Annotated in this window: 53 protein-coding genes (2 of these 53 running past the window's edge); 27 read left to right on the forward strand and 26 right to left on the reverse strand. The window is 72.2% G+C overall.

Annotation, left to right across the window (positions count from 1 at the left end; all coding sequences use genetic code 11):
• The 4 genes in view from ASG23_RS08045 to narI are tightly spaced (each overlapping or abutting the next) and all read left to right on the forward strand, a layout consistent with a single transcriptional unit that may run on beyond the window.
• Window positions 1–55, forward strand: the final stretch of a protein-coding gene (locus ASG23_RS08045; protein WP_056022934.1) for a nitrate reductase subunit alpha. 3,638 nt of this gene lie to the left of the window's left edge; only the last 55 of its 3,693 coding nucleotides appear in the window; its start codon lies beyond the left edge, outside the window; its stop codon occupies window positions 53–55.
• Window positions 55–1,716 (forward strand): nitrate reductase subunit beta, encoded by a 1,662-nt coding sequence (gene narH, locus ASG23_RS08050; protein ID WP_056022937.1) that lies wholly within the window; start codon window positions 55–57, stop codon window positions 1,714–1,716. Before ASG23_RS08045 ends, narH begins: the two co-directional genes overlap by 1 nt.
• Window positions 1,713–2,330: a nitrate reductase molybdenum cofactor assembly chaperone gene (gene narJ / locus ASG23_RS08055; RefSeq protein ID WP_056022940.1), complete on the forward strand. Its 618-nt coding sequence runs from the start codon at window positions 1,713–1,715 to the stop codon at window positions 2,328–2,330. Before narH ends, narJ begins: the two co-directional genes overlap by 4 nt.
• Window positions 2,327–3,070, forward strand: coding sequence for a respiratory nitrate reductase subunit gamma (narI, locus tag ASG23_RS08060; protein WP_056022943.1), 744 nt, complete (start codon window positions 2,327–2,329; stop codon window positions 3,068–3,070). Before narJ ends, narI begins: the two co-directional genes overlap by 4 nt.
• A gap of 6 nt (window positions 3,071–3,076) precedes the next feature.
• Here the strand turns inward: narI and ASG23_RS19845 are convergent, their stop codons facing one another.
• Window positions 3,077–3,316, reverse strand: coding sequence for a hypothetical protein (locus ASG23_RS19845; RefSeq protein WP_157465589.1), 240 nt, complete (start codon window positions 3,314–3,316; stop codon window positions 3,077–3,079).
• Between the two features lie 235 nt (window positions 3,317–3,551).
• Here ASG23_RS19845 and ASG23_RS08070 point away from each other — a divergent pair, with 235 nt between their 5' ends.
• A complete protein-coding gene (locus ASG23_RS08070) occupies window positions 3,552–4,091 on the forward strand; it encodes an AMIN-like domain-containing (lipo)protein (protein WP_056022949.1) in 540 nt (179 codons plus the stop codon).
• On the opposite strand, the gene ASG23_RS08075 is transcribed toward ASG23_RS08070, so the two are convergent.
• On the reverse strand, window positions 4,092–4,868 hold the full coding sequence (locus ASG23_RS08075; RefSeq protein ID WP_056022952.1) for an alpha/beta fold hydrolase: 777 nt from the start codon (window positions 4,866–4,868) through the stop codon (window positions 4,092–4,094).
• Window positions 4,869–5,011: 143 nt separating this feature from the next.
• On the opposite strand from ASG23_RS08075, the gene ASG23_RS08080 reads away from it, so the two are divergent.
• From ASG23_RS08080 to ASG23_RS08105, 6 genes are read left to right on the forward strand one after another with little or no spacing between them, the layout of a single operon-like run.
• Entirely contained in the window at window positions 5,012–5,350 is a 339-nt protein-coding gene (locus tag ASG23_RS08080) for a YciI family protein (RefSeq protein ID WP_056022955.1), read from the forward strand.
• Entirely contained in the window at window positions 5,347–6,555 is a 1,209-nt protein-coding gene (locus tag ASG23_RS08085) for an RNA polymerase sigma factor (RefSeq protein ID WP_056022958.1), read from the forward strand. The genes ASG23_RS08080 and ASG23_RS08085 overlap by 4 nt, the downstream gene beginning before the upstream one ends.
• 34 nt (window positions 6,556–6,589) lie before the next feature.
• Window positions 6,590–8,035, forward strand: a complete 1,446-nt coding sequence (locus ASG23_RS08090) for an outer membrane protein assembly factor BamB family protein (protein ID WP_162242679.1) — start codon at window positions 6,590–6,592, stop codon at window positions 8,033–8,035.
• Window positions 8,036–8,088: 53 nt separating this feature from the next.
• Window positions 8,089–9,546, forward strand: a complete 1,458-nt coding sequence (locus ASG23_RS08095; RefSeq protein ID WP_056022962.1) for an outer membrane protein assembly factor BamB family protein — start codon at window positions 8,089–8,091, stop codon at window positions 9,544–9,546.
• Between the two features lie 9 nt (window positions 9,547–9,555).
• Complete coding sequence (locus tag ASG23_RS08100; RefSeq protein ID WP_056022965.1) at window positions 9,556–11,037, forward strand: outer membrane protein assembly factor BamB family protein; 1,482 nt, start codon at window positions 9,556–9,558, stop codon at window positions 11,035–11,037.
• A gap of 21 nt (window positions 11,038–11,058) precedes the next feature.
• Window positions 11,059–12,540 (forward strand): outer membrane protein assembly factor BamB family protein, encoded by a 1,482-nt coding sequence (locus ASG23_RS08105; protein WP_056022968.1) that lies wholly within the window; start codon window positions 11,059–11,061, stop codon window positions 12,538–12,540.
• Between the two features lie 9 nt (window positions 12,541–12,549).
• Here the strand turns inward: ASG23_RS08105 and ASG23_RS08110 are convergent, their stop codons facing one another.
• Complete coding sequence (locus ASG23_RS08110) at window positions 12,550–13,323, reverse strand: aldo/keto reductase (RefSeq protein ID WP_200941547.1); 774 nt, start codon at window positions 13,321–13,323, stop codon at window positions 12,550–12,552.
• 59 nt (window positions 13,324–13,382) lie between these two features.
• On the opposite strand from ASG23_RS08110, the gene ASG23_RS08115 reads away from it, so the two are divergent.
• Together ASG23_RS08115 and ASG23_RS08120 are read left to right on the forward strand one after the other, a co-directional pair.
• Window positions 13,383–14,864, forward strand: coding sequence for an ArnT family glycosyltransferase (locus tag ASG23_RS08115; protein ID WP_056022971.1), 1,482 nt, complete (start codon window positions 13,383–13,385; stop codon window positions 14,862–14,864).
• A 210-nt stretch (window positions 14,865–15,074) separates the two neighbouring features.
• Window positions 15,075–17,120 carry a glycosyl hydrolase family 28-related protein gene (locus tag ASG23_RS08120; protein WP_157465590.1) on the forward strand — a complete coding sequence of 682 codons (2,046 nt, stop codon included), beginning with the start codon at window positions 15,075–15,077 and terminating at the stop codon, window positions 17,118–17,120.
• Window positions 17,121–17,228: 108 nt separating this feature from the next.
• On the opposite strand, the gene ASG23_RS08125 is transcribed toward ASG23_RS08120, so the two are convergent.
• The 3 genes from ASG23_RS08125 to ASG23_RS19850 all read right to left on the reverse strand — a co-directional run bounded on the left by ASG23_RS08125 (window position 17,229) and on the right by ASG23_RS19850 (window position 19,429).
• Entirely contained in the window at window positions 17,229–18,512 is a 1,284-nt protein-coding gene (locus ASG23_RS08125; RefSeq protein WP_056022974.1) for an alpha-amylase family glycosyl hydrolase, read from the reverse strand.
• A 107-nt stretch (window positions 18,513–18,619) separates the two neighbouring features.
• Entirely contained in the window at window positions 18,620–18,973 is a 354-nt protein-coding gene (locus tag ASG23_RS08130; RefSeq protein WP_056022977.1) for an MmcQ/YjbR family DNA-binding protein, read from the reverse strand.
• A gap of 282 nt (window positions 18,974–19,255) precedes the next feature.
• Entirely contained in the window at window positions 19,256–19,429 is a 174-nt protein-coding gene (locus ASG23_RS19850; RefSeq protein WP_157465591.1) for a hypothetical protein, read from the reverse strand.
• A 131-nt stretch (window positions 19,430–19,560) separates the two neighbouring features.
• Between ASG23_RS19850 and ASG23_RS08135 the strand changes: the two genes are divergently transcribed.
• Window positions 19,561–20,313 carry a M15 family metallopeptidase gene (locus ASG23_RS08135; protein ID WP_235520965.1) on the forward strand — a complete coding sequence of 251 codons (753 nt, stop codon included), beginning with the start codon at window positions 19,561–19,563 and terminating at the stop codon, window positions 20,311–20,313.
• A gap of 20 nt (window positions 20,314–20,333) precedes the next feature.
• Here the strand turns inward: ASG23_RS08135 and ASG23_RS08140 are convergent, their stop codons facing one another.
• Together ASG23_RS08140 and ASG23_RS08145 are read right to left on the reverse strand one after the other, a co-directional pair.
• On the reverse strand, window positions 20,334–20,708 hold the full coding sequence (locus ASG23_RS08140; RefSeq protein WP_056022980.1) for an iron chaperone: 375 nt from the start codon (window positions 20,706–20,708) through the stop codon (window positions 20,334–20,336).
• Window positions 20,709–20,725: 17 nt separating this feature from the next.
• Window positions 20,726–21,118: a nitroreductase family deazaflavin-dependent oxidoreductase gene (locus ASG23_RS08145; protein ID WP_056022983.1), complete on the reverse strand. Its 393-nt coding sequence runs from the start codon at window positions 21,116–21,118 to the stop codon at window positions 20,726–20,728.
• Between the two features lie 115 nt (window positions 21,119–21,233).
• Here ASG23_RS08145 and ASG23_RS08150 point away from each other — a divergent pair, with 115 nt between their 5' ends.
• Window positions 21,234–21,581: an adhesin gene (locus ASG23_RS08150; protein WP_327019465.1), complete on the forward strand. Its 348-nt coding sequence runs from the start codon at window positions 21,234–21,236 to the stop codon at window positions 21,579–21,581.
• A 163-nt stretch (window positions 21,582–21,744) separates the two neighbouring features.
• On the opposite strand, the gene ASG23_RS08155 is transcribed toward ASG23_RS08150, so the two are convergent.
• Window positions 21,745–22,365 (reverse strand): CE1759 family FMN reductase, encoded by a 621-nt coding sequence (locus tag ASG23_RS08155; RefSeq protein WP_056022986.1) that lies wholly within the window; start codon window positions 22,363–22,365, stop codon window positions 21,745–21,747.
• Between the two features lie 35 nt (window positions 22,366–22,400).
• The gene (locus tag ASG23_RS08160; RefSeq protein ID WP_056022989.1) at window positions 22,401–23,552 is read right to left on the reverse strand and encodes an LLM class flavin-dependent oxidoreductase; all 1,152 of its coding nucleotides are present in this window, start codon (window positions 23,550–23,552) and stop codon (window positions 22,401–22,403) included.
• 237 nt (window positions 23,553–23,789) lie between these two features.
• Here ASG23_RS08160 and ASG23_RS08165 point away from each other — a divergent pair, with 237 nt between their 5' ends.
• Entirely contained in the window at window positions 23,790–25,193 is a 1,404-nt protein-coding gene (locus ASG23_RS08165) for an FAD-binding oxidoreductase (RefSeq protein WP_056024407.1), read from the forward strand.
• A 16-nt stretch (window positions 25,194–25,209) separates the two neighbouring features.
• Here ASG23_RS08165 and ASG23_RS08170 read toward each other — a convergent pair whose 3' ends face one another.
• The 4 genes from ASG23_RS08170 to ASG23_RS08185 all read right to left on the reverse strand — a co-directional run bounded on the left by ASG23_RS08170 (window position 25,210) and on the right by ASG23_RS08185 (window position 29,026).
• Window positions 25,210–25,416, reverse strand: coding sequence for a hypothetical protein (locus tag ASG23_RS08170; protein ID WP_056022992.1), 207 nt, complete (start codon window positions 25,414–25,416; stop codon window positions 25,210–25,212).
• A complete protein-coding gene (locus ASG23_RS08175; RefSeq protein ID WP_082515993.1) occupies window positions 25,397–26,137 on the reverse strand; it encodes a signal peptidase I in 741 nt (246 codons plus the stop codon). The genes ASG23_RS08170 and ASG23_RS08175 overlap by 20 nt, the downstream gene beginning before the upstream one ends.
• A 5-nt stretch (window positions 26,138–26,142) precedes the next feature.
• Entirely contained in the window at window positions 26,143–26,832 is a 690-nt protein-coding gene (locus ASG23_RS08180; protein ID WP_056022995.1) for a hypothetical protein, read from the reverse strand.
• A gap of 73 nt (window positions 26,833–26,905) precedes the next feature.
• A complete protein-coding gene (locus ASG23_RS08185) occupies window positions 26,906–29,026 on the reverse strand; it encodes a putative bifunctional diguanylate cyclase/phosphodiesterase (RefSeq protein ID WP_235520967.1) in 2,121 nt (706 codons plus the stop codon).
• Window positions 29,027–29,212: 186 nt separating this feature from the next.
• Between ASG23_RS08185 and msrB the strand changes: the two genes are divergently transcribed.
• The 3 genes from msrB (at window position 29,213) to ASG23_RS08200 (ending at window position 31,080) form a co-directional block, all read left to right on the forward strand.
• Window positions 29,213–29,623, forward strand: a complete 411-nt coding sequence (msrB, locus tag ASG23_RS08190) for a peptide-methionine (R)-S-oxide reductase MsrB (protein ID WP_056024414.1) — start codon at window positions 29,213–29,215, stop codon at window positions 29,621–29,623.
• Window positions 29,624–29,741: 118 nt separating this feature from the next.
• Window positions 29,742–30,524 (forward strand): nuclease-related domain-containing protein, encoded by a 783-nt coding sequence (locus ASG23_RS08195; protein ID WP_056022998.1) that lies wholly within the window; start codon window positions 29,742–29,744, stop codon window positions 30,522–30,524.
• A gap of 106 nt (window positions 30,525–30,630) precedes the next feature.
• A complete protein-coding gene (locus ASG23_RS08200; protein ID WP_056024417.1) occupies window positions 30,631–31,080 on the forward strand; it encodes a MarR family winged helix-turn-helix transcriptional regulator in 450 nt (149 codons plus the stop codon).
• Between the two features lie 71 nt (window positions 31,081–31,151).
• On the opposite strand, the gene ASG23_RS08205 is transcribed toward ASG23_RS08200, so the two are convergent.
• The 3 genes from ASG23_RS08205 to ASG23_RS08215 all read right to left on the reverse strand — a co-directional run bounded on the left by ASG23_RS08205 (window position 31,152) and on the right by ASG23_RS08215 (window position 34,985).
• Window positions 31,152–32,750 carry an MDR family MFS transporter gene (locus ASG23_RS08205; RefSeq protein ID WP_056024418.1) on the reverse strand — a complete coding sequence of 533 codons (1,599 nt, stop codon included), beginning with the start codon at window positions 32,748–32,750 and terminating at the stop codon, window positions 31,152–31,154.
• Window positions 32,751–32,881: 131 nt separating this feature from the next.
• Window positions 32,882–33,370: a MarR family winged helix-turn-helix transcriptional regulator gene (locus ASG23_RS08210; protein WP_056023001.1), complete on the reverse strand. Its 489-nt coding sequence runs from the start codon at window positions 33,368–33,370 to the stop codon at window positions 32,882–32,884.
• 130 nt (window positions 33,371–33,500) lie between these two features.
• Complete coding sequence (locus ASG23_RS08215) at window positions 33,501–34,985, reverse strand: sugar porter family MFS transporter (RefSeq protein WP_056024421.1); 1,485 nt, start codon at window positions 34,983–34,985, stop codon at window positions 33,501–33,503.
• Between the two features lie 171 nt (window positions 34,986–35,156).
• Between ASG23_RS08215 and ASG23_RS08220 the strand changes: the two genes are divergently transcribed.
• From ASG23_RS08220 to ASG23_RS08230, 3 genes are all read left to right on the forward strand, one after another.
• Window positions 35,157–35,756: a hypothetical protein gene (locus ASG23_RS08220; protein ID WP_056023004.1), complete on the forward strand. Its 600-nt coding sequence runs from the start codon at window positions 35,157–35,159 to the stop codon at window positions 35,754–35,756.
• A gap of 351 nt (window positions 35,757–36,107) precedes the next feature.
• On the forward strand, window positions 36,108–36,728 hold the full coding sequence (locus tag ASG23_RS08225; RefSeq protein ID WP_056023007.1) for a DUF47 domain-containing protein: 621 nt from the start codon (window positions 36,108–36,110) through the stop codon (window positions 36,726–36,728).
• 5 nt (window positions 36,729–36,733) lie between these two features.
• Entirely contained in the window at window positions 36,734–37,738 is a 1,005-nt protein-coding gene (locus tag ASG23_RS08230; RefSeq protein WP_056023010.1) for an inorganic phosphate transporter, read from the forward strand.
• A 10-nt stretch (window positions 37,739–37,748) separates the two neighbouring features.
• Here the strand turns inward: ASG23_RS08230 and ASG23_RS08235 are convergent, their stop codons facing one another.
• Genes ASG23_RS08235 through mshD form a run of 3 tightly spaced genes read right to left on the reverse strand, consistent with a single transcriptional unit; the run spans window position 37,749 to window position 41,925 of the window.
• Window positions 37,749–38,726: an NUDIX hydrolase gene (locus ASG23_RS08235; RefSeq protein ID WP_056023013.1), complete on the reverse strand. Its 978-nt coding sequence runs from the start codon at window positions 38,724–38,726 to the stop codon at window positions 37,749–37,751.
• Complete coding sequence (locus ASG23_RS08240) at window positions 38,723–40,957, reverse strand: RNA degradosome polyphosphate kinase (RefSeq protein WP_056023016.1); 2,235 nt, start codon at window positions 40,955–40,957, stop codon at window positions 38,723–38,725. Before ASG23_RS08240 ends, ASG23_RS08235 begins: the two co-directional genes overlap by 4 nt.
• Window positions 40,954–41,925, reverse strand: a complete 972-nt coding sequence (gene mshD, locus ASG23_RS08245; protein WP_056023019.1) for a mycothiol synthase — start codon at window positions 41,923–41,925, stop codon at window positions 40,954–40,956. The genes ASG23_RS08240 and mshD overlap by 4 nt, the downstream gene beginning before the upstream one ends.
• 80 nt (window positions 41,926–42,005) lie before the next feature.
• On the opposite strand from mshD, the gene ASG23_RS08250 reads away from it, so the two are divergent.
• Window positions 42,006–43,232 carry an FAD-dependent oxidoreductase gene (locus tag ASG23_RS08250; RefSeq protein ID WP_082515996.1) on the forward strand — a complete coding sequence of 409 codons (1,227 nt, stop codon included), beginning with the start codon at window positions 42,006–42,008 and terminating at the stop codon, window positions 43,230–43,232.
• A gap of 61 nt (window positions 43,233–43,293) precedes the next feature.
• Window positions 43,294–43,836: a maleylpyruvate isomerase N-terminal domain-containing protein gene (locus tag ASG23_RS08255; RefSeq protein WP_200941549.1), complete on the forward strand. Its 543-nt coding sequence runs from the start codon at window positions 43,294–43,296 to the stop codon at window positions 43,834–43,836.
• A gap of 125 nt (window positions 43,837–43,961) precedes the next feature.
• On the opposite strand, the gene ASG23_RS08260 is transcribed toward ASG23_RS08255, so the two are convergent.
• Entirely contained in the window at window positions 43,962–45,389 is a 1,428-nt protein-coding gene (locus tag ASG23_RS08260; protein WP_056023022.1) for a cellulase family glycosylhydrolase, read from the reverse strand.
• A 159-nt stretch (window positions 45,390–45,548) separates the two neighbouring features.
• Window positions 45,549–46,997 (reverse strand): cellulase family glycosylhydrolase, encoded by a 1,449-nt coding sequence (locus ASG23_RS08265; RefSeq protein ID WP_056023025.1) that lies wholly within the window; start codon window positions 46,995–46,997, stop codon window positions 45,549–45,551.
• Window positions 46,998–47,222: 225 nt separating this feature from the next.
• On the opposite strand from ASG23_RS08265, the gene ASG23_RS08270 reads away from it, so the two are divergent.
• Window positions 47,223–48,914, forward strand: a complete 1,692-nt coding sequence (locus tag ASG23_RS08270; RefSeq protein WP_056023028.1) for a bifunctional lysylphosphatidylglycerol flippase/synthetase MprF — start codon at window positions 47,223–47,225, stop codon at window positions 48,912–48,914.
• The gene (locus tag ASG23_RS08275; protein ID WP_056023031.1) at window positions 48,911–49,744 is read left to right on the forward strand and encodes a hypothetical protein; all 834 of its coding nucleotides are present in this window, start codon (window positions 48,911–48,913) and stop codon (window positions 49,742–49,744) included. Before ASG23_RS08270 ends, ASG23_RS08275 begins: the two co-directional genes overlap by 4 nt.
• Window positions 49,745–49,754: 10 nt before the next feature.
• On the opposite strand, the gene acs is transcribed toward ASG23_RS08275, so the two are convergent.
• The 3 genes from acs to ASG23_RS08290 all read right to left on the reverse strand — a co-directional run bounded on the left by acs (window position 49,755) and on the right by ASG23_RS08290 (window position 53,841).
• The gene (gene acs / locus ASG23_RS08280) at window positions 49,755–51,755 is read right to left on the reverse strand and encodes an acetate--CoA ligase (RefSeq protein WP_056024427.1); all 2,001 of its coding nucleotides are present in this window, start codon (window positions 51,753–51,755) and stop codon (window positions 49,755–49,757) included.
• A 100-nt stretch (window positions 51,756–51,855) separates the two neighbouring features.
• Window positions 51,856–52,938 carry a hypothetical protein gene (locus ASG23_RS08285; protein ID WP_056023034.1) on the reverse strand — a complete coding sequence of 361 codons (1,083 nt, stop codon included), beginning with the start codon at window positions 52,936–52,938 and terminating at the stop codon, window positions 51,856–51,858.
• Between the two features lie 57 nt (window positions 52,939–52,995).
• Window positions 52,996–53,841 (reverse strand): formate/nitrite transporter family protein, encoded by an 846-nt coding sequence (locus ASG23_RS08290; RefSeq protein WP_056023037.1) that lies wholly within the window; start codon window positions 53,839–53,841, stop codon window positions 52,996–52,998.
• 87 nt (window positions 53,842–53,928) lie between these two features.
• Here ASG23_RS08290 and ASG23_RS08295 point away from each other — a divergent pair, with 87 nt between their 5' ends.
• Entirely contained in the window at window positions 53,929–54,999 is a 1,071-nt protein-coding gene (locus ASG23_RS08295) for an NADH:flavin oxidoreductase/NADH oxidase (RefSeq protein ID WP_082516088.1), read from the forward strand.
• Here the strand turns inward: ASG23_RS08295 and hutI are convergent.
• Window positions 54,996–55,443, reverse strand: the 3' portion of a protein-coding gene (hutI, locus tag ASG23_RS08300) for an imidazolonepropionase (protein ID WP_056023040.1). The gene runs 695 nt beyond the window's last position; 448 of the gene's 1,143 nt are visible here — the last part of the coding sequence; its start codon lies off the right edge, out of view — the gene reads right to left on this strand; the stop codon is at window positions 54,996–54,998. The genes ASG23_RS08295 and hutI overlap by 4 nt on opposite strands.

A 55,443-nucleotide genomic window follows, 5' to 3' on the forward strand; every position in this document is an offset into this window, starting at 1 on the left:
CCAGCGTGACGAGGTCACCGTGATCCGCCGGCGCTCGCAGGAGGTGCAGTACTGATGCGGATCATGGCGCAGATGTCGATGGTCATGAACCTCGACAAGTGCATCGGCTGTCACACCTGCTCGGTCACGTGCAAGCAGGCGTGGACGAACCGCGCGGGCACCGAGTACGTCTGGTTCAACAACGTGGAGACCCGCCCCGGGCAGGGGTACCCGCGCACGTACCAGGACCAGGAGCGCTGGCAGGGCGGCTGGACGCTGAACAAGCGCGGCCGGCTCAAGCTCCGGGCAGGCGGTCGGCTGAAGAACCTGGCGACGATCTTCGTCAGCCCGAAGATGCCGTCGCTCGACGACTACTACGAGCCGTGGACGTACGACTACGAGACGCTGACCACCGCGCCGCTGCAGGAGCACACCCCGGTGGCCCGGCCGCGGTCGCTGATCAGCGGTGAGCCGATGCAGATCGGGTGGAGCGCCAACTGGGACGACGACCTCGGGGGCAGTGCGGCGACCCTCGTGGGCGACCCGATCCTGGCCAGGGTGTCCGAGAAGATCACGTTCGAGCTCGAGCAGACGTTCATGTTCTACCTGCCGCGCATCTGCGAGCACTGCCTCAACCCGTCGTGCGCCGCGTCGTGCCCGTCGGGGGCCATCTACAAGCGGGCCGAGGACGGGATCGTGCTGGTCGACCAGGACCAGTGCAAGGGCTGGCGCAAGTGCGTGACGGGGTGCCCGTACAAGAAGATCTACTTCAACCACCGCACGGGCAAGGCCGAGAAGTGCACGTTCTGCTTCCCGCGCATCGAGGTGGGCCTGCCGACGGTCTGCTCGGAGACGTGCGTCGGCCGCCTGCGGTACCTGGGCCTCGTGCTGTACGACGCCGACAAGGTGCTGGAGGCGGCGTCGGTGACCGACGAGCACGACCTCTTGGAGGCGCAGCGGGGAGTGTTCTGCGACCCGCACGACCCCGCGGTGGTCCGGGAGGCCGAGCGTGCGGGCATCCCTCGCGACTGGATCGAGGCCGCCCAGCGCTCCCCGATCTGGTCCCTGATCAGCACCTACAAGGTGGCGCTGCCCCTGCACCCGGAGTACCGGACCATGCCGATGGTCTGGTACATCCCGCCGCTGTCGCCCGTGGTGGACGCGGTCGCGGAGACGGGGGAGGACGCGGAGGCCAAGGGCAACCTGTTCGCGGCCATCGACCAGCTCCGCATCCCGGTCGAGTACCTCGCGGAGCTGTTCACGGCCGGCGACACCGCCCCGGTCACGGGCGTGCTCAAGAAGCTCGCCGCGATGCGCTCGTACATGCGGGACATCTCGATGGGCCGCGACGCCGACCCGACGATCCCCGCGGCGGTGGGCATGACCGAGCAGGACATGCTCGACATGTACCGGCTGCTGGCCATCGCCAAGTACGACGAGCGGTACGTGATCCCGTCCGCGCACGCCGAGGCCGCGCACGACCTGGAGGAGCTGGCCACCGAGTGCAGCCTCGACTACGAGGGCGGGCCGGGCATGGGCGGGTCCGGGCCGTTCGGCGAGGGGTCGGGGTCGAACACCCCGCTGGCGGTCGAGAACTTCCGGGCGCTCAAGGACCGTCAGACCGCCGACGAGGTGACCCCGACCGGCGGGCAGGGCGGACGCGTGAACCTGCTCAACTGGGACGGCAAGGGAGCACCCCCGCCAGGTCTGTTCCCCGAGCGGAAGGACCCGTCATGAAGCGCGACGACGCCCGCGCCACGGCCCTGACGCATCGGATCGCGGCGCTGCTCCTGGAGTACCCCACGGCGGAGCTCGTGGCCCAGGTGCCCGACCTGCGCGCCGTCGCACCGACCCGTGCGTTCGACGTGCTGCTCGACCATCTGGCGACCACACCCCTCGCTGGGCCCGGGGGCCTCACAGCCGAGTACGTCGACACCTTCGACCTGCGTCGCAAGATCTGCCTGCACCTGACGTACTACGCGTACGGCGACACCCGGGAGCGGGGGATGGCGCTGCTCGCGTTCAAGCGGGCGTACCGGGCGGCCGGCCTGGAGGTCAGTCCCGACGAGCTGCCCGACCACCTGTGCGTCGTGCTGGAGTTCAGCGCGACGGGTGACGTCGAGGCGGGCACCCGGCTGCTGCTCGAGCACCGGGCGGGTCTGGAGCTGCTGCGGCTCGCGCTGCTGGACCGTGGCTCGCCGTGGGCCGGCGCGCTCACCGCCGTCTGCTCGACGCTCCCTGCGCTGCGTGGCGACGAGCGGGAGGCCGTAGCCCGGCTGGCCGCGGAAGGCCCTCCCGGTGAGCAGGTGGGCCTGGAGCCGTACGGCGCGATGGCGGGGATGCCCCGATGAGCGGCGTCCTGCTGTGGGTCGTCATCCCGTACGTGTGCCTCGCGTTCTTCGTGTTCGGTCACGTCTGGCGGTACCGCTACGACAAGTTCGGCTGGACCACGCGCTCGTCGCAGCTGTACGAGAGCCGGCTGCTGCGCTGGGGCAGCCCGCTGTTCCACTTCGGGATCCTCGCCGTGTTCTTCGGGCACGTGATGGGCCTGGGCATCCCGGAGAGCTGGACGTCGGCGGTCGGGATCTCGGAGGAGCTCTATCACGTCATGGCGGTGAGCATCGGTGCCGTCGCGGGGTTCTGCACGCTGGTCGGACTCGCGCTGCTCATCTACCGGCGCCGCACGACCGGGCCCGTGTTCAGCGCGACCACGCAGATGGACAAGGTCATGTACCTGTTCCTCGCGCTGGTGATCGTGCTCGGCGTCTGGAACACGGTGGCCGGGTCGGTGCTCAACCTCAACGGCGACTACGACTACCGCACGGGGGTGTCCGAGTGGTTCCGCGGCATCTTCCTGTTCCAGCCGAGGCCGGAGCTGATGGTCGACGCGCCGTTCGGGTTCCAGGCGCACGCCATGGTGGCGATGCTCCTGTTCTCCCTGTGGCCGTTCACGCGGTTGGTGCACGTGCTGAGCGTGCCGATCTTCTACCTGTGGCGCCCGTACGTGGTCTACCGCAGCCGGTCCGACCGCACCGGGAGCCGGGCGACGCGGCCCGGCTGGAGCCCGTCGGACGACAAGGTGCGCCGGTAGCTCCCGCTAGCCGCGCGGGGGGTGCAGGCGGTCCGTCGCCTCGGCCAGGAGCCGCTCAAGTACCGCGTGCCGGTCCAGGGCACGGCACAGCGCGTCGTCGTCGTGCCCACGGCGGGCGTCGTCGACGTCGTGGTGTGCCTTGCTCGTGGCGGCCGCGAGCTTGAACCAGGAGGCGCCCGCCACCTCGCGACGGACCTGCGCCTCGGTCTCCGGCTCGATCCGGTGGTGCTGATCGACGACCGTCATGTCCTCGACCCCCTTCGTCCAGTTCTCCGTTCCCATGCTGCTCGCGACCACCCACATCGGGTCGGCAGACACGCGCGAGCGCCACCCATCAAGAGCAACCAGATGCCCGTCACGTACATTCGGCTCCGAGCCCGAGTGTCCCGTCTTCACCCGTTCTGTCCCGGTTTCGCGGGCGTAAACTGGACGATCGGGCATCCACCCGGGAGTGCCCCGTGCGACGCGAGGGAGTCGTGCGATGAGGCGAGCATTCCTGTCGGTCCTCCTGCTGGTGAGCGTGTTCCTGCTCGTCCCGGCGTCGCCTGCCACGGCGGCTCCGTACTGCGGCCTCGTGTGGGGCTCGCTGGAGAAGACGGCTCCGGGCCTGTCTGCGGCACCGGTGGTGAACGTCCGCACCGGACGGCACTCCTGCTACGACCGGCTCGTGATCGACGTGGCCGGTGACGTCGGCGGGTACACGGTGGCCTACGTGCCCGTCGTGGTCCAGGACGGCTCCGGCCTCCCGATCCCGACCCGCGGAGGCGCGGCCCTGCAGATCACCGTGAACGACCCGTCCTACGACGCGAGCTACCAGGCGACGTACAGCCCCGCCAACCCGCTCGAGCTGCGCAACGTGACGGGCTACCGCACGTTCCGGCAGGTCGTGTACGCGGGGTCCTTCGAGGGCTACACGAGCCTCGGGCTCGGCGTCCGGGCGCGACTGCCGTTCCGGGTGTTCACGCTCGACGGCCCGGGCACGTCATCCCGCCTGGTGGTGGACGTCGCGCACCGCTGGTGATCAGGCCAGCAGCTCGCGCACGACCGCTGCGGTGGCCTCCGCGGGGATGCCGTGGTCGGCGCCCCCGGGGACCACGACGTGGCGGGCGTGCGGCAGCAGCGCGGCCAGCGCGGCGGCGGACTCCGGCAGGCCGGGCCACGTCTGCGCGCCGGTGATGACGACCGTCGGGACGTCGACCGCGCGCATCGCGGGCGTCGGCACGCCGAGCACCGAGGTGACGGTCGCGTCGTAGACGGTGCTCTGCGCGATCGCGACCAGCGACGCCCAGGCGGGCGAGCTGCGGAACTGCTCGACCACGCCCGGGGGGATGCCGACACCCTCGGTCTGGAACAGCGCGACGGCGTCGCCCGGCCGCCCGTCGGCGATCAGCGCCGTCAGCCGCGCCGGCAGGTCGGCCGGTCGCGCGGGCAGGGTGCCCAGCGCGAACGGCGCCTCGTAGAGCGCGAGGTGCGTGACAGGGACGCCGGCCGCGGCCGCCGCGAGCGCCAGGTTGCCGCCGGAGGAGAACCCGAACACCGCCGCGCTGCCGCCCGCGACGTCGATGACCGCGGCGAGGTCCTCGATCTCCCGCTCGATCGCGTACGGCGCGGTGTCGCCGCTGCGCCCGCGTGCGCGGCGGTCGTAGGTGACCACCGTGCGGTCGGGCTCCAGCAGCGCCGCGAGGTCGGCGCACGTGGTGTGGTCGTTGAACGCGCCCGTCGCGAACACGACGGCCGGGCCGGTCCCGGCGCGCACGTAGGCGATCGTGGTGCCGTCGGCGGAGGTGAGGGTCTGCATGGGGACTCCTGGGTGTGGTCGGGCTGCTCTCACCAAGGGGACGAAGAGTGCTGCCGCCGATGGACACGTCGCGCGATGCTGTCCATCGTGGCGCTCGCTGCTCGTCCAGGGGGAGGACCACCCGTCGACAGTCAGGAGCCGTCATGCAGTACCTGTTGCTCATCAGTGCCGACGAGGACCTCGCGGTGACCCGGATGCGCGACGGGGCGTTCGCCTCGTTCGACACCTGGATCGCCGACCTCGAGCAGCGCGGGGTGCTGCGCGCCCACGTCGGGCTGCACGAGAGCGCGACCGCGACGACCGTGCGGCTGCGCGACGGCGAGGTCCTGCTGACCGACGGCCCGTTCGCCGAGGGGCGCGAGCAGGTGGGCGGGCTCGCGGTCGTGGACTGCACCGACCTGGACGAGGCGGTGGCGATCGCGGCGGCGCACCCCGCGGCGGCGTTCGGGCAGGTGGAGGTCAGGCCGGTGCGGGTCTCGTGACCGATGACGTCGAGAGGGCGCTGGCGGACACGTTCGCGCAAGACTGGGGGCGCCTCGTCGCCACCCTGATCCGGCTCACGGGCGACTGGGACCTCGCCGAGGAGTGCACCCAGGACGCGTTCGCCGCCGCCCTGCGCACGTGGCGTCGCGACGGGATCCCCGACGTCCCGCGCGCCTGGCTCACGACGACCGCGCGGAACCGGGCGGTCGACCGGATCCGTCGCGAGCGCGTCGGCGCGGAGAAGGTGCGCTCGCTCGTCGTGCAGACCGACGAGCTCGACCTGGACGTGATGGACAGCGGGATCGCCGACGACCGGCTCCGGCTGCTGTTCACGTGCTGCCACCCCGCGCTGTCGCTGTCCTCGCGCGTCGAGCTGGCACTGCGGACCCTGTGCGGTCTGACGACGGCGGAGGTCGCCCGCCTGTTCGCGGTGTCCGAGGCGACGATGGCCAAGCGGCTGGTCCGGACCAAGCACAAGATCGCCGTGGCGGGCATCCCGTACCAGGTACCGTCCGCAGCGCGGCTTCCCGAGCGCACGCCCGCTGTGCTCGCGGTGCTCTACCTGATGTTCACCGAGGGCTACGCGGCGACGGCCGGGCCGCACCTGGTGCGGGTCGACCTGTGTCACGAGGCGATCGACCTGGCCCGGGCGCTGGCCGCACTGGTGCCGGACGACCCGGAGGTCGCGGGCGTGCTCGCGCTGATGCTGCTCCAGCACGCCCGGGCGTCGGCCCGCACGGACGTCGACGGCGTCCTCGTCCCGCTGGAGGAGCAGGATCGCGCCGCGTGGGACCGCGCCGCGATCGACGCGGGTCTGGCGCAGCTGCGCCGGGCGGTCCGTCGTGAGCGCGTCGGCCCGTACCAGCTGCAGGCGCTGATCGCGGCGTGCCACGCGACCGCGCCGACCTCCGCGGACACGGACTGGGTCAGGATCGTGAGTCTGTACGACGAGCTCGTGGCCGTCCTGCCGTCGGCCGCCGTGCAGGTGAACCGGGCGGTCGCGATCGGCATGGCTCGCGGGCCGCAGGCGGGTCTCGACGCACTGGACGGGACGCCCGACCACCCGCTGCGTCATGCTGTCCGCGCCGATCTGCTGCGTCGGCTCGGTCGCGCCGACGAGGCTGCGTCCGCCTACCGCGAGGCGCTCACGCGGACGGCCAACCAGGCCGAGCGGGCCTACCTCGAGCGCAGGTTGCGCGCCTGAGGCCTACTGTCGCCGGATGGGGCCGGTGCGTCGCATGCAGCAGGTGGAGGTGGTCGACGATGGCCATCTGATCTCCGCTGCGGACGGGCCGCGGGCCTCCGGACGCGCCCGCCGTTGGGTCGCCGTGCTGCTCGCCGTGACCCTCGCGCTCGTCGGTGCCCAGCTCGCCCTGGCCGCTCGCGACCGCGCCGTGTCCGCCCGGTTCGCGCAGCTCCCCGGTGCCCTTCCCCCGGTCGAGGCGGACGTGGGTGTGCTCTGGCGGGTCGACGACGCCGACCTGGCGGTGCTCACGGAGGGAGCCCAGGTCGCGGGGCTCGTCGTCGGGGTGCGCACCGGCCTCGACGGCGCGCAGGACGTGGTGGCGCTCGACCCGCGGACCGGGGCGGACCGGTGGACCACACCCCTGTCCGACGCGAACCCCGCGCGGGTGCAGCCCGGCGCGCCGGCGTCGGTCACCTCGTGCGCGCCGGTGCCCCCTGAGCCGTCCGGCCCCGAGCAGCCCGGGACGGAGCCGCTGGTCGCGTGCCTGGTGTCCGACGCCTCGCTGAGCATCGGTTCCCGCCGGCCGCCCGGGACGTCCCGGGTCGTCGTGGTCGACGCCGTGGACGGCCGGGTCGTCGCCGACCGGACGGCACCGCCTGCGGTCGCGTTCGCGGTGCTGCCCGGGCTCGTCGCGGTCGGCGCGCGTGCTCGGGACGGACACGCCGAGGTCACGGTGCAGGACCTGCTCACGGGCGAGGTCCGCTGGCACCGCAGGTCGCCCGAGCTGGACGTCTCGGGCTTCGACGTCGTGGCGGTAGGCGACCATCTGGTCGGCGTGGTCGAGGCGGACTCCCACGTGACGTTGCTCGCGGCCGACGGCACCGTGACGCGGGAGCGTCAGCGGTACGACCGGCTCTCCCGCGACGAGGCCTCCACCCGCCTCGAGATCCTGTCGGGAAACCTGGCGTTCCGGCCGGTCACGACGATCGTGCAGCCCGGCCGGGCTGACGTCCGGATCCGGGGCCGCCTGGTCCGCCGGGCCGTCGACGACGGCAGCCTGGCGGGCATCGAGCTGGTCGAGGGCTCCCCCATGCAGGCGCGGGACGCGGCGAGCGGCGACAAGCTGTGGCAGGCCGACCGGCACACCGGCGGCCCCGTCCTGGTCCTGCGCGGACTCGTCTACGGCACGAGCGTCAACATGCCCGGGGAGATCGTGGCCATCGACGGCCGGACCGGGTCGGTCGTCTGGTCGGCGGACCTCGGCGCGTACGACCAGCAGGCGCGCCTGATGACCGACGGCCGGGTCCTGCTGGTCGGGCTCGCGCCGGCGCAGGGCGCCGCGGAGGGTTCGCTCGTCGCGCTCTCCCTGGCGGATGGGCAGCGGCTGTGGCAGGTTCCGCTGCCGGACGGTCTCAGTGCGGTCTGGACGGAGGGGCACGTGCTCGTCGCCGGCGCGGGCAGTGAGCCCACACCGGCCGTGGTGCTCGGCAGCCCGTGATCCTCACCCGGTCTGCGGGTGCCGCCGTGCCGTGGCGGGGCTAGGGTCCGGCCATGTCGCGCGATGCGATGCAGCACGTCGAGCTCGACGAGGCGGACGTCCCCGTCCCCGCCCCGGAGCCTGTCGGCGGCCGCAGGAGCGTGTGGTGGTGGGTCGTCGGCACCGTTGTCGTCGTCGTCGCCGGGCTCGCCGTCACGCAGGTCGTGCTCGACGCGCGTGAGCGGGCAGCCGCCGAGCGGCTCGCGGCGACGCCGGGGGTCGTGCGGTCGGTCGGTGCCGACGTCGGCGTGCTGTGGCGGCCGGACCCGGCGGCGACGTCCGTGATCGCGCAGGGCATCGACGTCGACGGCGCGGTCCTCGGGCTGGCCGTGGCCGACGACGGGTCGCAGGCGTTCGTCTCCCTCGACCAGCGCACCGGCCGGCAGCGGTTCAGCACCCCGCTCCTGGGGCCCGACGCCGACCGGGTGCGGTCGCTGGACCGCACCGCGGCCGGCACGTGCGTCGCCGTGCCGACCGACGAGGGGTCGCCCGACCGGGCCGCGTGCCTGGTCAGCGACGGCTTCGTGCAGTACGGCGACGAGGGCGTCCAGACCCGCAAGCCCGCGACGACCACCCGGGTGGTCGTGCTCGACACGCGCGACGGGCACGTCGTCGCCGACACGTCCGCGCCGGGTGCCACCGCGCTCGCGGCGCTGCGCGGGCTGGCGGTGGTGGCCGTCCCGGGGCGGGACGCGCAGACGGAGGTGACCGGTCGGGACCTGCTCACGGGCGAGGTGCGCTGGCGGTTCAGCCCGCCGCTGCCCGGCGCCGACCGTCGCGTGTTCGCGGGCGAGGTGCGGCTGTTCGCCGTCGACGGCCTGATCGGCGTCACGATCCCCGGCTGGACCGCCACCGTGCTCTCGTCCTCCGGCGAGGTGCTACGCGCCAGCAGCCCAGGGGACGCCGACCACCTGCTCGACCCCGTCGCGGGCCGGCTCGTCCTGCTCTCGACCACCGGCTCCGGCAGCTTGCGCTCCACGCTGGTCGAGCGTGGCCGCGCGGACGTCGACCTCCCTGGCGAGGTCCTCCCGCTCACCGTCGACGACGGGAGCGTGCCGGACCTCGTCCTGACGTCCAGCGGGGACGTGCGCGGCTGGGACGCGGCCACGGGCGAGTCGCGCTGGAGGTCCGACGTCGTGGCGTCGGTGAATGCACTCCTCCTGGACGGACGGGTGTACGTGAGCACCCGGAACGGGGTGGCCGCGCTCGACGGTCGCACCGGCGACCTGCTGTGGCGGGCGAGCACGGGGGGGAGCGGCGTGCCCGGGTTCGTCGTCACCGACGGACGGCAGCTCGTCACGACCGAGCAGCCCGTCGGCGGTGGGAACATCAGCAACCTCGCAGCCTTCGCCCTGGACGACGGCCGCACCCTCTGGCGGGTCTCGTTCCCCGAGAACCTGTGGTCCAGCGCCGCCATCGGGCACCTGCTGATCGGGTGGGGCCGCGACGGCCGGCTCGTGGTGCTCGGATAAAATCCGGACATGGCGCGCGTCGGGGGGACGCAGGAGGTCGAGCTGGTCGAGGGCCCGGCCGAGCCGCTTCGCCCGGAGTCCGGCGTCCGCTCGCGGGCGCGGCGCTGGTGGTTTGTCGGCGGTGCGGTTGCCGCCATGCTGGTGCTCGCCGGCGTGCAGTGGGTGGTCGACGCGCGCGAGCGCGCGGCGGTGGAACGGCTCACGGCCGTGCCCGGGGCCCTCGATCCGCTCGGCGACGAGCTCGAGGTCGTGCGCAGGCTCGACGAGGAGGAGACCAGGTCGTTGTCGAGCTCGATCCCGGTGGCCGACCACACCTGGGCGGGCATCCGAGTCGGCGAGGACGGGTCGCAGGCCTTCGTCGCGACGGACCTCCACACCGGCGAGACGGTCTGGTCCACGCCGCTCCTCGGACCACACCCCGGTCGGGCGGCCGGCCGCGGCAAGAGCAGCGGCGGGGGGTGCCAGCCGGGCGCCGGGGATCCTCCGGCGGCAGCGACGTGGGCCGTGTGCACGGTCACCGACGGCTACGGCACGTCCTCGGCCGGGTTCGTGGAAAAGACCGTGCCCGCGACGACCACCCGGGTCGCGGTCCTCGACACGAGGGACGGGCACCTGATCGCCGAGTGGCCCATGGAGCACGACGCCTCGGTCAACGTGCTGCCGGGACTCGTGCTCGTCGGGCTCCGGCGCGACGGGGACATCGAGATCGTCGCGCACGACGCCCGCACCGGGGTCGAGCGCTGGCGGCACGATGACTCGCCCGCTCCGAACACGTCGGTGCCCGCCGCGTCCTGGTCCTTCGTCACCGCCGGCGACGTCGTCGCGTACGCCGACGGCGATGCGCTGACGGTGCTCTCCGCGAGCGGCGAGGTCGTCCGCACGGACCTGCAGGGTGCCAGGGGCGAGACCCTCTATACCGATCCCGGGACAGGTCTGCCGGCCCTGCCGTCGTCGTCGACCGACGGCGTGCACCTGACGGACACGACGACGCTCCTCGCGCGCGACGCCGACCCGGCCCGCGACCGCGAGCTGCTCGGACGCATCCTTCCGCTGACCGTCGACGACGGGAGCGTGCCCGGCCTCGTCCTGACGTCGCGCGACAAGCTGTACGCGTGGGACCTGGAGACCGGCCGGCCCAGGTGGGACCGCGATCTCAGCGTGGGGGACGACGCGCTCGTGGTGCGGGGCCGCGTCTTCCTGTGCGGGGCGCTCTCGATCATCGCGCTCGACGGCCGTACCGGGGACCCGCTGTGGGAGACCGATGCACCGTCCTGCTCGTACGCGGGCCTGGCGACCGACGGTCAGGACCTCCTGGTGAGCTCGATCACCACCGGAACCACCGGGCCGGGCGGTCTGACGGGGTACGACTTCGCGACCGGTGAGGTCACCAGACGGTTCGGGTTCCCTGACGGGATCGTCCAGCTCGGGACGAACCAGGGGCAGCTCCTGGGCTACTCCTGGACCTTCGAGGAGGTTGCCGTCCTGGACTGACCGGGCGAGTACAGTCCCGCCATGGCGCGCGGTCGCGACATGCAGGAGGTCGAGCTGCTCGACGGTGACGAGGACGTCACCGAGCAGCCCGTGCCGCCTGCGCGGAGCCGGCGGCGCCTGTGGTGGATCCCGGCCGGCGCCGTTGCGGTGGCGCTGTCGCTCATCGGCACGCAGCTGGTCCTCGACGCCCGCGAGAACGCGGCCGTCGCCCGGCTCGCCGCACTTCCCGGAGTCTTCCCACCGATCGGCGACGAGCTCGTCGTGGTGCGCGCGATCCCCCCGACGGATGCCTACAACTTCTGGGGAGCACTGGAGCTCGGCGGCACACGGACGGCCGGCCTCATGGTCGCGCCGGACGGGTCGCAGTCCCTCGACGCGGTCGACCTCCGCACCGGCGAGGCGTTCTGGTCCACCCCGCTGGTGGGCCCGAACGCGGATCGGGCGGTGTCGCGGGCAGACAGCTACGGCGGTACGTGCCAGGGCGACGGAGCGTGGGGAGAGCCGGCGACGGTCGCCGTGTGCCTCGCCACCGACGGGTTCGTCCGCTACGAGGACGGCGGGACGGAGGAGCGGTTCCCCGCGACCAGCAGCCGAGTGGTGGTCCTCGACCTCGACGACGGGCACGTGATCACCGAGTGGGTGGTCGAGGGCGATCCGCAGCTGGTCCTGGTCGGCGACCTCGCTGTGGTCGGATCCCGCGACGCGGAGCGTGGCGTCGTCGTCGTCGCGCACGACGTGCTGACCGGCGACGAGGAGTGGCGCTACGAGAAACCCGTCGGCGCCGGCGCTCACGGGCCGCCCGACCAGTACTGGGGGCTCATCACCGCCGGCGACGCCGTCGGGCTGGACGACGGCGACGGGCTCGTCCTGCTGTCATCGACCGGTTCCCTCATCCGCGACGACCTCCGGGCCGCTACCCGCGGGGGCTACTTCGCGACCGACCCTGTCACGGGGACGTTGGAGCTCACCTCCTACGCGGGCACCGGCAAGCGGACCACGACGCTGCTGGCCCGCGACGCGGACCCCGCCGATGACGTGGTGCTGCGGGGTGAGCCCGTGGAGATGACCGTCGACGACGGCAGCCTGCCGGGCGTGGTGCTGACCTCCCTGTCCCACGCGTACGCATGGGACAGGGAGACCGGCGAGCAGCTCTGGGAGGCCGACGTCCAGCCGAACTCCAACGCCCTCGTGGTCCGGGGGCGCGTCTACCTGACCACCTCGACCGAGATCCTCGCGCTCGACGGCCGCAGCGGCGAGGTCGTCTGGCGCACGCAGCTCCCGGCCTCCGGCGCCGGTGCGCTCGCCACCGACGGCCGCGACCTCTTGCTGCTGTCCACCGGGTACGACAGCGGCGAGGAGGGCGGCATGACCGGGTACGACCTGGCGACCGGCCACGAGACCCGGACGGTCCGGTACCCAGCGGGCGTCTCCGACGTCCAGATGCTCCACGGCCTGCTCGTCGGCTGGTCGTACACGACCGAGGAGCTCACCTTCCTCGAGTGATCGCGCCGGTCACCCCAGCGCGTCGATCGCCGCCATCTCCTCGTCCGTCAGCGTGAACCCGAGGTCGAGGTTGGCCGCGATCCGCTCGGGCGTCGTCGACTTCGGGATGACCACGACGTCGTGCTGGACGTGCCAGCGCAGCACCACCTGCGCGGGCGTCACGCCGTGGGCGTCCGCCGCGTCGGTCAGAGCCGCGGCGCCCAGGTCGGTGCGCTTCAGGGGGCTGTAGCCCTCGACGACGACGCCGCGCTCGCGGTGGGCCGCCAGCAGGTCCGGGTCGTGGTCGCGCGGGCTGTACGGGATCTGGTTCACGGCCGGCGCCTCGCCCGTGGCGGCGATGAGCTCGTCGAGCTGGGCGACCGAGTAGTTGGACACGCCGATCGACCGGACCAGGCCCTCGTCGCGCACCTCCCGGAACACCTGCCACGTCTCGGGGGAGGCCTGGCGTCCCGGCGGCCAGTGGATGAGCCACAGGTCCAGGTGGTCGGTGCCGAGGGCTGCGAGAGACTCCGTCAGCGTGCGGCGGGCACGGCCGGCGTGGTCCGGGGGGAGCTTGGTGGTGACGAAGACGTCGTCGCGGTCGATGCCGACCGTCGCCAGGGCGCGGCCGACCTCGGCCTCGTTGCCGTACCCGGTGGCGGTGTCGACGTGCCGGTAGCCCAGCTGCAGGGCCGCGCTGACGGCACGCTCGGCAGCACCGCCCTCCGACTGCCAGGTGCCGAGGCCGACGACGGGGATCTGCCCGCCGGGCAGGGTCAGGGTGGGGACCGGTGCGTTGATCATGAGGCTCAGTCTCGCCCGGCACCTCCCGCCGCGCGCGGCGATGTCGCTACGCTCCCCGAGTGGCCGTCGCCGACGTCGGCCGGCGTCGCGGCGCACTCCCGGCTGTGGCCTGGCCAAGGGTGCTCGGAGCCGCGGGCGTGCTGCTCGCCGTGCTCCTCGCCCTGTCCGCGCGCTACGGCCCGCACCGCGACGAGCTCTACTTCGTCGCCGCCGGTCGCCACCTCGCGTGGGGCTACGCCGACCAGCCTCCGCTGACCCCGCTGATCGCGCGTGCTGCTGACCTGCTCGCCCCGGGCTCGCTCGTCGCGCTGCACCTGCCCAGCGCGCTGGCGACCGCGGTCGTCGTCGTGCTCGCTGCGCTGACCGCCCGGGAGCTGGGCGGGGGGACCGGGGCGCAGCTGCTCACAGCCGTCGCCACCGGGACCGGCGTGGTCCTCGTGACGCTCGGGCACATCCTGTCGACGGCGACGATCGACACTCTGTTCTGGGTAGCCATCGTCTACGTGGTGCTGCGGACCCTCTCCCGGGAGACGCCCCGCGGGTGGCTCGTGGTCGGGCTGCTCACCGGGGTCGGGCTGCTGGACAAGCACCTGGTCGCGTTCCTGCTCGCGGGGATCGTCGTGGGCATCGCGCTGACCCCGCAGGTCCGGCACCACCTGCGCTCGCCGTGGGCCTGGGCGGGAGTGGGTCTGGCCGTGCTGCTCTGGCTGCCGAACCTCCTGTGGCAGGCGACGCACGGGTGGCCGCAGCTCGAGCTCGCCGCCGACATCCGCGACGAGTACTCCGGGGTCGGTCCGCGGCTGGAGTTCGTCGGCCTCCTGCTGGTGCAGTTCAGCCCGGTCGCCGCGGTGCTGTGGATCTACGGCCTCGTGCGGTTGCTGCGCGTCCCGACGCTGGTCCGGGCGAAGCCGCTGGCGTGGGCGTTCCTGGTGCTGGTGGCCGTGTTCCTGGTGACCGGCGGCAAGGCGTACTACGTCGTCGGCGCCGTGCCCGTGCTGCTGGCCGCGGGCGCGTGCGGGCTGGAAGAGCGCTGGTCTCGCCGAGGTCTCCTCGTCACCGGGGCGGTGCTCGCGCTGAGCGCGTTCGTCGCCTGGCCGGCCGCCCTCCCGGTGCTGCCCGAGCGGACGTTCGGTGCGTCCTTCTACCCGGAGATCAACGAGGACCAGGCGGAGATGATCGGCTGGCCCGCGCTCGTCGACACCGTGGGCCGTGCGGTGGCCGACAGCGGCGCGGCGCTCGTGGTCACCGCGAACTACGGCGAGGCCGGCGCGCTCGAGTGGTACGGGTCCGACGTGCCGGTGTTCAGCGGCCACAACGGGTACGCAGCCTGGGGGCCGCCGGCCTCCGACCTCGACGGCCCGGTGGTCCTCGTCGGGTACGAGGGTGCACCGGACTGGGCGGTCGGGTGCCGTGACGCGGGGCGGGTCGACAACGGCGTGGACGTCGACAACGAGGAGCAGGGCGGGCTCGTGCAGGTGTGCGACGGCCCGCGGGGATCGTGGGCCGACGTGTGGGACGAGGTCAGCCGCCTGGCTGCATGACCCGGGATGCGGGTGGAGGCGGGTTTTCTGCTGCCCGCGCAGCACGCCAGCGTCGTGTCGCGACGCACTTTTGCGCGCTATCACGTAAGTTCTTGCTTTGCGCGGATCGATCTTGTCCCGCATATGTCCAGAACGTACGGTGGGTCCGTCCACGCGACGCCGTGCCTCTCAGTCCCCCGGCGCCGTCCCGGCTGCGCAAGGAGGCGCTCCGTGAGGAACACAGTCAGCTGGTCACGCCGTCGAGCGGCACGCGCGCTCGCCCTCGTCCTCACGCTCGTGGTTGCCGGTTCCGTCGGCACGGGCGGTGCGGCATCGGCCCACGGTCGGCCCCCCGCCCCGGTGCCGACGCCCGTCACCCGCGCAGCGCTCGACCCGGCGCTGGTCAGCGGGCGCGGCGCGGCCGTCGGGTTCCTCGAGCAGGAGGCGGAGAGCGCGGTCACCGACGGCACGGTCATCGGCCCCGACCGGACCGCGTACACGCTCCCCGCGGAGGCGTCAGGACGGTCGGCGGTCCGGCTGGCGCCCGGGCAGCACGTCGAGTTCACGCTGCCCAGGGCCGCGAACGCCCTCACGGTCCGCTACTCGATCCCCGACTCCGCGACCGGTGGCGGCATCACCGCGCCGCTGGACGTCACTGTCAACGGAACCAGCAAGCGGACGATGACGCTGACGTCGCAGTACTCCTGGCTCTACAACCAGTACCCGTTCAGCAACGACCCGAACGCGGGACTGCTGCACCCCGACTGGTGGATCACGGAGTGCGGGTGCGTGCCCGCGTCGACGACCCCCACGCCGACGATCACGACGCCGTTCCGGCCCATGCACTTCTACGACGAGCAGCGACTGCTGCTCTCGAAGACCTACAGGGCCGGCTCCACGGTCCGCCTCACGGCCCCTGCTGGCACGAACGCCGCGTGGACCGTCATCGACCTGCTCGACTCCGAGCTCGTCGGCGCGCCGCACGTCCGGCTCAAGGCCGCCAACGTGGTGATGTTCGGCGCCGACCGGACCGGCACGAAGGACTCCGCGAACGCCTTCGACAAGGCCATCGCCTTCGCCCAGAAGAAGGACCTGCCGGTCTACGTGCCGCCCGGGACGTACCAGGTGAACCGGCACATCGTCGTGGACGACGTGACGATCGAAGGAGCCGGCAGCTGGTACACGATCATCCGCGGCACGGAGGTCGCTCTGTCGACTCCCGCCCCGGACGGCTCGGTCCACACCGGCGTCGGCTTCTACGGCAGGTCGGCGGCCGAGGGCGGTAGCCGGAACGTGCACCTGTCCGGGTTCGCCATCCGGGGTGACGTGCGCGAACGCATCGATACCGACCAGGTCAACGGCATCGGGGGAGCCCTGAGCGACTCGACCATCGACGGGCTCCACATCCAGCACACCAAGGTCGGCGTGTGGGTGGACGGTCCGATGGACAACCTCGTCGTGACGAACAGCTACCTCGTCGACCAGATCGCCGACGGGCTCAACTTCCACACCGGCGTCACCGACTCGGTCGCGTCGAACAACGTCGTGCGCAACACCGGCGACGACGGCCTGGCGATGTGGGCCGAGCACACGACCAACTCCGGCAACAGGTTCGAGAACAACACGGTCCAGACGCCGACGCTCGCCAACGGCATCGCGATCTACGGCGGCCACGACACGACGCTCGTCGGCAACCTCGTCGCCGACCCGATCCGCGAGGGGAGCGGTATCCAGGTCGGTTCGCGGTTCGGCGCCGAGCCCTTCACCGGCAGCCTGTGGATCACGGACAACACGACCGTCCGTGCAGGTACCTACGAGCTCAACTGGAACATCGGGCTCGGGGCGATCTGGTTCTACGCGCTGCAGGGGAACATCGACGCGGACATCCAGGTGGTCGGTGACCACTTCCTCGACAACACGTACAACGCGATCATGGTCGTCGCCGACTGGCCCGTGAAGGACCTCTACTCGGTCACGAACGTCCACTTCAAGGACCTCCGCGTGGACGGCACCGGCACCTCGGTGCTCAGCGCGCGCGCCGCCGGGTCCGCCACGTTCGAGAACGTGGACGCGCGCAACGTCGGTGCCGTGGGCATCAACAACTGCGGGTCGTTCAACTTCCCGCCCACCGGGTCCGAGTGGTCGTCGATCGACCTCGGCGGCAATGACGGCGGCGGCACCACCGGCCCGTGGTTCGGGTCATGGCAGCTGCCGAACACGATCACGTGCGACGACCGACCGCCGGTGGTCGCGCCGCCCGCGCCGTCGCCCTGGTGATCGGAGGACCACCGCCGGGGGTGCGGTGAGGGTGGGGCGGCGTCCCGGCTGGGTACCGGGCCGCCGCCCTTCCCGTGCGAGGGCGGCGTCGGGCTGGACGTCCTGGGCTCAGCGGCTCTCGAGCACCGCCCACCCGTGGGGCGCGACGACGGTCTGATCGCTCCGGGTCGTGTCGTCGCAGGCCACCGGCGTCCCGGCCGGCATCGCCAGGGGTGCGTCGCCCAGGTTCAGCGCGACGGTCAACGACTCGTCGTCCTCGCGCACCTCGTAGACGAACGTCGTGTTGGTGAGCTCGACCTGCGTGGTCCGCGCCCGGTGCAGCCACGGGTGGCGACGGCGCAGACCGATCAGCTCCTGGTGGAGCCGCAGGACGGGGTTGTCGTCGTCGCCCGGCCCGTCGAGGGCGAGCTCCGGCCGGACGGTGTCGTCGCCCCCCTCGCGCTCCTCCTTCACACCCGTGAACCCCAGCTCGTCGCCCGCGTAGACCGTCGGCGTGCCGCCCACCGTGCACAGCACCACGACAGCGTGCGCCCGGTGCCGGGGGTCCTCGATGGTGCTCGCGATGCGCGTGGTGTCGTGGTTGCCGACGAACGTCTGCGGCACGAACGACCCGAGGAACTCGTCGTGTCGCGTCAGCGACCAGGCCAGCTCCCACAGGTTGGCGTCGTTGATGGAGCTCCAGATCGCCTTCCACAGCTCGTACTGGGTGACCGAGTCGACCGTCGACTCCTGCACGAACGCGGGGTAGTCGCCGTGGATGACCTCCGCCACGAACCACGCGTCCGGGTGCTCGGCACGCACCCGCGGCAGGACCTGGGCCCAGAACGACGTCGGGACCGCGTACGCCGCGTCCAGCCGCCACCCGTCCGCACCGCGGTCCAGCCAGTGGGTCAGCACGCGCACCACGTAGTCCACGACGGACGGGTGCGAGTGGTCCAGCGTGACCAGGGCGTCGTGCCCCTCGAAGCCGACGAACCCACCGTCGTCGTCGCGCAGCAGCCACACCTCGTCGTCGGAGCGGCCCTCGAGCGCGTCGACCGACCGGCGGGCGATCGCCGAGTCCCGGCCGACGTGGTTGACGACCCCGTCCAGCAGCACCTTCAGCCCGCGGCCGTGCGCCTCCGCGACGAGCGCGTCGAAGTCGTCGTCGTCACCGAGGCGCGGGTCGATGCGCAGGTGGTCGACGGTGTCGTAGCCGTGCGTGGTGGACGCGAACACCGGGCCGAGCAGGATGCCGGACGTGCCCAGCGCGACGACGTGGTCGAGCCACGCGATCAGGCGGCGCAGGCGGTGCTCGTCGGGACCGGGCGGTTCGCCCGGGTACGCGCCGACCGCACCCAGCGGGTAGACGTGCCACCAGATCGCGTGTCGGACCCAGTCGGGCTCGGTCATCTGCTTCCTCGTCCCCGTCGTGGTTCGTCGTCGAGCGTAGGCCGTGGCCGTGGCGACCGCAGGTCACCGGTCGGGCCACATGCTGAACCACGCCCCGCCCTATCGCATCAGCTGTCCTCCGCCGGCGGCCCGAGGTGCGGGTACCGGCGCCGCAGCACCGGCGGCGCCGCCCACCACCACGACTCCGCGAGGTGCGCCCGCAGCGTCTCGACGTCCACGACGTCCATCGCGATCAGCACCAGGTTGGTGCCGGCGTGATGATCGGTGGTCGAGTACAGCGCCGGCTCCTGCTCCACCAGCGCCAGCCGCTCGCCGTCGTCCTCGACCCGGACCGTGAGCCGGCCTTCGTCCCACATCCGCGCCACCAGGTTCCGGTGGAACCACGCCGGCTGCCCCCAGCTCTGGCGCTCCGTCACCTCGGGCAGCGCGAGCGCCGCCCGGCGAGCGTCGTCGAGGTCCATCGGCCCATCCTGTCGGCAACCACCCACACGTGACCCGCGGACGCGGCTCCGGGGCGCCTGACTCTGCTGTCTCGCCGTGGCTAAGGAGTGGGTCGCCGAGGCCGCACGACGGTACGACCGACCACCGATCTTCGCCACTGACCAGCACAAACGCGACATCACGCAGTGCGCGGCGACGGGCCAGTCGTACACTTGTTCGATGGTCCGGGAGGTCGACTGGTCGAAGTGGCAGCGGACGCCACGCGGCTGGGTGCGGGTGCCTCCACCAGGCTGTCCCGTCGGTCACCGGTGGACGACGAGCGGGCCGGGCCGGCCGTCGGAGCGGTTCGTCACGTGCGGGTGCACCGTCGACCGGCACCACACGCTCTGGGTGTGCCCGACGTGCGGGATGCACTGCGCGGAGGGGTGCACGGACACGGCGCTCTGGGCGGGCACGACGGTGTCGTCGGGGATCATCGGCAGCCGCCGTGGGCTGGTGTGAGCGCGACGGTGGGTCGTGGAGCCAACGCGCAGCCGGAGGTGGTCATCTCGCCGGCGGACGCGCGGGCGGCGGTCATGGCGCGGTGCGTCGCGAGATAGTGGGTGCCATGGGGCGCCGGTCGGGCATCGTCGTGATGGCCGTCGCGCTGCTGTGCGCGTCCTGCGCGACGTCGCAGGCGAGCCGCGCCTCGACCGCCGCGCCGACCGCGACGGTGACCACCAGCCCGGCGCCGGTGACCGCCCCCGCGGTGCCGGACGTCGCGGACCCCCCGGTGGTCGCGCTGCCGCCGCCGGACTTCACGTCCACCATCTCCGAGATCACCCCGGACCTGGCCGCCCGGATGGAGCCGTCGTGGCGACCGGGGTGCCCGGTCCCGCTGGAGGACCTCCGCTACGTGACGGTCACCCATCGTGACTTCGCGGGGGAGAAGGTCCAGGGGGAGCTGGTGGTGCACGCCGACGCGGCCGAGGACGTGGTCACCGTGTTCCGCGCGCTGTTCGACGCGGGCTACCCGGTCCGGTCGATGCGGCTGGTCGACGACTTCGGTGCCAGCGACGACGCGTCGATGGATGCGGACAACACGTCGGCCTTCAACTGCCGGGCCATCACCGGCGGCACGGGCTGGTCGGAGCACGCGTACGGCCGGGCGATCGACGTCAACCCGGTGGAGAACCCGTACGTCCGGGGGTCGTCGGTGGCACCGGACGCCGGCCGGGAGTTCGCCGACCGCCCGGACAGCCCGGGCGTCATCCATGCCGACGACGATGTCGTCCGTGCGTTCGCCGCGGTCGGGTGGCTGTGGGGCGGTGACTGGGCGTCGCCGATCGACTACCAGCACTTCTCGGCGTCGGGACGCTGAGGCAGTCGCAAGCACAGCCGTCAGCCCAGCCGCGCGTCGACCTCCGCCATCCGCCGCTCGGCGATCAGCCGCACGGTCTCGGCACTCAGCGGCGACCGTGCGTCGAACTGCAGGGTGGCCCCGGACAGCTTCCCCTCGTCCAGCACACCGGCGAGCGACGTCGCCACGGGTGGGCTCATGAGGTGCAGGCTGCAGTGCGTCTTCGCGACGGACAGCGCGACGAGACCGGTCCCGCGGTACCGGATGGTCGGCACCTGGTAGGAGATGACCTGCTCGGCGTCGGGGACGACGTCGAGCAGACGGTCACGCACCAGGCGCAGCGCCGCGCCCTGCTCGGATGGGATGGCGTCGAGGTACTCCTCGACGGTGCTGGCCGGGTAGCCCTCGCGGACCATGGCTCCTCCTGAGGGATCTAGGGGCGGACGGGGACGGCGCTGACCTCGACGAAGTCGTCCACCCGCATGACGCGCAGGCCGACGCGGACGACCGTGGGGACGAGCCGTGCCCCCTCGTCCCCGTGCAGCCGCACCGGATGGCTCAGCGCGAGGACGCGTCCTCTCCGCACCATCCGGGCCTCGTCGTCGGCCTCGAGGTTGCGTAGCCACTGGACCTGCGTGCCGTAGGTCAGCGCGACGACGACGCCCCGTGCCGTGGTGAACGCGAAGACGGGCGTGCGGTAGCGGCGTCCGCTGGAGCGCCCGACGTGGTGGAGGGTGGCCAGCGGCCAGACTCGGTCGGAGATCGACCCCAGCACCGGGTTGGTCACCCGGCGGTTGAACCGCGCGACGCGCAGCGGGATCGGCATGCTCCTGACGCTAGTGCGGAGAGTAGGGCCACCGCACCAGGGAGTCGAGCGTATGGGCGTACCGCGCGGCATCGGTCTCGCCCAGCGGACCCCGAGTTGCATCCACAGCCCAGGCATGAGCACGGTGGAGACGTCCGATCGAGCCGCCCGCGAGGGTGGCGCCACCGGCAACCGAGAGGAGAGCCTCGTGCTCACCCTGACCGACACCGCCCGTACTGCCGTCCACACACTGACGACGAAGGCCGGCCTGCCCGACGAGACCGGGGGTCTGCGGATCGCGCAGCAGGACGCCGGCGGCTTCGAGCTCGCCCTCGTCCCGGAGCCGTTGCCCGGCGACGACGTGGTGACGGACGGCTCCACCCGCGTGTACGTGGACCCCGAGGCGTCTGTGACCCTGGCCGACCAGCGCCTGGACGTCGAGCCCGCCCCGGACGGCTCGATGTTCACGCTCAGCCCGCAGTAGACCCGCATTGCCCCGCAGTGCAGCCTGCACAGCCAGGCCCGCTCGGGCCGACGGCGACGGCGAGGACCCCTCCCCCTTCGAGGTCCTCGCCGTCGTCGTGTGGGGGAGGATGCACGACGACGGCCCGACGCGAGTGCGTCGGGCCGTCGTGTCGTGCAGAGCGTCAGGCGCCGCCGAGCAGCTGCTCGAACGACGGAACCGCGTCGTAGAGGCCCACGGGCGCCGACGGCTCCCGGTCGGCCACCATCTCGGCGAGCTCGCGGCCGGCACGTCGGATCCGTGCCGGGAGCGGGTTGACGTCGTCGCCGCCGCCGTCCGCCCAGTCGTCGGTGGCCGCGAACACGGCGGTACCGGCGACGTCCGCCCGCAGGTAGGCGAACAGCGGGCGCAGGGCGTACTCGAGCGCCAGCGAGTGCCGGCCGGTGCCACCGGTCGCCCCGACGAGCACGGGCCGCCCGACGAGGGCGTCCTTGTCGAGGATGTCGACGAACGACTTGAACAACCCCGAGTACGACGCGGAGAAGATCGGCGTGACGGCGATGACGCCGTCGGCGGCTGTGACCTTCTCGATGACGTCCTTGAGCGGGCCGGCGGGGAAGCCGGAGAGCGTCATGTTGACCACCTCGTGGGCGACGTCGCGCAGCTCGACGTGCTCGACCTGCGCGGTGATGCCGCGGGCGGCGAGCTCGGTGACGGTCGCGTCGGCGAGGCGGTCGGCCAGCAGGCGCGTCGACGAGGGCTGGGACAACCCGGCCGAGATGACGACGATCGAGCGGGTGCTCATCGTGGTCCTTTCCGAAGACCAAGGAGAGTGAGTCATCAGGACAGTGAGTCCTCGGCCCGGAGGCCGGTGAAGGTGTCGGTGGCGACCACCTGCTCATGCACGGTACCCGCAGCGCGGGCGGCGGCGACCCGCTCGGCGTGCGTCGGCGGGTTCGCCGGCACGTGCGCGGGACGCGCGGCCTCGGCCTCGGCGCGCAGCACCGGGACGACCTCGGTCGCGAGGATGTCGATCTGCTCCAGCACGGTCTTCAGCGGGAGACCCGCGTGGTCCATGAGGAACATCTGGCGCTGGTAGTGCCCGACCTGGTCGCGGAACTTCCCGTAGCGGTCGATGACCTGCTGCGGGCTGCCGACGGTCAGCGGGGTGTCGCGCACGAAGTCCTCCATTGCCGGTCCGTGCCCGTAGACGGGCGCGTTGTCGAAGTAGGGCCGGAACTGACGCACGGCGTCCTGCGAGTTCTTGTTCATGAACACCTGCCCGCCGAGCCCGACGATGGCCTGGTCGGCCTGCCCGTGCCCGTAGTGCTCGTAGCGCTCGCGGTAGAACTTCACCATCTGCGCGGCGTGCTCCAGCGGCCAGAAGATCGCGTTGTGCAGGAAGCCGTCACCGTAGTAGGCCGCCTGCTCGGCGATCTCGGGGCTGCGGATCGAGCCGTGCCACACGAACGGCGGGACGCCGTCGAGCGGGCGCGGGGTCGACGTGAAGCCCTGCAGCGGGGTGCGGAACTTGCCCTGCCAGTCCACGACGTCCTCCTCCCAGAGGCGGCGCAGCAGCGCGTAGTTCTCGATGGCCAGCGGGATGCCCTGACGGATGTCCTGGCCGAACCACGGGTAGACGGGGCCGGTGTTGCCGCGGCCCATCATGAGATCCATCCGGCCGTCGGAGATGACCTGGAGCATCGCGTACTCCTCGGCGAGCCGGACCGGGTCGTTGGTGGTGATCAGCGTGGTCGCGGTCGACAGGACGATGTTCTTCGTGGTGCCCGCGAGGTAGCCGAGCATCGTGGTGGGCGACGAGGGGACGAACGGCGGGTTGTGGTGCTCGCCGGTCGCGAAGACGTCCAGACCCGCCTCGTCCGCGTGCTGGGCGATGGTGAGCATGTTGCGCACCCGCTCCGTGTCGTCCGGCGTCCGGCCGGTCGTCGGGTCGGTGGTGACGTCGCCGACGGTGAAGATCCCGAACTGCATCTCGCGCCTCACTTGGTGAAGAGGGTTCATGCGTTTGCATGTACTTGCCGCTCAACAGGGCACCCCCGCTGCCTATTCCCCGACCCGGAGCCCCACAATCCGTACTTCTCGGTAACTTCGGACGGCCGGGATGTATCAGACAGGGCGGCCCCCGTCCCCTCCTGCCCGTGCGCCACCGATGGCGCAGGCCAAGGACAGAGCACGAGTGACCTCGTGCCGGACGACGAAGGACACCTCATGACCCTCCTCAGCTCGCCGATCGGCGCGGACTACCGTCCCGCGACGGCCGCAGCCCTCACCGCCCTCGCAAGCTCGGGCGTCCCTGTGCACCTCCCGGGCACCGAGGCGTACACCGCCCTCACCCGCACCAGCAACCTCACGAAGGCGATCCGCCCCGTCGCGGTCGTGCCCGTGCGGGACGCCGCGGACATCACGCGCACGGTGCGCGTCGCGGCCTCGGCCGGGCTGCGGGTCGCGGTCCAGAGCACGGGCCACGGCGCGACGGAGTCCATGCAGGACGCGATCCTGGTGAGCACCGCCGCCCTCGACGAGCTCACCGTGCACGCCGACGAACGCTGGGCACGCATCGGAGCCGGTGTGCGGTGGGCGGCCGTCCTGGAGGCATGTGCCCCGTCCGGGCTGGCTGCCCTGGCCGGCTCCTCGCCGGACGTCGGCGTCGTCGGCTACCTGACCGGGGGCGGGCTCGGCCCGGTCGCCCGCACCCACGGGCTCGCGTCCGACACCGTCCGTGCGTTCGAGGTCGTCACCGGGGACGGCGTCGCCCGCCGCGTCACCGCGTCGCACCACCCCGAGCTGTTCTGGGGCCTGCGCGGCGGCAAGGGGACGCTCGGCATCGTCACCGCCGTCGAGATCGACCTGGTCGAGCAGGCGGAGCTCTACGCCGGCGCCCTCTGGTTCACGGGTGCGGACGTCTCCGCCGTGGTCCGCACGTGGAGCCGGTGGTGCGAGGTGCTGCCCGAGGAGGGCACCACGTCGATCGCCATCATGCGCCTGCCCGACCTGCCGGCCTTCCCGGAGCCGCTGCGCGCCGCGACGTCGGTCGCCGTGCGGTTCGCGTGGACGGGTGACCCGAGCGTCGGCGAGGAGATGATCCGCGCGATCCGCTCCGTCGCGACGCCCGTGATCGACACCGTGCAGGTCATGCCGTACGCGGCCCTCGGCGACGTGCACAGCGACCCGATCGACCCGATGCCGCTGCACGAGCACCACAGCCTGCTCGACGCGTTCCCCCTGGAGGCCGCCGACCGGCTGCTCGAGCTGGTGGGTCCCGACGCGCAGTGCTCGCAGGCGATGGTGGAGGTCCGTCAGCTGGGCGGCAAGGTTCTCGACGACGGCGGGGTACCCAGCGCGTTCCCGTACCGCGACGCGGCATTCTCGCTCTTCACGATCGCGGTCCTGGTCCCGGAGGTCGCGCAGGTGGTCACCCGGGACACCGCCCGGGTGCACGACGGGCTGGCGCCCTGGATGCGGGAGGGAGGACTGCCCAACTTCACCGATGCCGCGGGTCCGCAGTGGGCGCAGCGGGTGCTGACGCCCGCCGTGGCACGACGCCTGCAGACGCTGTCGATGGTGTACGACCCCGACGCGGTGCTGCTCGCCGCCCGCGGCATCCGGTCCTGACCCCGCTGGACCGGTGCTACGGCTGCTCGGGTGTGGAGAAGAACGTCATCGACACCTCGGCGCTGTCGGTGAGCTGCGCCGACGTCGACCCGACCAGGGGGCTCAGCAGGGCCGCCACCGCGAACGCGACCGCGACCCCGAGGCGCACGAGGCCGCTGCGGTCCACCGACAGGAACGACCGCCGCCGGTCGGACCCGGGAGGCTCAGTCGAGGAGGAGCTCATCGACCCTCCTGTCTGTGGTGTCCGGGGGGTGGGTGACCGGGCTCTCGCGGCGTTCGCGTCGGGCGTCACCCATCGCGAGCAGCTCGAGCGTAGCCAGCGCGAGCAGGGGAGGCACGAGCATCACCGCGCGTCCCTGGGCGGATCCCGCCCACTGCAGCACCGAGCCCCACCCCTTGTGCACGGCCAGCTGGACCCCGCGGATGCGGCCGATCGGCGTCGCGTTCACGTCGGCGTGCTCGTTGGCGTCGCCCTTGGTCACGACGTACGACTTGGTCAGGGGTTCCCCGTCGGCACCGAGCTTCGGCACCATGTTGCCGGTCGCCTCGTCCTGCCGGAGGTCGGGCAGCTTGCGCAGCGCGACGATCCGGTGGGTGACCAGCTCGTCCGAGCCCATCGGCCAGAACGAGATGACCTGGCCGACCTTCAGGTCGGACTCGTCGGAGATCGCCCGGAGCACCACGGCGTCGCCCGCGTCGAACTTCGGTGCCATCGACCCCGACGTCACGATGAGGATCCGCTGCTGGTGCGCCTGGAACCACAGCGGGACCGCCAGGGACGTCGCGTACGCCGCTCCGCAGACGATGACGACGGTCCACAGCGCGGCGCCGAGGAGCCGGCGCCACGCCGGCCTCCGAGCACCGGAACGCCGCCGACCGAGCACGCGCGGCGCGCGTCGGTCGACGGCTGGGGCGTCTCGTCGCCCGTCCGACCAGGAGGTCATCAGGCTCAGGGGTTGTTGGCTGTCTGCTCGGCGTTGAAGATCAGGTCGAGGCGCACCCCGGCGTCCTGGAAGCCGTTGCCGGCGTCCCTGGGGAAGTCGACCCGGAAGCAGAGCCAGTCGACCGAGTCGTCGACGGCGAGATCACGGTCACCGTCGTCTGCACCCTCGGTGTTGTCGCCGACCAGCGGACTCGCCGTCGAGGGCCACGGTGAGGCCGTCGCCGGGGCGTTGAGCGGGGTGACGCCGGCGACGCCGGCTGCCGAGCAGCTCGCCTGTTCGACGGCGTACACGTTGAGCACGAGGACGGTGCTCAGGTCGGCGCGCACGGCCGGGGGGTCGAGGACGGGGTCAGGCAGCGGGTTGACCACCGGCGTCGCAAAGTAGGAGATCGAGTACCGCAGCGCGAGCGAACCGTTGCTCTTGACCTCCAGCGGGGCGAACGTCGAGCTGCCGGGAGCCAGGTTCTGCGGCGTGAAGGTGAACGCGTTGTCCCCGAGCGCCAGGTCGACGGTGCCGCTCTCGATGGTGGCGGACGTCGCGTCGTTGTCCGTGAAGATGGCCGACGTGGTCAGCGTCGTCGCGCCGACCGCCGCGAGACCGACGATCGCCACGGTGGTCCACAGCCGCCGTCGCCGGGCTGCGTCCCGGTGCACGGGCGCAGGGTCGATCATCTCTTGCAGCAGGTCGTCCATCATGCGGGAACCCCCAGTACTTGGAAACGACTACATCGGCGTCCCTCACGCCCGACTTGAGCCGAACGCACGATACTCACCCGTTCGTGTCATCGGTGCCCGATGACCTGGGAGGGCGCGCGCGGCGCGTCGTGGCCGGAGGCGGCGCGGCGACCGCGACACCGCCGCGAACCCGGTCGCGGCGCGGCCGCGGGACCGACGGCGTGAGCCGCAGGTCGTCCGCGGGAACAGCCTGCGAGTACAGGAAGCCCTGCGCCTGGTCGACGCCGAGCCGGCGCAGGATGACGGCTGTGGGCTCGTCCTCGACGCCCTCCGCGACCACCCGCAGGTCGAAGGAGTGCGCGAGGTCGACCATGGCCTGCACCACGACCTCGGACCCCTCGCGCCCGTCGACACCGAGGTCGGCGACGAACAGCCGGTCGATCTTCAGCTCGTCCACCGGTAGGTCCCGCAGCTGGGAGATCGACGTGTTCCCGATCCCGAAGTCGTCGATGGCCACCCGGATCCCCAGGGCGCCGAGCCGCTGCAGGACCGGCACCACGCGGGACGGGTCGGCGACCAGGGCGGTCTCCGTGATCTCGACCTCGAGCAGGTCTGCCGGTACGTCGTGCTCCTCCAGGAGGGACTCGATGAGGTCCACCACGGCCACCGTCGTGACGTCGTGGGCGGACAGGTTCACCGCGACGGGCGTCGCACGGCCCTCGGCGCGCCACGCCGCGAGCTGGGTCACGCACTCGGTGAGGGCGTACCGCGTGACGTCGTGGATGAGCCCTGACTGCTCCGCGAGCGGGATGAACGTGGTGGGCGGGAGCACCCCGCGGGTGGGGTGCACCCAGCGCATCAGCGCCTCGAGCCCCACGGTCGTGCCCGTCCCGAGCTCGATCTTCGGCTGGTAGTGCATCCGCAGCTCGTGCGCGGCGCCCGGCGCGGGGGTCAGCGCGCGGTGCAGGTCGCCCAGCAGCACCAGGCGCGCGGGCGACGAGTCGTCCTCGTCAGCGGAGTACACCGAGACGCCGGTGCGGTGGTGCTTGGCCGCGTACATCGCGACGTCCGCGGTGCGCATCAGCGACGACGGGTCGTCCGCGTGGTCGGGCAGGCACGCGACGCCGACCGAGGTGTCGACGTGCAGCGGAAGCTCGCCGAGCATGAACGGCGGGACGAACAGCCCACGCACGCGGCGGGCGAGCCGTTCCGCGTTCGCGACGGAGCGCACGTCCGGCAGCAGGATCGCGAACTCGTCGCCACCCAGCCGCGCCACGATGTCGTCGTCCCGCAGCGCGCCGCGCAGGCGTTCCGCGACCTGCTCGAGCAGCTCGTCCCCGCGATCGTGGCCGAGCGAGTCGTTGATGTCCTTGAACCGGTCGATGTCCAGAAGCATGAGCCCGACGCGGGAGCCGGTCTCCTCCGCCTCGAGGATGGTCCGGCGCATCCGCTCCGCGAGCATGCGCCGGTTGGGCAGTCCCGTGAGCGAGTCGAGGAGCGCGAGCCGGGCGTTCTCGAGGGCGGTGGCCTGCAAGCGGCGAGACGCCGTCCACACGGTCCGGAACAGCACCAGCCAGAGGGCCAGCAGACCGAGTGCCACGACGAGGGCCAGCGTGCGGACGGCCTCCGCGAGCGCGACGCCCGCGGCGGTGTGGTCGAGCATGACCTCGGCCGCGCCGATCACGTCGGTGCCCTCGCGTTCGGGGTCGGGGTCGACCACGTCGTCGGCGTGCACGGGCACGTACACGTCGAGGACCCGGAGCTCGGTGCCGCCGCCCGCGTCGGCGTCTGCGCCGCGGACGTCCGTGATCACGCGCGCGCTCGGCTCGCCGCCGGGGGTGGTGACCAGGTCGAGCCGGTCCCCGTCGGGGAACCCGGTCTCGGTGCGCTCGGCCGAGCTGTAGATCAGCGAGCCGTCGAGGGCCCAGAGCCGCAGCTCGACCAGACGTTCACCGAACCCCGAGGTCGCCCGCTCGACGGCGTCCCTCTGGGCCTGGTCGAGGGTGGCCGGCAGCACGAAGGAGTCAGTCGGCACGGTCGCCGTGGCGTACGTCGTCACCGTCTCGGCGGTCGCGATCCCGTCGCGCACCGACTGCTGGCTCATCACGCTCCACGTGAGCCAGACCAGTGCGCACCCGAGCACGATCATGGCGACGCTGCTGATGACCGCGAACGACCGGGTCAGCGGCCAGCGGCGGCGGACGGATCGTGGCACGTGGACCTCACGAGCTCGGGCGCGCGCGGCTCGGGAGGGCCGTGCTGAGCCGAGAGTATGCGGTACTCGAGCCGGACAGCGACACGCCAGGTCAGCGCGTTCTCCCGGCGCGTCGGGGACGCCGGGGAACGTCCGGGGCCGGACGACGGTTGCACGATCAGCAACCAACTCATCCTGGAGGATCCGATGACGTACGAGGTGACCAAGACCGACGAGCAGTGGGCTCTGGAGCTCGAGCCGCAGGAGTTCGCGGTGCTGCGTCGCGCCGGGACCGAGCGGCCGTGGACCGGCGAGCTGCTGGACGAGAAGCGGGAGGGTGTCTACCGCTGTCGGGCGTGCCACAACGAGCTGTTCCGCTCCGAGACCAAGTTCGACTCGCACTGCGGCTGGCCCAGCTTCTTCTCGCCCCTGGCCGGCGACCGGGTGGAGCTGATCTCGGACCGCAGTCTCGGCATGGTCCGCACGGAGGTGCGCTGCGCGAGGTGCGGCTCGCACCTCGGGCACGTGTTCGACGACGCGCCTCAGACCCCGACGGGAGACCGGTTCTGCATGAACTCGGTGAGCCTGACGTTCGAGCCTCTCGCCGACGGCGACTGACGGGAACCGCCACTCGCCGGGGTGTCGTGCGGCGTGCCGCGAGAGATAGCCCGGACGGGTGACGTCCATCTGGTCGACACGGGTGAAGTCGGCGCCCCGACCTGCCGATAATGCTCGCGTGGAAGACGTCCTGACAGTGCGCCGGTGGAGGCGTTACGGCGCCGACCGCCTCTACGTCACCCAGGGGAGCGGTGCGCGGGTCGGTTCGGTCGACCTCCAGTCCGGTGAGGTCGTCGCCGACGACCCCCAGCACGAGGTCGGGCTGCGCCGCGCCGCGCAGGCGTACCTGCGTGCCGACGTCACCGAGCTCGCGATGAGCCTGCCGACCGCCGGCGTCGGGGCCCTCGACCCGGTGGACGAGTCGGCGCTGCAGGCGTGGCTCGGCGGGGACGACTGGGACTCGACCGGTCTCGCCGGGATCCGCGGCGAACGCGGCAGCTCGCTGCGGACGCGGCTCGAGCGGATGGGCGACGCGGGCTGGCAGGTCGTCCACGACGTCCCGCTCGGCCGGCAGGGCAGCATGGTCGAGCACCTCCTCATCGGCCCGGCCGGCATCTTCACGGTCGCCGAGCGTCGGCACCCCGGGCAGCGCATCGTCGTCGAGGGCCGCACCCTGGAGGTCGACGGCCGATCCATGTCCTACCTGCGCGACGCGCGGCTCGAGGCCACCCGGGTGCAGGGTGCCCTCCTCGCGGCGGCCTGCGCGGCGGTCACCGTGCGCGGTGTCGTCGTGGTGCACGGCGACCTCGAGGTGCGGACGGTCCAGCCGCAGCACGACGCGTTCGCCATCGCGCGCCAGCACGTGCAGACGGTCTTCCGCGCGCTGCCGGTCCGGCTCGACCCTGCGCGCATCATGGCGGTCGCGCACGTCGCGCGACAGCGGGCGACGTGGTCGCGCTGAGCGTCCGGGTGTTGACACCCGATCCCCGCGATGATCTGCTGAAACGCGCCCCTCTGCTCGAGTGGCGATGCGGCGATACGCGTAGTGGTCCCGTCAGGATGTGACCGTGGTCGACGAACAGTTCCGCCAGCTCGAGCGCGAGCTCGGACTCCTCCTGCGGCGTGCGCAGGCCTCCTCCGCCTCGATCTCGCGGGACGTGCACCCCGACCTCGAACCCGCGGCCTACTCGCTGCTCGCCCTCATCGCTGCCTCGCCAGGAGTGCGGGCGAGCGACCTGGCCACGACGATCGGGGTCGGGCGGGGCACCATGTCCCGCCAGCTCGCCCGGCTCGGGACCCTCGGGCTCGTGTCGCGTCGCCCCGACCCTGACGACTACCGCGGCCAGCTCCTCGAGCTCACCGACGAGGGTCTGCACCGCTTCGAGACGGCTCAGCAGGCGCGGCGCGCGTTCCTGCGGCACGCGCTGTCGGGGTGGACCGAGAGCGACATCGAGGCGTTGGCCACCCAGCTCGGCCGGCTCAACGCGGACCTCGCGGCTGCCCGCCGCGCGCACTGAGAGCCGCCCTCCAGCACAACAGCGCCGCCCGGTCGGAGGGGCCGGGCGGCGCTGTTGCTCGTGCGGTCAGGTCAGCTGCGCCCAGTGACCTTCTGCTCGGCGTCGAGCGCGTCCAGCTCGGCGTCCACGTCGGCCTGCGCGGTGGCGGGCTGCTCGCCCTCCTGCTCCAGCAGCTGCTCGATGCCCGAGCGAGTGCCCAGCGGCACCTCCTTGAGGAACAGGACGGCGATCAGCGAGACGAGCGCGACGGGTGCCGCCACGAGGAACAGGTCCGCGATGGCGTTGCCGAACGACTGCTCGACGACGATCCGCACGTTCTCCGGCAGCACGGACAGGTCCGGGATGGCCCCGTCGGAGCCCATCACGGACGGGTCGATGCCGATCGCGACGAGGCCGCGGACCATCAGGTCGGTGACCCGGTGGGCGAGCACGACGCCCAGCGCGGACACCCCGAGCGCCCCGCCGAGCGTCCGGAAGAACGCCACGGTCGACGTCCCCGAGCCCATCTCGCGGACGTCCAGGGTGTTCTGCACGGCGAGCACGAGGTTCTGCATGAGCATGCCGACGCCCGCACCGATGATCACGAGGTAGAGGGACACCAGCGTGAACGACGTGTCGTAGTGGATGGTGCCCATGAGCCCGAGTCCCGCGGTGAGCAGGACGGCGCCGGCGATCATGAAGTTCTTGTACTTGCCGGTGCGGCTGATGATCTGCCCCGAGATGGTCGACGAGAGCAGCATGCCGACGATCATCGGGATGGTCAGCAGGCCGGACTCGGTCGGCGTCTTGCCGCGGGCCAGCTGCATGTACTGGCTGAGGAACACCGAGGTGCCGAACAGGGCGACGCCGACGGCGATGCTGGCGACGACGGCCAGGACCAGCGTGCGGTTCTTGAACAGGTGCAGCGGGATGATCGGCTCGCTCGCGCGGGACTCCACCCAGATCGCGGCGGCCAGGGTCAGCAGCGAGCCACCGACCATGGCGGCGGTCTGCCACGAGGCCCAGTCGAACGACGTGCCGGCAAAGGTGATCCAGAGCAGCAGGGTCGCGATGCTGATCGACAGGAGCGTCGCGCCGGCGTAGTCGATGCGCACCTTGCGGGCCTTGCGTGCGGGCAGGTGCAGCGTGCGCTGCAGCACGATGATCGCGGCCACGGCGAACGGCAGGCCCAGGAAGAAGTTCCAGCGCCACCCCGCGCTGTCGGTGATGACGCCGCCCAGCAGTGGTCCGCCGACCATGCCGATGCCCATCACGGCGCCCATGAGGCCCATGTACTTGCCGCGGTCACGAGGGCTGATGATGTCGGCGATCAGGACCGTGCCCAGCGCGGTGAGCCCACCGGCGCCGATGCCCTGCAGGGCGCGCATGCCGATGAGCATCCCCGGGTCCTGGGACAGCCCGGCGAGGGCCGAGGAGATGACCGAGATGGCGAGCGCGAGCTGGATGAGGAGCTTGCGGTCGACGAGGTCGGCCAGCTTGCCCCAGATCGGCGTCGAGATCGTCGTGGTGAGCAGGGTGGCGGTGACCACCCAGGTGAAGGCGGACTGCCCGCCGTGCAGGTCGGAGATGATCCGCGGCAGCGACGAGGACACGACGCTCGTCGCGAGGATCGAGACGAACATCCCGAGCAGGATGCCGGACAGGGACTCCAGCACCTCGCGGTGGGTCATCTTCGGGGTGCTGCCGTCGACAGAGGTCTCGGCGGTGCTGGTGGGTTCGGGCTGGGTCGTGCTGGACATGGTCTCGCTCTCGTGGTGCTGGCTGGGTGGCCCGCCGGCGTCGGCAGGTCGAAGGGTGGGGGTCAGGCGTGGGCGGGCACGAGCCCGCGGGCGGCCGGGACCGGTTCGGCGTGCCGGATGACCGTGCTCGTCAGGCGGTCGAGCGTCGTCGTGGCGGTCGCCAGCTCGTCGTTCGTCCAGTCGGCGAAGACCTCGCCCGCCCGACGGTCGAGGACCGCCGCGATCTCGACCGCCAGCGAGCGGCCTGCGGGGGAGAGGCGGATCGTGCGGACGCGCCGGTCACCGTCGTCGACCGCGCGCTCGACCAGGCCGCAGTCGACGAGCTGGCTGACCTGGCGGCTGGCGACCGAGATGTCGACGCGGAGGGCGTGCGCGATGTCGCTCACCTGCAGCGTCCCGCGACGCTCGAGGATCCGGACGATCGCGAACGCCCCTCTCGAGCAGCCGACCTCCCGGGCGGCCCCGAGGGACGTCTCGCGCAGCGCGCGGGTGAAGGCCTCGACGGACCTCAGCAGCTGCTGCGGCAGGGCCTCGGGCTGGACGGACGACATGGCGCTCCTTTTGTTGCTCGACGCAACCATACCAACCGATGCTTGCTTCAAGCAACCGACATCGCCGTTGCCTCCGTCACACAGCGACGCGGCCGGACCCGTGGAGTGGTCCGGCCGCGCGCGGTGGTGCTCAGGCTGTCGGTGCCACGCCCCGGCGGCCTCGCTCCACCTTGACGCCCTCCATGTCCTCCAGCTCGACGCCCTTGGTCTCGGGCACCTTCCAGAGCGTGAAGAAGAAGGACAGCGTCGCGAAGATCGCGTACATGAGGTACGGGATCGACGCCCCGAACGTGTCCAGCAGCGGCGGGAACGACACCGTGATGAGGAAGTTCGCGATCCACTGCGCGGCAGCCGCGACGCCGAGGGCCGCGGCACGGATGCGGTTGGGGAACATCTCTCCCAGCAGCACCCACACGAGCGGGCCCCAGGTCGCGCCGAAGAAGACCACGAACAGGTTGGCGGCGATCAGGGCGACGACGCCCCACGAGCCGTCCAGGGTCAGCTCGTCGCCCGTGCCCGTCGACTGCGTGAAGGCGAGCGCCATGATCCCGAGCGTCACCGCCATGCCGAACGAGCCGGTGAGCAGGAGCGGCCGGCGGCCGACCTTGTCGATGAGCGCGATGGCGATGAACGTGACGAGCACGTTGGTGACCGACGTGATCGTGGAGATCATGAACGACTGGCTCTCCTCGAACCCGACGGCCTGCCACAGCGTCGTCGAGTAGTAGAAGATCACGTTGATCCCGACGAACTGCTGGAACACCGACAGCAGGATGCCGACCCACACCACGGGCAGCAGCCCGAACCGGGGGCCCTTGAGGCTCGCCTGGGACGTCAGCTTCTTGTCGGTGGCGATCGTGTGCTCGATCTGGACGACGTGCGCCTCGACGTCGTCGTGCTCCGGCAGCGTCGTCGCGAGCACCGCCTTGGCCTCCTCGCGCTTGCCCGTGGCGATGAGGTAGCGCGGCGACTCCGGAATCTGGAGCGCGAGGATGCCGTACACCGCCGCCGGGATGACCGCGACGATGAACATCCAGCGCCACGCCTCGAGGCCGAACCACAGCTCCTCCGACGCGCCGCCGGCCGCCGTCGCCAGCAGCTGGTCGGACAGCAGCGCCGCGAAGATACCGAGGGTGATCGCGAGCTGCTGGAGCGACCCCAGCCGGCCGCGCATCGCCGCCGGGGCGATCTCGGCGATGTACGCCGGAGCGATGACCGACGCGATGCCGATGCCGATGCCGGCCATGATGCGCCACAGGACCAGGTCCCAGACGCCGGTCGCCAGACCGGACAGGATCGAGGAGACGAAGAACAGGACCGCCCCGAGGAACATCACGCGGGTGCGGCCCCAGCGGTCCGCGAGCTTGCCACCCAGCCAGGCGCCGAAGGCGCAGCCCAGCAGGGCGATGGCGACGACGAGCCCGGTGACGGCGGGATCGATCTCGAACTCGCCCTCGATCGCGTCGACCGCGCCGTTGATGACCGAGCTGTCGAAACCGAAGAGGAAGCCACCGACCGCCGCGGCGACCGCGAGACCGATGGCCTTGTTCTTGTAGGGGTGCGGGGGTACGGCCGAGCCGCCCGTCGCCCCCTGCGGCGACGCTGCCTGAGACATGATCTGCACCTCCGTCGGACCCCGGGCCGTTCCCGGGGAGATCACCCCCACCATGGCCCCGACCAGGAGGGCGTGCACGTCGGGGCGTGCCTGTTGGCCGAGTCCCGGCGCGGGAGGCATCATCGTCCGATGGACGGCACTGGTGGAGCGAAGCGCCCTCGTCGTCCCGCCATGCTCGATCCCGCGCAGGCCGAGGAGCTGCCCGGCGGGTACGACCCGGCCCTGCGCAACGAGGCGGCGCACACCACCGCGGCGGCCCTCGTGCACCAGGGCAGGGCGAACACCGACCCCGAGGTCGTCGCCCGGCTGGTGTCCCTGGTCGAGCGCGAAGGTCTCGACGTCGTCGCCGCGCTCTGGTCCGAGAGCCAGGCGGACAGCCTGCCCGGCGCGCTCTGGCGGCTGTACGTGCTGCGCGAGTGGGTGCGGCGGGATCCCGTGACGGTCGCGGACCGGTACCGCCTCGGCGTCGCGGCGGCCCCCGTGCACGACGTCGTCGCCGGCGTGGCCGAGGCCCCCGGCCCGGCAGACGTGCTCGCAGTGGCCGACGCGGTGCTGTCCGGTGTCTACACGGGCGAGCTGGACGTCGCACTGGAGCGAGCGGCGGCGTTCAGCCGGGTCCTGGCGACGGGCGCCGCCTTCGACGCCGACCACCTGGACGACGTCGACCCGTCCGCCGCCCGGCGGCTGACCCGCGGCGCCGCGTCCCTCGTGCGCACCGCGGAGGAGCTCGAGCACGCCGCCTCGCTGTGGCGGGCGGACCGGCTGGAGTGACGTCGCCCACGTGGGGCTGGGTGAACGCGCAGGTCGGACACGCATCGCCGGACGCGCGGGCATCGACCGGCCGGACGTGGCGGAAGGGCGGGCGTACGATGAGCGGCGACGTCGGGCCGCGGTAGCCCCGGGCTCCATCTCAAGCCGCTTCGAGCGGCCTCGCGCCGAGAGGCGCTCCGCGGTCCGGCGTCGCCCACCATGCGCATGTACTCACGGGCGTCGCCCGGCTGTCACCATGTGTCCACGCGCGCGTCGGCGTGCGTTAGGCATCCGAGCCACCGTGTCCTAGCCTGATCCCGCCCTTCCCCGCTGGTCGTTCCCTCCCCCCCACCCTGTCTCCCGGAGCCCGCTGTGCGCCTGCGCCTCACCCCGCGCGACACCACGTTCTTCGACCTCTTCGCCGCTCAGGCGATCCATCTCGTCACCGGTGCCAACCTGCTGGGCGAGATGCTCGGGGCCGACCGCCCCACCCGCAAGGAGATCGGCAAGCGCATCGCCGACGCCGAGCACGAGGCGGACGACGCGACCCACTCGATCATGCGTCGGCTCAACCAGACGTTCGTCACCCCGTTCGACCGGGACGACATCTACATGCTGGCCTCGAGCCTCGACGACTGCATGGACTTCATGGAGGAGGCGGCGGACCTCATCGTCCTGTACAAGGTCGATGCCCTGCCCCCGCGCGTCTCCGACCAGGTCCAGGTGCTCCAGCGCGCCGCCGAGCTCACCGCGGAGGCCATGCCCCGCCTGCGGTCGATGGACTCGCTGTCCGAGTACTGGGTCGAGGTCAACCGCCTGGAGAACCAGGCCGACAAGATCCACCGCAAGCTCCTGGCCCAGCTGTTCGACGAGGTCACCGACCCGATCCAGCTGATGAAGGTCAAGGAGATCGTCGAGAAGCTCGAGGACGCCGCCGACGCGTTCGAGAAGGTGGCGAACACCGTCGAGACCATCGCGCTCAAGGAGTCCTGAGCCCGGTGGAACTGGCGCTCGTCGTCATCGTCGTCGCGTTCGCGCTCGGCTTCGACTACACCAACGGCTTCCACGATGCGGCGAACGCGATCGCGACCTCGGTCTCGACCCGCGCGCTGACGCCCCGCGCTGCGCTCATCATGGCGGCGGTGTTCAACCTCGTCGGCGCCCTGCTGGGTACGCAGGTGGCGACGACCATCGCCGAGGACATCATCGACGTCGGCGGCGTCTCCTCCCAGGAGGCGCTGATCATCGTCCTGTCCGGGTTGATCGGCGCGATCTCCTGGAACCTCATCACGTGGTGGCTCGGCCTGCCGTCGTCGTCCACCCACGCCCTCATCGGTGGTCTGACCGGTGCCGGGATCGCCGCCCACGTGACGGTGTACTGGGACGCGATCCTGGACAAGGTCGTCATCCCGATGATCTTTTCCCCGCTCGTCGGCTTCTCCCTGGCGTTCGCGCTGATGGTGGGGGTGCTGTGGCTGGTGCGGAACTCCGCGCCCGCCCGCACCATGCGTCGCTTCCGGGTGGCGCAGACCGCGTCCGCCGCGGCGATGGCCCTCGGGCACGGCCTCCAGGACGCGCAGAAGACCATGGGCGTGATCATGCTCGCGCTCATCGCCGGCGGCTTCTACGAGCAGGGCGACAGCATCCCGCTGTGGGTCAAGCTCTCGGCGGCCACGGCGATCTCGCTCGGCACCTACTCCGGCGGCTGGCGCATCATGCGCACGCTCGGCCGCAAGATCATCGAGCTGGACCCGGCACGCGGCTTCGTCGCCGAGTCGGTGGCCGCCTCCGTGCTCTACACCAGCGCCTACTGGCTGCACGCGCCGATCTCGACCACGCACACCATCACGTCCGCGATCATGGGCGTCGGCGCCACCAAGCGGCTGTCCGCGGTCCGCTGGGGCGTCGCCAAGAACATCGGCGCCGCGTGGGTGCTGACCATCCCCATGGCCGCGCTCGTCGCCGCCTGCGTCTACTGGATCCTCAACCCGATCCTGACCTGACGCGCGACGGCTACTGCTCGCCGGGGCGGTGCGTCTCCGTCGCGACCACGCGCGGACCCTTCGGGGTCTGCGCGACGTGCGCCACCAGGACCTGCGCCGGGTGCAGGAACGGGTCGCTGACGGGCAGCGCGTCGGCGACGCTGCGGCGGGCGTGCTGCGCCAGCACGTCGACCACCGTGGGGAGCACCGGCCGGTGCGTGCACAGCACCGCGTCCCCCGTCAGCTCCAGGAGACGCAGCACCTCGGCTGCCACCCGTGCCGGCGACGTCGAGTGCTCCGCCTCGGTGAGCACGGGCAGCACCTCGGCGGGGACCTGGGCGGCGGCCGCGTAGGGCGCGACGGTGCTCACGCAGCGTGCCCACGCGCTGGTGACCACCCGGGCCACGCCGAACGTCGACAGCACCGGTACCAGCGCACGGGCCTGCCGCTGGCCCACCGCGGTGAGCGGCCGGTCCAGCTCGGTGCCCTTCCAGTCCGCGCGGCGACGGGCCGTCCCGTGGCGGGCGATCACGAGTGCGCGGGTGTCCAGGCGACCCTTTCCGTACGCCTCGACCAGCTCGGCCAACGGGGCCCGGTCGTCGTCGCGGGTCAGCCGCTTGGCGGCCGTGACCACGTCGAACCAGCGCAGCTGGTCGATCTCCTTGGGGGACACGGGCGGGACCGGCGCGCGGGCGCGCAGCGCTGCGGAGTCCGGGCGGCCGGCGATCTGGGCCGCCCAGTAGTGGACGCGCTTGCGGCGGCCGTCGGACAGCCCGTACTCGAGCCCGGGCAGCGGGATCCCGAGGACGACGTCATGAGCGGTCTCCTCGGCGACCTCGCGGGTCGCCGCCGCGAGGATCGTCTCGCCGGGGTCCACCTTGCCCTTCGGCCACGACCAGTCGTCGTAGCGGGGACGGTGCACGAGCGCGACCTGCAGCGTGCCCAGGCGGACGCGCCACACCAGGGCCCCGGCCGCCTCGACGACGGCCGGCGCGTGAGGTGCGGTCACCGTCCTGTGCCCGGGCGGCGCCGCTGCCGGTAGATCAAGGCGGCCTGCAGGTCGACCAGCGGTCCGTCCGGGCCGAGGTGGTGCCGCTGCCACGTCCCGTCCTGCTCGAGGTGCCACGAGGACGTGCCGTCGTCGGTCGACTCGTCCATGAGCTCGATGAGCTCGCTGACCTGATCGGGGTCGGCGATGCGGACCAGTGCCTCGACGCGCCGGTCGAGGTTGCGGTGCATCAGGTCCGCGGAGCCGATGTAGACCTCCGGACCCTCGAAGGCCGCGTCAGCAGGGGCCGTGGCGTGCGCGAACGCGAAGATGCGCGAGTGCTCCAGGAACCGGCCGAGGATCGAGCGCACCCGGATGGTCTCGGACAGGCCGGGGACCCCGGGACGCAGCGCACAGATCCCGCGGACCACCATGTCGATGGGGACGCCCGCCTGCGACGCGCGGTACAGGGCGTCGATCGTGGCCTCGTCGACCATCGAGTTGACCTTGATCTTGATCCACGCCGGCTGACCCATCCGCGCGGCGTCCGCCTCCCGGTCGATGCGGTCGATGAGCCCGGACCGCACCGAGCGGGGCGCCACCAGCAACCGGTTGAACCGGGACTTCGGCGCGTAGCCCGACAGCTGGTTGAACAGGCGGGTCAGGTCCTGCCCCACCTCCGGGTCGCTGGTGAGCAGCCCGTGGTCGGTATAGAGCCGCGCCGTCTTCGGGTTGTAGTTGCCGGTGCCGATGTGGCAGTAGCGACGCAGCCCGTCGGGCTCGTGGCGCACCACCAGCGACAGCTTGCAGTGCGTCTTGAGGCCGACGATGCCGTAGACGACGTGCACCCCGGCCTGCTCGAGCTTGCGCGCCCAGGAGATGTTGTTCTGCTCGTCGAACCGCGCCTTGATCTCCACCAGCGCCAGCACCTGCTTGCCGGCCTCCGCGGCGTCGATCAGGGCGTCGACGATCGGGGAGTCGCCCGACGTCCGGTACAGGGTCTGCTTGATGGCCAGCACCTGCGGGTCCGCCGCCGCCTGCTGCAGGAACGTCTGCACCGAGGTGGAGAACGAGTCGTACGGGTGGTGCAGCAGGATGTCGCGCTCGCGGATCTTGGCGAACATGTCCGCGGGCGTCGCGCTCTCGACCTCGGCCAGCTGGCGGGGCGTGGAGGCGATGAACCGGGGGAACTGGAGGGCCGGGCGGTCGAGGTCCGCGATGAGGTTGAGGCCGGTCGCGTCCAGCGGCGCCGGCAGCTGGTACACCTCGTCCTCCGCGACGTCGAGCTCGCGGATGAGCAGGCTGCGGATGCGGGGGCTGATGCCGTCGGCGATCTCGAGGCGCACCGGCGGACCGAACCGTCGGCGCAGCAGCTCCTTCTCCATCGCCTTGAGGAGGTTCTCGGCGTCGTCCTCTTCGACCTCCACGTCCTCGTTGCGCGTGACCCGGAACGTGTGGTGCTCCTGGACGACCATGCCGGGGAACAGCTGCTCCAGGTGCTCGGAGATGACGTCCTCGACGGGCACGAACGACATCGGGCCCTTGTCGGGCGACGCCGCCTGCACGTCGGGGGCGCTCGGCCGGCCCGACGCGTCGACCGCGATGAACCGCGGCAGCAGCGGCGGCACCTTGACGCGGGCGAAGTGCTCCTTGCCGGTCGCGGGGTTGGTCACCACGACGGCCAGGTTCAGCGACAGCCCCGAGATGTACGGGAAGGGGTGCGCGGGGTCCACCGCGAGCGGGGTCAGCACGGGGAAGATCTGCCGGCGGAAGAACTTGCGCAGGCGGTCCTGCTCGCTCTCGCCCAGCTCGTCCCAGCGGACCAGCGTGATGCCCTCGTGCGCCAGCGCCGGCTGCACCTGCTCGGCGAACACCGCCGCGTGGCGGGCCGTGAGCCTGTGGGCCTCCTCGCTGATCGCCTCGAGGACCTGCCGCGGGGACAGGCCCGAGGCGGCCGTGACCGCGATGCCGGTCGCGATGCGCCGCTTGAGACCGGCCACCCGGACCATGAAGAACTCGTCGAGGTTGGACGCGAAGATCGCCAGGAACCGCACCCGCTCCAGGAGCGGGATGTCCCCGTCCTCCGCCAGCTCGAGCACCCGCTGGTTGAAGGCGAGCCAGGAGAGCTCGCGGTCCAGGAATCGTCCGTCGGGCAGCGGCTCTGCGGTGTCGATGTGCTCGTACTCGCTCTGGGCCATGTGTTCGGCGATGGCCGCGGCCAGTGCGGGGTCGAGGGCGGTGGCGTCCGTCATGCGCCCATCGTGACACCCGGAGGTGAACTCGGGGTATCGGAACCGAACATGACGTCCACGGCCGAGCGGACGAAGCCCGCGCGCTCGTACGTGTGCACCGCGACGGTGTTCTCCGCACCTGTGTAGAGGATGGCCGCGCCCAGCCCGCGAGTCGCCAGGTGGTCGAGCCCCAGCGCCGTCAGGGCGCGTCCCAGGCCCAGTCCCTGGGCGTCGGGGTCCACGCCCACGACGTAGATCTCGCCGACCGGCTCCGCGCCGTGCTCGCCTGCGGGGTGCACCTTGGTCCACACCGAGCCGAGCAGGATCTGGTCGCGCTCCGCCAGCAGGAAGCCCTCCGGGTCGAACCACGGCTCCGACTCCCGCGCGCGCAGGTCCGCCGACGTCATCCGGCCCTGCTCCGGGTGGTAGGCGAACGCGCGGGAGTTCACGCGGCGCCACGCCTCCTCGTCGCGGCCCGGCTCGAACGGCCGCACCGTGACTCCCGCGGGCAGGACGGGTGCGGTCTGCGGCCGGGTCGTCAGGTCGACGCGCATCTGCAGGAGCTCACGCACGACGGCCATGCCCTGGTCCTCGGCGAACCGACGCGCCGCCGGCAGGTCCCCGTGCGCCCACACCCGCAGCGTGCGCCCMGGGACGACCGCGGTCTCCGCGAGCGCTCGGGTCAGCAGCGCGCGACCCACCCCGGCGCGGCGGTGCCCCGGGTCGACGACCAGCTCCGCCTTCGTGGACGACTGCGTGCCGACATCGAGCTGGGCGTAGCCGACGAGGTCGGGGCCGACCGCCGCGCACAGGTGGATCACCGGCGCCTCCGTCGCACTGAGCCACAGCAGCGGCTGCTCCGAGAGCGGGTGGACCCCGTCGACCGCCGCGGCCCGGTCCGCGAGCGCGCGCACCGCACCGGCGGAGCCTGCCGACAGCGGCCCTGCTGTCGCGCCGAGGATGACCTGCGTGGACACGTCGTCGAGCATGGCTCATCCCACCACGGGTCGGGCTCCGCCGGGCCGCTCCACGGTCGGCCCGATCGGGTGAGCGGGTACCTTGGCGGGCGATGGACGCCTCGGGGAACGCCTTGCCGCACGACGACCGCCCGCAGGACACCCGCCGCTCGAGGCGGGCGCGGCGCGCGGCGGAGGCGGCGAGCCCGGTCGACGTGACGGTGGTCGTGATCGGCGCGGGACAGGCCGGGCTCTCCGCGGCCTACCACCTGCGGCGCGCGGGACTCGTCGCGGTCGGCGAGCGCGGCTGGGAACGGGCAGCGGCGACGTTCGTCGTGCTCGACGACGGCGCGCAGGCCGGTGGCGCGTGGCAGCACCGGTGGCCCGGCCTGACCATGGCCGAGGCGCACGGTGTGCACGACCTGCCGGGGATGCCCCTCGTGGTGGCCGACCTCGCCGAACCCGCGGCCTTCGCCGTCCCCTACTACTTCGCGCAGTACGAGGACGCGTTCGAGCTCCGCGTGCAGCGCCCCGTCCGCGTCGAACGGGTCGAGTCCGAGACCGACGGGGCTGGATCTCTCCTGGTCCACTCCCGCGCCGTCGACCGACCCGACGAGACCGTCGTCTGGCGCGCCCGCGGCCTCATCAACGCGTCCGGCACGTGGAAGAAGCCGTTCTGGCCCGCCTATCCGGGCCGGGGCGCGTTCCGCGGACGACAGCTGCACGCGCACGACTTCCGGCTCCCGGCCGACCTTGCCGACGGCCACGTCGTGGTGATCGGTGGAGGCACGTCGGCCGTCCAGCTGACGCTGGCGCTCGCGCGGGTCACCACCACGACCTGGGTCACCCGCCGGCCCCCCGCCTGGCGCGACGAGACGTTCACCCCCGAGGTCGGGCGGGACGCCGTCGCCCAGGTCGACGAGCGCACCCGCGCCGGTCTGGCGCCGCAGAGCATCGTGAGCGTGACGGGACTGCCGCTCACGCCTGCCTACCGCGCCGGCATCACCGCCGGGGTCCTGCGGGCGCGGAGGATGTTCGACCGCATCACCCCCGACGGCGTCGAGTGGGACGCCCCCGACAACCCCTCCGATGGCTGGGTCGGCGGCCCCGCCCACGTCCAGGCGCGCACGCTCCTGTGGTGCACAGGATTTCGGGCCTCGCTCGACCACCTGGGGCCCCTCGGACTGCGCGCACGCGGCGGCGGCATCGTCATGGATGGCACCCAGGTCGTCGCCGACCCCCGGATCCAGCTCGTCGGGTACGGCCCGAGCGCGTCGACCGTGGGCGCCAACCGTGCCGGCCGCGAGGCGGCCCGCAACCTGCGGCCCCTGTGGAATTAGTGGAATGGAACATTCCGTTCTGCTAAACTGAGGCATCGACCCGCCGACGGAAGGCATCGCGATGACCGAGCAGACCACCCCCGTCACCAGCTGGACCGTCCTCGACGAGGCGCACCGCGCCCTGCGCGACGCCGCGGCGGCGGTGCCGTCGGACGCCTGGGACCGCCCGACGCCCTGCGCGCAGTGGACCGTCGCTCAGGTGCTGCAGCACGCCGCGGGTGACCAGCAGGGGTACGCCGCCACGATCACCGGCGAGGGATGGCCCACCGAGAACCCCTTCGAGCCGTCAGGACACCTGGCCGGGGACCCGGTGGCCCTCGTCGAGCAAGCCACCCGCGCCGCCGCCCTCGCCTGGTCGACGATCCCGGCGGACGGTCCGGACGTGACGACGCCGCTGCCCGTCGGCCCGCTCGCGCCGTGGGTCGGGGCCGGCGCGTGCGCGCTGGACGCGGCCGGTCCACGCCTGGGACATCGCGGTGGCGACCGGCAGGCCGTCCCCGCTGACGCCGGAGCTCGCCGCGGCGCTGCACGAGGCCGCTGTGATTTTCGTCGAGCCGCTGCGCGCGTTCGCGTACGCCCCCGTCCTGCCGCCGGAGGAGGGTGACGGCCCGGTCGAGGCACTGCTGCGCTACCTCGGACGCTCCCCGACATGGACCCCCTGAGACACACCTGACACGCGCAGGAGGCCGGGTCGTCGTGACCCCGGCCTCCTGCGCGATCAGTGCTCGATCAGCCGGCGGTGCAGCTCACCGCGGTCGAGGAGCTCGGCGCGGTGCCGCTGCCCACGAAGCCGTAGGTCGTGGAGGCGCCGGAGCCGAGCAGCCCGTTCCAGGCGGCGTTGGACACCGTCACGGTCGTGCCGGACTGCGAGTACGTGCCGGACCAGCCGCTCTGGACCGTGCCACCCGAGGGCAGGGCGAAGGAGGTGGTCCAGCCGCTGATCATCGCGCTGCCGTTCGTGACGGTGACGGAGGCCTGGTAGCCGCCGGGCCACGTGTTGCTGACGGTGAGGGCGGCGGTGCAGCCCTTGCCGGTGGGCGGTGGCGTGGTGGGCGCGGGGGTGGTCGGTGCCGGAGTCGTCGGCGCCGGGGTGGTCGGGGCGGGCGTGGTGGGTGCGGGCGTCGTGGGTGCGGGCGTGGTCGGCTGGACGCCGCCGAAGATCGTCGCGGTCACGGCCGTCGACTTGATGCCGTTGGTGCCGTTGAGCACCTTCTGGCCCCACGGAGACAGCTGCGCGGGGTTGTAGCCGATCACCATGTCGAGCACGGGGTCGGTGTTGCCGGACCACGACCAGCCGTAGTAGCCGATGTTGCGCTTGACGGCCTCGGCCATCACGGTGGCGTCGTCGACGTCGGCGGAGCTGGAGCGGTACCCGAACTCGCCGATGATCAGCGGGAGGCCCTTGGCCTTGAACGCGTCGAGGTAGCTCGTGATCGAGGACGCGGTGGTGTAGACGCCGTACATGTGGATCGAGAAGAGGGTGTTCGCGTCGGGGTCGGCGGCCGCGACCGTCGCGGCGCTGTCCCGCATGATGTTCTTCCAGTCCTGACCCCACGCCGGGGCGTCAACCACGATGTTGTGGTGCAGGCCGGCCGCACGCAGCTTCTTGATCGCGGCGGCCGTCTCACCGGCCCACCTGGTGTTGGCGGTGTCGTTGTTGCCGAAGGGCTCGTTGCCGATGTTGATCTGGATGTAGTCCTCCTGGCCCTGGAGCACGGGCGCCAGCGAGATCCAGTAGTTGGCGGCCGTGTCGAGGCTCGATGCGGCGCCCTCCTCGCCGTAGCCCGTCGTGTCGTGGTCCTCGAGCATGCAGATGAGCTCGTTGGCCTTGCAGAGGCTGATGATGTTGGCGACGTCGGCGGCGTCGTTCTTGGTCCACCGGGTGCCGTCGGACAGCACGACGCGCAGGGCGTTGGCGCCGGCCGCGCGGATCGCGGGGATCGCGGTGGTGGTCTGCGACGTGTACCAGGTGTGCGCGTGGCTGACGCCGCGCGCGACGAACGGGGTGCCGTCCTTCTCGACCAGCTGGGTGCCGGACACGTGCAGGCCGGGGGGAGTGGCGGCTTGGGCGGTGGTCGAGAACAGCGACGTCGCGCCGAGCGCGACGACGGCGGCAGCCAGGGCGGCGCCGGACAGCAGGGATCTGCGAGACCTCATGGGACTTCCTCGTTCCGTGGGCATAGGGGGTGCGCGTGGTCACACAACCAGCCCAGGCCGGCGCCTGCTCGGGCCGAAACGCTTCACACGGCAACGGCGGCGGCATGGACGACGAAGGGCCGGGTCGTCGTGCCGACCCGGCCCGTCGTCTGTGCTCGATCAGCTGACGGAGCAGCTCACCGTGGTCGAGGAGCTCGGTGCGGTGCCGCTGCCCACGAAGCCGTAGGTGGTGGACGCCCCGGAGCCGAGCAGCCCGTTCCAGGCGGCGTTGGACACCGTCACCGTCGAGCCGGACTGCGAGTACGTGCCGGACCAGCCGCTCGGGACCGCACCACCCGAGGGCAGGGCGAAGGAGGTCTTCCAGCCGCTGATCATCGCGCTGCCAGCCTTGACGGTCACGGCGGCCTGGTAGCCCCCGGGCCAGGTGTTGCTCACGACGAGGGCCGCGGTGCACGACGTCGACGGCGGCGGCGGGGTGGTCGGCGCGGGCGTCGTGGGTGCGGGGGTGGTGGGTGCCGGGGTCGTCGGCGCGGGCGTGGTGGGCGCGGGCGTGGTGGGCGCGGGCGTCGTGGGTGCCGGCGTGGTCGGCTGGACGCCGCCGTAGATCTTCGCGGTCACGGCCGTGGACGTGATGCCGTCGGTGCCGTTGACGATGCGCGTGCCCCACGGGGTGAGCTGCGACGGGTTGAAGCCGGTCACCATGTCGAGGTACTCGACACCGCCGCCGTTGCCCGACCAGGACCAGCCGTAGTAGCCGAGGCCACGCTTGGAGGCCTCGGACATGATCGTGTCCTCGTCCGGGTCGCCGTCGGAGTGCATGTTCCCGAACTCGCCGATGACGAGCGGCAGGCCCTTGGCCTTGAACGCATCGAGGTAGCTGGTGATGGTCGAGGCGTTGTTGTAGACGCCGTACATGTGGACCGAGAACAGGACGTTCTTGTCCGGGTCGGACGCGGCGACCGTGGCGGCGTTGTCGCGCATGATCCCGGCCCAGTCCTGACCCCACGACGGGGCGTCGATCACGATGTTGTGGTGCAGGCCGGCGTTGCGCAGCTTCTGGATGGCGGCGGAGCTGGCGGAGGCCCAGGTGGCGTTGGTCGTCGCGTTGTTGCCGAACGGCTCGTTGCCGATGTTGATCTGGATGTAGTCCTCCTGGCCCTGCAACGCCGAGGCGATGCTCACCCAGTAGTTCGCGGCGGTGTCGAGCGTGACCGCACCGCTCTGCTCGCCGTAGCCGGTGGTGTCGTGGTTCTCGAGCATGCAGATCAGCTTGTTGGCCTTGCACTGGGCGATGATCCCGGCGACGTCGCTCGCGTCGTTCTTGGTCCACCGGTCGCCACCAGAGAGGACCACGCGCAGGGCGTTGGCGCCGGCCGCGCGGATCGCCGGGATCGAGGTCGCGGTCTGGGACGTGTACCAGGTGTGCGCGTGGCTGACGCCGCGGGCGACGAACGGGGTGCCGTCCTTCTCGACGAGCTGGGTGCCGGAGATGTGCAGACCGGGGGGCGTCGCGGCCTGCGCGGCTGTGGAGATCAGCGACGTCGCGCCGAGCGCGACGACGGCGGCAGCCAGGGCGGCGCCGGACAGCAGGGATCTACGAGACCTCATGGGACTACCTCGTTCCTGGGGCATCGGGCGGGCCGCGGGCAGGAGGCGGCCTCGAGGGGTTTCACGTGTGTGGATGCACCCACCCGCCGTTCCGCCGGCCGGTCGACGGGCGGGTGCGTGGTCACACAACCAGGTCAGGCAGGCGCTCTCCACGGCCCGAAACGCTTCACACCGAAGGCGAGCCGTGGGGCGGGCCCGGGGTGGCGGACCGGGCAGACTGTGCGGATGACAGGGAGCAGCGTCCGGGGACCGCGTACGACGGGGGCGTCGTCGATCGAGGAGCAGCGCAGGCGGGGCCGGGTCCGCGAGATCGCCTCGCGTGCGACGCTGATCCTGGCTGTGCTGAGCCTGCTGTCGGCCACGATCCCCCCGCTCTGGCCGCGGATGGGCCTGGTCCGCGACCTCGTCCCGGAGCTCGTGGTGCACACCGCGCGGCCGGCCCTCGCGCTGGTCTCGGTGGTCCTCCTGCTCACGGCTCGAGGTCTGCGGCGCGGCAACCGGCTCGCGTGGCTGGGCACCCTGGCGGCGCTGGCCGTCTCGGTGGTCATCCACCTGGCCAAGGGTCCGGACGTCCTTCCTGCCCTGGTCATCGCCGTCGGCATCGTGTGGCTCGGCGCGCAGGCGGACGCCTTCCCGGTGCTGCCGACGCGGCGCGCTGTCCGGTTGGCGATCGTCTCGACCGTCCTCGCCGTCGCGTTCGTCGTCGTGCTCGTCGTCGGGATGATCGTCTGGGCGATCGCCACGGACGCGTCCGCGGAGCAGATCGAGCGACTCGGGCGGATCGTGGTGCCCGTCACGTACGCGCTGGCTGTGTGCTTCGTCGCGGCCCTGCTCTGGACCCTGCTCTCGCCGCGTCGACCTCGCCGGCTCAGCCCCGCGGACCACCGCGACGAGCGCGAGCGAGCCCGGCTCATGGTGCAGCGGTACGGCAGCGGCACGCTCGACTACTTCGCGCTGCGGGACGACAAGGACTGGTTCTTCACCGGCTCGTGCGTGGTCGCCCACTCGGTGCGTGGGGGAGTGTGCCTGGTGTCCCCGGACCCCATCGGACCGCCGGAGGAGCTCGGGCTCGCCTGGGCGGAGTTCCTCGACTTCGCCGACAACTTCGGCTGGTCGGTCGCCGTCATCGGCGCGGCGGCGGACCGGCTCCCGGACTACGAGGCGAGCGGCCTGCGCACGGTGTACCTGGGCGACGAGGCCATCGTCGACTGCCCGACGTTCAGCCTGGAGGGCCGGGCCCACAAGTCGCTGCGGCAGGCGGTCAACCGCGTGGAGCGCGCGGGCTACTCGACGACCTTCCACGACCCGGCGACCATCGAACCCGAGCTGCGCGCGCGGATCGAGGAGATGAGCGAGGAGTCGCGGCACGGCGAGACGGAGCGCGGGTTCTCGATGACGCTGTCGCGCCTGTTCCAACCGGAGGACACCGGTCTCATGCTCTCGGTCACGCGCGACCCCGCGGGACGCGTCGACGCGTTCTGCCAGTGGGTGCCGGCGACCGCGATCGGCGGCTGGTCCCTCGACGTCATGCGGCGGCGCACCGACACCGAAGGCCTGCCCAACGGGCTCATCGACTCCACCATCGTCGCGACCATCGCCCACCTCGCCGGCACCGGGCAGCGCGGGCTCGGCCTCAACTTCGCGATGATGCGCGAGGTCCTCGAGGGCGACCCCGCGGAGAGCTCACGGATGGAGGCGCTGACCCGGCCGATCCTCCAGCGCCTCTCGCAGGGCACCCAGATGGGGACGCTCAGCACGTTCAACGAGAAGTTCGACCCCGGCTGGGTGCCGCGCTACGTCGTGCTCGACTCGGTCGAACTCGTCGCGACGCAGGCGCTCGTGCTCGCCGGCGCGGAAGGGGTGACGGAGATCCCGGTGATCGGGCGGTTCCTCGGGAACATCGGAGCGGCGTCGTGACCCTCTCGCTCCTGTGCGCGATCGGGTCCGCGCTGGCCTACGGTGCGAGCACCCTCATGCAGGCGGTCGCGACGCGCCGGACGCAGGGGCTGGCCGCCGTGCTGACGCCCCTGGTCATCGGTGCGTTCGTGGTCGACGGCCTCGGGTTCGTGCTCTCGATCCTTGCGCTGGACACCCTGCCGCTGTTCGTCGTGCAGTCGATCATGGCGTCGATGCTCGTGGTCGTCGTCATCGGGGCCCGGTTCATCCTGCACGCGCGCATGCGCCGCCTGGACGTGGCGGCGGTCGTCGTCGTCATCGTCGCGCTCGTGCTCATCGCTCTCGGCTCCGGCGAGCAGCCGGCGGTCGCGCCTCCGGCGTCGTTCGAGCGGGCGATGCTCGTCGCGACCGGCGTGCTCGTCGTCGTGGCCGTCGCGTCCTACCGGTCCGGACCCGGCTGGCTGCTGGCGGTGACCGCCGGCCTCGGCTTCTCGGCAGCAGCGGTCGCGGCGCGCGCGTCGCACCACCTCGACGGGTTCTGGGCGGCGATCTGGCAGCCGATGACGATCTGCATCGTGGTCGGCGGGATCATCGGCGCGCTCTGCTACCTGCGGGCCCTGGAGCGGCTGGCAGTCGGCCCGAGCGCGGCGATCCTCTCCGTGGTCGAGGTCGTCGTGCCCGGCGCCGTCGGCGTGCTGGTCCTCGGGGACACCGTCGCGAACGGGATGCTCCCGGGCGTGCTGCTCGGGCTCGTGCTGGCGGTCAGCGGGTGCGTGGTGCTCGCGATGAGCCCCGCCACCGAGGCGGCCGAGGGAGAGCCGGCTCCGAGCACGGAGCCGGCTCCCGCGTAGGGTCCGAGCCTCAGTCCTCCTGCTTGGCGCCGGGGGCGGACAGGCCTTGGGCGATCAGGTCCATGACCGAGGAGTCCGCGAGCGTCGTCGCGTCGCCGACCTGACGGTGCTCGGCGACGTCCCGCAGCAGGCGGCGCATGATCTTGCCGGACCGCGTCTTGGGCAGCTCCGCGACGACGAGGATCTGCCGCGGCTTCGCGATCGGGCCGATCTCCTTGGCGACGTGGTTGCGCAGCTCGGTCTGGACCGCGTCGGCGTCCTGGTCGCCGCCCCCGGCGTCCCCGCGCAGGATGACGAACGCGACGACCGCCTGGCCGGTGGTCTCGTCGGCCGCACCGACGACGGCCGCCTCCGCGACCCAGGGGTGCGACACCAGGGCGGACTCGATCTCCGTGGTGGACAGCCGGTGGCCCGACACGTTCATCACGTCGTCCACACGCCCGAGCAGCCAGATGTCGCCGTCGGCGTCCTTCTTGGCGCCGTCGCCCGCGAAGTAGAGGCCCTGGAACCGGGACCAGTACGTGTCGACGTAGCGGTCCGGGTCGCCCCAGATGCCGCGCAGCATCGCCGGCCACGGCTCGGTGAGCACCAGGTAGCCGCCACCGCCGTCGGGGACGGGGTGCGCTTCGTCGTCGACGACGTCCGCCGCGATCCCGGGCAGTGGCACCTGCGCCGAACCCGGCTTGGCCTCCGTGACCCCCGGCAACGGGCTGATCATGATGGCGCCGGTCTCGGTCTGCCACCACGTGTCGACGATGGGCGTGCGGTCGGCGCCGATGACTCGGCGGTACCACATCCACGCCTCGGGGTTGATGGGCTCGCCCACCGACCCGAGCACCCGCAGGCTGGACAGGTCGAACTTCCCGGGGATCTCCTCGCCCCACTTCATGCAGGTGCGGATGGCGGTCGGGGCGGTGTAGAGGATCGAGACCTTGTACTTCTCGATGATCTCCCACCAGCGGCCGCGGTGCGGGGTGTCGGGCGTGCCCTCGTAGATGACCTGCGTCGCGCCGTTGATCAGCGGTCCGTAGACGACGTAGGTGTGCCCGGTGATCCAGCCGACGTCCGCCGTGCACCAGTAGACGTCCGTCTCGGGCTTGAGGTCGAAGACGTTGCGGTGCGTGTACGCCGCCTGCGTCAGGTAGCCGCCGGTGGTGTGGAAGATGCCTTTCGGCTTCCCCGTGGTGCCCGACGTGTAGAGGATGAACAGCGGGTGCTCGGCCTCGACCGCGACCGGCGTGTGCTGGTCGCTGGCGGTGTCCACGACGTCGGACCACCAGACGTCGACCTCGTCGTTCCAGGCAACGTCCTGTCCGGTGCGCTTCACGACGAGCACGTGCTGGACCGACGGGGTGCCCTTGGTCAGGGCCTCGTCGACGGCCGGCTTCAGCGCGCTGGCCGACCCGCGGCGGTACCCACCGTCCGCGGTGACGACGAGCGTGGCCTCGGCGTCGTTGATCCGGGTGCTCAGCGCCTCGGCGGAGAACCCGCCGAACACGACGGAGTGCGGGGCGCCGATGCGGGCGCACGCGAGCATGGTGATGACGGCCTCGGGGATGAGCGGCAGGTAGATGGCGACGCGATCACCCGTGCGCACGCCCAGCTCGGTGAACGCGTTCGCGGCCTTGGACACCTCCCGCTGCAGGTCCGCGTAGGTGACCGTGCGGGTGTCGCCACCCTCGCCCTCGAAGTGCAGGGCGACCCGGTCGCCGTTGCCCGCCTCGACGTGCCGGTCCACGGCGTTGTACGCCGCGTTGAGCGTGCCGTCGGCGAACCAGCGTGCGAACGGCGCCTTCGACCAGTCGAGGACCTCCTCGAACGGCTTCTCCCAGCTCAGCAGCTCACGGGCCTGCTCCGCCCAGAAGCTGGGCCGGTCCGCGTTGGCCCACGCGTACAGCCCGTGCTGCGCGTTGGCCTCGGCAGTGAACTCAGGACTCGGCGGGAACCGGCGGTCCTCCGTGAGCAAGTTCTCCAGACCGGGCTCGTGAGTCTCGGGCGTGGTGTCGGTCACGTGGACCACCCTCCTGTGCAGCGCCGTCGATGCAGGTGGACCAGGGGTCCGGAACCGCACTCTAGCCGGACCCCCGGCGCTCTACATGCTCCTGCGCGGGTCAGATGCGGTGGCGCTCGCGGAACTCGCCGAGCCGGGCTCCGCGACGACGTGCGACGCCTGCCACGATGCCCGCGAGCAGCAGCAGGAATCCGGCCGCGAGGACCATCCCCGACGTCCCCGCGACGGTCACCTGCGTGACCGTGAGGCGCCAGCCCGACGACGAGAGGACGTTGAGCGTCTGCTCGCGCGCCAACGACGGCACGTAGAGGTACACGATTCCCGCGAGGGTCAGGATCGCGCCGCCCGTGATGGGGACCGCCGGCGTCCAGAGAGCCAGCAGGAGAACGCACCCGAGCAGCAGCAGGCCGAGAGTCACCAGCACGATGCCGAGCACCTCGGTGGACGCGTCCCAGCCGTCGACCTGCGCCTGCAGGATCCGGGACTCGCCCAGCAGCAGCACCGCGACACCGATCGGCGCCAGGATGAGCCCCACGATGACGCCCAGGATGTGTGATCCGAGCGAGGTGCTCCGCGGGGCGTTCGGGTCCGGGAAGAGCCGGTCGTCGTCCTCCGCGGCGGGGGCTGGAGTCATCGCCTCCATGGGGGCCAGCGCGGGGGCCACCGGGGGAGCGGTCGCCGGAGGAGCGGTCACCGGCGTGGCGGTCTCCGGTGTGGCGGCGACGGGTTCGGCGACCGGTGCGGGTGACGCCTGGTCGTGGTCCTCAGGCGGTGTCGTCGGCGTGGAACGGACCGGGTCCGGAGGCGTCTCGACCGGTGCGGCGGCGACCGTGGCCGGCTCGTCCGGCGGTGTGGGGGCCGGACGGACGACCGCGTGCCGGCCGGTGTCCGCGCTGGGCTCGCCCGCGGCGGTCGTCCGGTCCGCGGCGGGCACGGTGCTGGTGCCCGCGGTCGTGCTCGCGGGCAGCTCGGCGTCGGTCGTGCCGGCGACGGGCTCGGTGGGCGTCTCCGGCGTGCTCGGCGGCAGCGGGTCGAGGGTCTCGACGGTCGGGGCGACCGTGTGGGCGGGGGAGTCGTCGACGGCCGGGGTCGTCTCCTCGATGGAGGAGGTGCTCTCGTCGGCGGGCGTCTCGTCCGGTCCGTCGGTCGCGCCGCCGGGACGGTGCGGGTCGGACGTGCTCATGCGTGCTCCTCGAAGCTGGCGACATCGGGCGGCATCGGATGACGCCGCTCTTGCGAGTCACCGTATTGCCAGCAGCTCCCGGTCGCTGTGCAGCGCGCCCGAGCCGGCCTCGGCCGCGTTCGCGACCACCGGTACCCGGCGGGTCCCGTACGCGTACGCGGCCCCGACGAGGAGCGCGCCCCCGATCAGGTTGCCGAGGCCGACGAGCGCGAGGTTCCGCGCCATCTCGACGAGGTCGGCACCCGGCAGGCCGCCGTAGAGGCCGAGCGCGAACGTCGTCATGTTGGCGACGACGTGCTCGAAGCCGGAGGTGATGAACACCATGACGCACCCGAAGACCACGACGAGCCGCGCACCCTCGCTGCGCAGCCGGGCCGCGCTCCAGACGGCCAGGCAGACGAGCAGGTTGCACAGGATCCCGCGGACCAGCAGCTGCATCGACGTCGCCTGGGCCTTGTGCTCGATCATCCCCGCCAGGACGGTTCCCCCGGGTGTGTCGGGGGCGAGGACGCCGGAGGCGTGCACGAGGAAGGCGAAGAGCAGTGCACCCACGAGGTTGCCGGCCAGACAGGCCAGGAGCGTCACGGCGGCACGCGCCCAGCTGACCGCGCCGCGCAGCGCGCCCTGGGTGAGGATCATCATCGCGGACGTGGCCAGCTCCGCCCCGGCGACCAGGACGACGGTCAGCGCCACCCCGAACACCAGGCCCTGGACCAGCGGCGTGAACGGCGACCCCGCCACGGCGAGCGGGCCGCCGGCGGTGGCCATGATGAGCACGCCGATGCCGATGTAGGCGCCGGCCAGCATGGTGCGCACCAGGAACAGCTTGGGTGTCCTCAGGAGGTCCACCTTGTGGCGGGCGGCGGCCGCCTGGGCGTCGACGGTGTCGGAGATGCTCAGCACCCGACCATCCTCGCGGCGCGCGACGGGGACGTGGAGGGCCGAAAGACCCAGGGAATCCCCGACGCCCCCTCGCGGTTGCGACCGCACGTGACTCTTCTCTTCTCGCCGCTGACCATGCGCGGCACCACATTCACCAACCGCGCCTGGCTGGCGCCCATGTGCCAGTACTCGGCGGTGGACGGCAGCCCGACCGACTGGCACCTGGTCCACCTCGGCGCACGGGCGGCCGGCGGGTTCGGGCTGCTGCTCGCGGAAGCCACGGCGGTGGTCCCCGAGGGACGGATCTCGCCGGAGGACACCGGGCTGTGGCACGACCGGCACATCGCGGAGTGGCGTCGCATCACCGACTTCGTGCACGAGCGCGGGACGCTCGTCGGCGTGCAGCTGGCGCACGCGGGCCGCAAGGCGTCGACGTTCGCCCCGTTCGCCGCCGAGCGTGGCTCCGTCCCGAGGGACCAGGGCGGCTGGACGACCGTCGGCCCGTCGGCCACGGCGTTCCCCGGCCTCGCGACGCCACACGCGCTGACCCTCGAGGAGATCGCGGGCATCCCTGCGGCGTTCGCGGCAGCCGCGCGCCGCGCCGACGATGCCGGGTTCGACGTCGTCGAGCTGCACGCCGCCCACGGCTATCTGCTGCACCAGTTCCTCTCGCCGCTGTCCAACGAGCGGGATGACGAGTACGGCGGCTCGCTGGAGAACCGCGCGCGGCTGCTCGTCGAGACGACCGACGCCGTCCGCGCCGCGTGGCCCGACCACAAGCCCCTGTTCGTCCGGCTGTCCGCGACCGACTGGGTCGAGGGCGGGCTCACGGTCGAGGAGGTCGCGCAGGTGGCGAAGGAGCTGGGCGGCCACGGCGTCGACCTGGTCGACGTCTCGACCGGCGGCAACGCGCCCGCGGACATCCCCGTCGGCCCGGGCTACCAGGTGCCGGCCGCCCGCGAGGTGCGCGAGACGTCCGGGATCCCCGTCGCCGCCGTGGGCCTGCTGACCGACCCCGCCCAGGCGGAGGGGGTGCTGGCCGACGGGTCCGCCGACGCGATCCTGCTGGGCCGCGAGGGCCTGCGCGACCCGTTCTGGCCGCTGCGCGCCGCGCACGAGCTGGGCGTGGCTGACGACGCGGCGTGGCAGCCGCAGTACGAGCGAGCCACCTGGGCCTAGAGGTTCAGCCCTCGCGCGAGCGGGACACCCGGGCGGTAGGCGAGGTGGCGGTGGGTCGGCGCGTCCAGCACCGCCAGGTCCGCCCGGGCGCCGAGGCGCAGGTGGCCGACGTCGTCGCGGCGCAGCGCGTGGGCGCCGCCGAGCGTGGCCGCCCGCAGCGCCTCGGCGACCGTCATCCGCATCTCTCGGACGGCGAGCGCGATCATCAGCGGCATCGACGTGGAGAAGCAGGTGCCGGGGTTGCAGTCGCTCGCCACGGCCACCTCGACCCCGGCGTCCAGCAGGCGGTGGGCGTCCGGGTACGGGGAGCGCGTGGAGAACTCGACGCCCGGCAGCAGGGTGGCGACCGTGCCCGATCCGGCCAGGGCGTCGACGTCGGCGTCGGTCAGGTAGGTGCAGTGGTCGACGCTCCCGGCGCCCAGCTCGACGGCGAGCTGCACCCCC

Origin of the sequence: Cellulomonas sp. Leaf395, assembly GCF_001424125.1 — a bacterium.
Classification (GTDB): domain Bacteria; phylum Actinomycetota; class Actinomycetes; order Actinomycetales; family Cellulomonadaceae; genus Cellulomonas.

What these genes read in the sequence shown, in the direction of transcription:
- narH (WP_056022937.1), top strand. Translation starts at nt 55, where the DNA reads ATGCGGATCATGGCGCAGATGTCGATGGTCATGAACCTCGACAAGTGC.
- narJ (WP_056022940.1), top strand. Translation starts at nt 1,713, where the DNA reads ATGAAGCGCGACGACGCCCGCGCCACGGCCCTGACGCATCGGATCGCG.
- narI (WP_056022943.1), top strand. Translation starts at nt 2,327, where the DNA reads ATGAGCGGCGTCCTGCTGTGGGTCGTCATCCCGTACGTGTGCCTCGCG.
- ASG23_RS19845 (WP_157465589.1), bottom strand. Translation starts at nt 3,316, where the DNA reads ATGACGGTCGTCGATCAGCACCACCGGATCGAGCCGGAGACCGAGGCG.
- ASG23_RS08070 (WP_056022949.1), top strand. Translation starts at nt 3,552, where the DNA reads ATGAGGCGAGCATTCCTGTCGGTCCTCCTGCTGGTGAGCGTGTTCCTG.
- ASG23_RS08075 (WP_056022952.1), bottom strand. Translation starts at nt 4,868, where the DNA reads ATGCAGACCCTCACCTCCGCCGACGGCACCACGATCGCCTACGTGCGC.
- ASG23_RS08080 (WP_056022955.1), top strand. Translation starts at nt 5,012, where the DNA reads ATGCAGTACCTGTTGCTCATCAGTGCCGACGAGGACCTCGCGGTGACC.
- ASG23_RS08090 (WP_162242679.1), top strand. Translation starts at nt 6,590, where the DNA reads ATGCAGCAGGTGGAGGTGGTCGACGATGGCCATCTGATCTCCGCTGCG.
- ASG23_RS08095 (WP_056022962.1), top strand. Translation starts at nt 8,089, where the DNA reads ATGTCGCGCGATGCGATGCAGCACGTCGAGCTCGACGAGGCGGACGTC.
- ASG23_RS08100 (WP_056022965.1), top strand. Translation starts at nt 9,556, where the DNA reads ATGGCGCGCGTCGGGGGGACGCAGGAGGTCGAGCTGGTCGAGGGCCCG.
- ASG23_RS08105 (WP_056022968.1), top strand. Translation starts at nt 11,059, where the DNA reads ATGGCGCGCGGTCGCGACATGCAGGAGGTCGAGCTGCTCGACGGTGAC.
- ASG23_RS08110 (WP_200941547.1), bottom strand. Translation starts at nt 13,323, where the DNA reads ATGATCAACGCACCGGTCCCCACCCTGACCCTGCCCGGCGGGCAGATC.
- ASG23_RS08125 (WP_056022974.1), bottom strand. Translation starts at nt 18,512, where the DNA reads ATGACCGAGCCCGACTGGGTCCGACACGCGATCTGGTGGCACGTCTAC.
- ASG23_RS08130 (WP_056022977.1), bottom strand. Translation starts at nt 18,973, where the DNA reads ATGGACCTCGACGACGCTCGCCGGGCGGCGCTCGCGCTGCCCGAGGTG.
- ASG23_RS19850 (WP_157465591.1), bottom strand. Translation starts at nt 19,429, where the DNA reads ATGATCCCCGACGACACCGTCGTGCCCGCCCAGAGCGCCGTGTCCGTG.
- ASG23_RS08135 (WP_235520965.1), top strand. Translation starts at nt 19,561, where the DNA reads ATGGGGCGCCGGTCGGGCATCGTCGTGATGGCCGTCGCGCTGCTGTGC.
- ASG23_RS08140 (WP_056022980.1), bottom strand. Translation starts at nt 20,708, where the DNA reads ATGGTCCGCGAGGGCTACCCGGCCAGCACCGTCGAGGAGTACCTCGAC.
- ASG23_RS08145 (WP_056022983.1), bottom strand. Translation starts at nt 21,118, where the DNA reads ATGCCGATCCCGCTGCGCGTCGCGCGGTTCAACCGCCGGGTGACCAAC.
- ASG23_RS08150 (WP_327019465.1), top strand. Translation starts at nt 21,234, where the DNA reads ATGAGCACGGTGGAGACGTCCGATCGAGCCGCCCGCGAGGGTGGCGCC.
- ASG23_RS08155 (WP_056022986.1), bottom strand. Translation starts at nt 22,365, where the DNA reads ATGAGCACCCGCTCGATCGTCGTCATCTCGGCCGGGTTGTCCCAGCCC.
- ASG23_RS08160 (WP_056022989.1), bottom strand. Translation starts at nt 23,552, where the DNA reads ATGCAGTTCGGGATCTTCACCGTCGGCGACGTCACCACCGACCCGACG.
- ASG23_RS08165 (WP_056024407.1), top strand. Translation starts at nt 23,790, where the DNA reads ATGACCCTCCTCAGCTCGCCGATCGGCGCGGACTACCGTCCCGCGACG.
- ASG23_RS08170 (WP_056022992.1), bottom strand. Translation starts at nt 25,416, where the DNA reads ATGAGCTCCTCCTCGACTGAGCCTCCCGGGTCCGACCGGCGGCGGTCG.
- ASG23_RS08175 (WP_082515993.1), bottom strand. Translation starts at nt 26,137, where the DNA reads ATGACCTCCTGGTCGGACGGGCGACGAGACGCCCCAGCCGTCGACCGA.
- ASG23_RS08180 (WP_056022995.1), bottom strand. Translation starts at nt 26,832, where the DNA reads ATGATGGACGACCTGCTGCAAGAGATGATCGACCCTGCGCCCGTGCAC.
- msrB (WP_056024414.1), top strand. Translation starts at nt 29,213, where the DNA reads ATGACGTACGAGGTGACCAAGACCGACGAGCAGTGGGCTCTGGAGCTC.
- ASG23_RS08205 (WP_056024418.1), bottom strand. Translation starts at nt 32,750, where the DNA reads ATGACCCACCGCGAGGTGCTGGAGTCCCTGTCCGGCATCCTGCTCGGG.
- ASG23_RS08210 (WP_056023001.1), bottom strand. Translation starts at nt 33,370, where the DNA reads ATGTCGTCCGTCCAGCCCGAGGCCCTGCCGCAGCAGCTGCTGAGGTCC.
- ASG23_RS08215 (WP_056024421.1), bottom strand. Translation starts at nt 34,985, where the DNA reads ATGTCTCAGGCAGCGTCGCCGCAGGGGGCGACGGGCGGCTCGGCCGTA.
- ASG23_RS08220 (WP_056023004.1), top strand. Translation starts at nt 35,157, where the DNA reads ATGCTCGATCCCGCGCAGGCCGAGGAGCTGCCCGGCGGGTACGACCCG.
- ASG23_RS08240 (WP_056023016.1), bottom strand. Translation starts at nt 40,957, where the DNA reads ATGACGGACGCCACCGCCCTCGACCCCGCACTGGCCGCGGCCATCGCC.
- ASG23_RS08250 (WP_082515996.1), top strand. Translation starts at nt 42,006, where the DNA reads ATGGACGCCTCGGGGAACGCCTTGCCGCACGACGACCGCCCGCAGGAC.
- ASG23_RS08255 (WP_200941549.1), top strand. Translation starts at nt 43,294, where the DNA reads ATGACCGAGCAGACCACCCCCGTCACCAGCTGGACCGTCCTCGACGAG.
- ASG23_RS08260 (WP_056023022.1), bottom strand. Translation starts at nt 45,389, where the DNA reads ATGAGGTCTCGCAGATCCCTGCTGTCCGGCGCCGCCCTGGCTGCCGCC.
- ASG23_RS08265 (WP_056023025.1), bottom strand. Translation starts at nt 46,997, where the DNA reads ATGAGGTCTCGTAGATCCCTGCTGTCCGGCGCCGCCCTGGCTGCCGCC.
- ASG23_RS08270 (WP_056023028.1), top strand. Translation starts at nt 47,223, where the DNA reads ATGACAGGGAGCAGCGTCCGGGGACCGCGTACGACGGGGGCGTCGTCG.
- ASG23_RS08285 (WP_056023034.1), bottom strand. Translation starts at nt 52,938, where the DNA reads ATGAGCACGTCCGACCCGCACCGTCCCGGCGGCGCGACCGACGGACCG.